This window comes from Actinotignum timonense (assembly GCF_900155575.1).
Taxonomy (GTDB): domain Bacteria; phylum Actinomycetota; class Actinomycetes; order Actinomycetales; family Actinomycetaceae; genus Actinotignum; species Actinotignum timonense.
This window is the reverse complement of record NZ_LT706966.1, coordinates 1,109,163-1,160,351: the sequence shown is the minus strand read 5'-3', so window position 1 is coordinate 1,160,351 and position 51,189 is coordinate 1,109,163. Positions and strand designations below refer to the sequence as shown.

40 protein-coding genes and 1 tRNA gene (1 of these 41 cut by a window edge) are annotated in these 51,189 nt (G+C 62.0%); 13 read left to right on the top strand and 28 right to left on the bottom strand.

Translation table 11 applies throughout. The annotated features are described in order from the left end of the window. Nucleotides 1–298: 298 nt before the first annotated feature. Both pth and CZ322_RS04825 read right to left on the bottom strand, forming a co-directional pair. Nucleotides 299–886 (bottom strand): aminoacyl-tRNA hydrolase, encoded by a 588-nt coding sequence (gene pth / locus CZ322_RS04830; RefSeq protein ID WP_087070446.1) that lies wholly within the window; start codon nt 884–886, stop codon nt 299–301. A gap of 162 nt (nt 887–1,048) precedes the next feature. After that, nucleotides 1,049–1,690, bottom strand: coding sequence for a 50S ribosomal protein L25/general stress protein Ctc (locus tag CZ322_RS04825; RefSeq protein ID WP_087070445.1), 642 nt, complete (start codon nt 1,688–1,690; stop codon nt 1,049–1,051). Nucleotides 1,691–2,657: 967 nt separating this feature from the next. Here CZ322_RS04825 and CZ322_RS04815 point away from each other — a divergent pair. Next, nucleotides 2,658–3,422 carry a hypothetical protein gene (locus tag CZ322_RS04815; RefSeq protein ID WP_087070443.1) on the top strand — a complete coding sequence of 255 codons (765 nt, stop codon included), beginning with the start codon at nt 2,658–2,660 and terminating at the stop codon, nt 3,420–3,422. Nucleotides 3,423–3,526: 104 nt separating this feature from the next. Here CZ322_RS04815 and CZ322_RS04810 read toward each other — a convergent pair whose 3' ends face one another. The 4 genes from CZ322_RS04810 to CZ322_RS04795 form a co-directional block, all read right to left on the bottom strand. Further along, entirely contained in the window at nt 3,527–4,291 is a 765-nt protein-coding gene (locus CZ322_RS04810; protein ID WP_087070442.1) for a sulfite exporter TauE/SafE family protein, read from the bottom strand. Nucleotides 4,292–4,493: 202 nt separating this feature from the next. Further along, nucleotides 4,494–5,477, bottom strand: a complete 984-nt coding sequence (locus tag CZ322_RS04805) for a ribose-phosphate diphosphokinase (RefSeq protein ID WP_016443229.1) — start codon at nt 5,475–5,477, stop codon at nt 4,494–4,496. Between the two features lie 109 nt (nt 5,478–5,586). After that, nucleotides 5,587–6,699, bottom strand: coding sequence for an NTP transferase domain-containing protein (locus CZ322_RS04800; RefSeq protein WP_087070441.1), 1,113 nt, complete (start codon nt 6,697–6,699; stop codon nt 5,587–5,589). Between the two features lie 68 nt (nt 6,700–6,767). Further along, nucleotides 6,768–6,838 (bottom strand) — tRNA-Gln (locus CZ322_RS04795). Between the two features lie 70 nt (nt 6,839–6,908). Here CZ322_RS04795 and CZ322_RS04790 point away from each other — a divergent pair. The 3 genes from CZ322_RS04790 to CZ322_RS04780 all read left to right on the top strand — a co-directional run bounded on the left by CZ322_RS04790 (nt 6,909) and on the right by CZ322_RS04780 (nt 10,204). Continuing rightward, nucleotides 6,909–7,697 carry a TetR/AcrR family transcriptional regulator gene (locus tag CZ322_RS04790; RefSeq protein WP_087070440.1) on the top strand — a complete coding sequence of 263 codons (789 nt, stop codon included), beginning with the start codon at nt 6,909–6,911 and terminating at the stop codon, nt 7,695–7,697. A gap of 270 nt (nt 7,698–7,967) precedes the next feature. Continuing rightward, nucleotides 7,968–9,014, top strand: a complete 1,047-nt coding sequence (locus tag CZ322_RS04785) for an ABC transporter ATP-binding protein (protein WP_087070439.1) — start codon at nt 7,968–7,970, stop codon at nt 9,012–9,014. After that, nucleotides 9,014–10,204, top strand: a complete 1,191-nt coding sequence (locus CZ322_RS04780; protein ID WP_087070438.1) for an ABC transporter permease — start codon at nt 9,014–9,016, stop codon at nt 10,202–10,204. Before CZ322_RS04785 ends, CZ322_RS04780 begins: the two co-directional genes overlap by 1 nt. A 106-nt stretch (nt 10,205–10,310) precedes the next feature. On the opposite strand, the gene CZ322_RS04775 is transcribed toward CZ322_RS04780, so the two are convergent. The 7 genes from CZ322_RS04775 to CZ322_RS04745 all read right to left on the bottom strand — a co-directional run bounded on the left by CZ322_RS04775 (nt 10,311) and on the right by CZ322_RS04745 (nt 18,903). Continuing rightward, nucleotides 10,311–12,248: an ABC-F family ATP-binding cassette domain-containing protein gene (locus CZ322_RS04775; protein WP_087070437.1), complete on the bottom strand. Its 1,938-nt coding sequence runs from the start codon at nt 12,246–12,248 to the stop codon at nt 10,311–10,313. 24 nt (nt 12,249–12,272) lie between these two features. Then, nucleotides 12,273–13,328 (bottom strand): ribosomal RNA small subunit methyltransferase A, encoded by a 1,056-nt coding sequence (locus CZ322_RS04770; protein WP_087070436.1) that lies wholly within the window; start codon nt 13,326–13,328, stop codon nt 12,273–12,275. A 90-nt stretch (nt 13,329–13,418) separates the two neighbouring features. Further along, complete coding sequence (locus CZ322_RS04765; protein WP_143231854.1) at nt 13,419–16,118, bottom strand: hypothetical protein; 2,700 nt, start codon at nt 16,116–16,118, stop codon at nt 13,419–13,421. Between the two features lie 81 nt (nt 16,119–16,199). After that, nucleotides 16,200–16,835 carry an ABC transporter ATP-binding protein gene (locus CZ322_RS04760; RefSeq protein WP_087070434.1) on the bottom strand — a complete coding sequence of 212 codons (636 nt, stop codon included), beginning with the start codon at nt 16,833–16,835 and terminating at the stop codon, nt 16,200–16,202. 223 nt (nt 16,836–17,058) lie between these two features. After that, the gene (locus CZ322_RS04755; RefSeq protein ID WP_087070433.1) at nt 17,059–17,463 is read right to left on the bottom strand and encodes a Fic family protein; all 405 of its coding nucleotides are present in this window, start codon (nt 17,461–17,463) and stop codon (nt 17,059–17,061) included. Continuing rightward, nucleotides 17,460–17,651, bottom strand: a complete 192-nt coding sequence (locus tag CZ322_RS04750) for a hypothetical protein (protein ID WP_143231853.1) — start codon at nt 17,649–17,651, stop codon at nt 17,460–17,462. The genes CZ322_RS04755 and CZ322_RS04750 overlap by 4 nt, the downstream gene beginning before the upstream one ends. Before the next feature lie 109 nt (nt 17,652–17,760). Beyond that, nucleotides 17,761–18,903 (bottom strand): aggregation-promoting factor C-terminal-like domain-containing protein, encoded by a 1,143-nt coding sequence (locus tag CZ322_RS04745; protein WP_087070431.1) that lies wholly within the window; start codon nt 18,901–18,903, stop codon nt 17,761–17,763. Between the two features lie 329 nt (nt 18,904–19,232). On the opposite strand from CZ322_RS04745, the gene CZ322_RS04740 reads away from it, so the two are divergent. Next, on the top strand, nt 19,233–20,087 hold the full coding sequence (locus CZ322_RS04740; protein WP_087070430.1) for a polyadenylate binding domain-containing protein: 855 nt from the start codon (nt 19,233–19,235) through the stop codon (nt 20,085–20,087). A gap of 17 nt (nt 20,088–20,104) precedes the next feature. On the opposite strand, the gene CZ322_RS04735 is transcribed toward CZ322_RS04740, so the two are convergent. Next, nucleotides 20,105–21,079, bottom strand: a complete 975-nt coding sequence (locus CZ322_RS04735) for a TatD family hydrolase (protein ID WP_087071164.1) — start codon at nt 21,077–21,079, stop codon at nt 20,105–20,107. Nucleotides 21,080–21,153: 74 nt separating this feature from the next. Continuing rightward, nucleotides 21,154–22,965: a methionine--tRNA ligase gene (gene metG / locus CZ322_RS04730; protein WP_087070429.1), complete on the bottom strand. Its 1,812-nt coding sequence runs from the start codon at nt 22,963–22,965 to the stop codon at nt 21,154–21,156. A 149-nt stretch (nt 22,966–23,114) separates the two neighbouring features. On the opposite strand from metG, the gene CZ322_RS04725 reads away from it, so the two are divergent. Continuing rightward, entirely contained in the window at nt 23,115–23,927 is an 813-nt protein-coding gene (locus tag CZ322_RS04725; RefSeq protein ID WP_087070428.1) for an isochorismatase family protein, read from the top strand. 52 nt (nt 23,928–23,979) lie between these two features. Here CZ322_RS04725 and CZ322_RS04720 read toward each other — a convergent pair whose 3' ends face one another. The 5 genes from CZ322_RS04720 to rsmI all read right to left on the bottom strand — a co-directional run bounded on the left by CZ322_RS04720 (nt 23,980) and on the right by rsmI (nt 30,034). Continuing rightward, nucleotides 23,980–24,945: a helix-turn-helix transcriptional regulator gene (locus CZ322_RS04720; protein WP_087070427.1), complete on the bottom strand. Its 966-nt coding sequence runs from the start codon at nt 24,943–24,945 to the stop codon at nt 23,980–23,982. A gap of 214 nt (nt 24,946–25,159) precedes the next feature. Continuing rightward, complete coding sequence (locus CZ322_RS04715) at nt 25,160–26,764, bottom strand: YfcC family protein (protein WP_087070426.1); 1,605 nt, start codon at nt 26,762–26,764, stop codon at nt 25,160–25,162. Nucleotides 26,765–26,781: 17 nt separating this feature from the next. Then, nucleotides 26,782–27,738, bottom strand: coding sequence for a carbamate kinase (gene arcC, locus CZ322_RS04710; protein ID WP_087070425.1), 957 nt, complete (start codon nt 27,736–27,738; stop codon nt 26,782–26,784). A gap of 122 nt (nt 27,739–27,860) precedes the next feature. Continuing rightward, on the bottom strand, nt 27,861–28,856 hold the full coding sequence (gene argF, locus CZ322_RS04705) for an ornithine carbamoyltransferase (RefSeq protein ID WP_016443245.1): 996 nt from the start codon (nt 28,854–28,856) through the stop codon (nt 27,861–27,863). 287 nt (nt 28,857–29,143) lie between these two features. Then, nucleotides 29,144–30,034, bottom strand: a complete 891-nt coding sequence (rsmI, locus tag CZ322_RS04700; RefSeq protein ID WP_234984464.1) for a 16S rRNA (cytidine(1402)-2'-O)-methyltransferase — start codon at nt 30,032–30,034, stop codon at nt 29,144–29,146. A gap of 148 nt (nt 30,035–30,182) precedes the next feature. Here rsmI and CZ322_RS04695 point away from each other — a divergent pair, with 148 nt between their 5' ends. Next, on the top strand, nt 30,183–31,952 hold the full coding sequence (locus CZ322_RS04695) for a dolichyl-phosphate-mannose--protein mannosyltransferase (protein ID WP_087070424.1): 1,770 nt from the start codon (nt 30,183–30,185) through the stop codon (nt 31,950–31,952). 136 nt (nt 31,953–32,088) lie between these two features. Continuing rightward, complete coding sequence (locus CZ322_RS04690; protein WP_087070423.1) at nt 32,089–33,645, top strand: S1C family serine protease; 1,557 nt, start codon at nt 32,089–32,091, stop codon at nt 33,643–33,645. A 221-nt stretch (nt 33,646–33,866) separates the two neighbouring features. Here CZ322_RS04690 and CZ322_RS04685 read toward each other — a convergent pair whose 3' ends face one another. The 3 genes from CZ322_RS04685 to CZ322_RS04675 form a co-directional block, all read right to left on the bottom strand. Continuing rightward, on the bottom strand, nt 33,867–35,057 hold the full coding sequence (locus tag CZ322_RS04685) for a cobalamin-independent methionine synthase II family protein (protein WP_087070422.1): 1,191 nt from the start codon (nt 35,055–35,057) through the stop codon (nt 33,867–33,869). Nucleotides 35,058–35,607: 550 nt separating this feature from the next. Further along, nucleotides 35,608–36,258: a hypothetical protein gene (locus CZ322_RS04680; protein ID WP_087070421.1), complete on the bottom strand. Its 651-nt coding sequence runs from the start codon at nt 36,256–36,258 to the stop codon at nt 35,608–35,610. A gap of 538 nt (nt 36,259–36,796) precedes the next feature. Continuing rightward, nucleotides 36,797–37,579 carry a hypothetical protein gene (locus CZ322_RS04675; protein ID WP_087070420.1) on the bottom strand — a complete coding sequence of 261 codons (783 nt, stop codon included), beginning with the start codon at nt 37,577–37,579 and terminating at the stop codon, nt 36,797–36,799. A gap of 669 nt (nt 37,580–38,248) precedes the next feature. On the opposite strand from CZ322_RS04675, the gene CZ322_RS04670 reads away from it, so the two are divergent. Then, nucleotides 38,249–39,697 carry an amino acid permease gene (locus CZ322_RS04670; protein WP_087070419.1) on the top strand — a complete coding sequence of 483 codons (1,449 nt, stop codon included), beginning with the start codon at nt 38,249–38,251 and terminating at the stop codon, nt 39,695–39,697. Between the two features lie 115 nt (nt 39,698–39,812). Here CZ322_RS04670 and CZ322_RS04665 read toward each other — a convergent pair whose 3' ends face one another. After that, the gene (locus CZ322_RS04665) at nt 39,813–41,204 is read right to left on the bottom strand and encodes an NAD-dependent succinate-semialdehyde dehydrogenase (protein WP_087070418.1); all 1,392 of its coding nucleotides are present in this window, start codon (nt 41,202–41,204) and stop codon (nt 39,813–39,815) included. A 387-nt stretch (nt 41,205–41,591) separates the two neighbouring features. Between CZ322_RS04665 and CZ322_RS04660 the strand changes: the two genes are divergently transcribed. Continuing rightward, nucleotides 41,592–42,464, top strand: a complete 873-nt coding sequence (locus tag CZ322_RS04660) for a hypothetical protein (RefSeq protein ID WP_143231852.1) — start codon at nt 41,592–41,594, stop codon at nt 42,462–42,464. 12 nt (nt 42,465–42,476) lie between these two features. On the opposite strand, the gene CZ322_RS04655 is transcribed toward CZ322_RS04660, so the two are convergent. The 3 genes from CZ322_RS04655 to CZ322_RS04645 all read right to left on the bottom strand — a co-directional run bounded on the left by CZ322_RS04655 (nt 42,477) and on the right by CZ322_RS04645 (nt 46,039). After that, a complete protein-coding gene (locus CZ322_RS04655; RefSeq protein ID WP_087071162.1) occupies nt 42,477–43,340 on the bottom strand; it encodes a Cof-type HAD-IIB family hydrolase in 864 nt (287 codons plus the stop codon). 97 nt (nt 43,341–43,437) lie between these two features. Continuing rightward, the gene (locus tag CZ322_RS04650) at nt 43,438–44,394 is read right to left on the bottom strand and encodes a ribokinase (protein ID WP_087070416.1); all 957 of its coding nucleotides are present in this window, start codon (nt 44,392–44,394) and stop codon (nt 43,438–43,440) included. Nucleotides 44,395–44,563: 169 nt separating this feature from the next. Continuing rightward, nucleotides 44,564–46,039, bottom strand: a complete 1,476-nt coding sequence (locus CZ322_RS04645) for a threonine synthase (RefSeq protein ID WP_087070415.1) — start codon at nt 46,037–46,039, stop codon at nt 44,564–44,566. 247 nt (nt 46,040–46,286) lie between these two features. Here CZ322_RS04645 and CZ322_RS04640 point away from each other — a divergent pair, with 247 nt between their 5' ends. From CZ322_RS04640 to CZ322_RS04630, 3 genes are read left to right on the top strand one after another with little or no spacing between them, the layout of a single operon-like run. Beyond that, nucleotides 46,287–47,651 carry an ABC transporter permease gene (locus CZ322_RS04640; RefSeq protein ID WP_087070414.1) on the top strand — a complete coding sequence of 455 codons (1,365 nt, stop codon included), beginning with the start codon at nt 46,287–46,289 and terminating at the stop codon, nt 47,649–47,651. After that, complete coding sequence (locus CZ322_RS04635) at nt 47,648–48,961, top strand: FtsX-like permease family protein (protein WP_087070413.1); 1,314 nt, start codon at nt 47,648–47,650, stop codon at nt 48,959–48,961. The genes CZ322_RS04640 and CZ322_RS04635 overlap by 4 nt, the downstream gene beginning before the upstream one ends. Nucleotides 48,962–48,969: 8 nt before the next feature. Further along, nucleotides 48,970–49,617 (top strand): ABC transporter ATP-binding protein, encoded by a 648-nt coding sequence (locus CZ322_RS04630; RefSeq protein WP_087070412.1) that lies wholly within the window; start codon nt 48,970–48,972, stop codon nt 49,615–49,617. Nucleotides 49,618–49,737: 120 nt separating this feature from the next. Here the strand turns inward: CZ322_RS04630 and CZ322_RS04625 are convergent, their stop codons facing one another. Further along, nucleotides 49,738–51,189, bottom strand: the 3' portion of a protein-coding gene (locus tag CZ322_RS04625; protein ID WP_087070411.1) for a prealbumin-like fold domain-containing protein. It continues 825 nt past the right edge of the window; 1,452 of the gene's 2,277 nt are visible here — the last part of the coding sequence; its start codon lies off the right edge, out of view — the gene reads right to left on this strand; the stop codon is at nt 49,738–49,740.

Sequence of the window (51,189 nt, the reverse complement as noted above, 5' to 3'; positions counted from 1 at the left end):
TCGCGCGCGCGAGGTACGCCAGGGCCGGCGGCACCACCCCGCGCGGCATCGGAATATCCAGGCGGGTGGCGGTCGAGGCGGCGGCGCCACTCAGGGCGGGATCGGCGCCGATGAGCGGCAGCAAGGATTCTAATTGCACGGGACGCTCGTTTCCTTCCTCGTCCTTCTGGGGTTTCGGTTCTCGCTCGGCGCCGCGCGGGCGCGGTGCCGGCGATTTAGCGCGCAGCGCGGGCGGTTCGGTGCCGTATTCGCGCGGATCCGCGCCGTATGCCGCGGCGCCGCCGCTCCACGCCGCAGGTTAATGCTTCGTATGCAAACGCATCGTGGCGCTTTCCAGCCCGTTGCGCAGCACATCCTCCACGGCATCCGCGGCCTGCGCGATAAGCACATCAAGCTCCTTGCGCTCCGTCGAGCTAAAGGGCCGCAGCACAAAATCGGAAGGGTCCTGGCGCCCGGGCGGCCGGCCGATACCGAAACGCAGCCGAATATAATCCTTCGAGCCCGTGGACTGCGAAATCGACTTGAGCCCGTTATGCCCGCCTTCGCCCCCGCCGCGCTTGAGGCGCAGAGTCCCGAAGGGGAGATCAAGCTCATCGTGAACCACAATAAGATTCTCCACCGGGCAGTCGTAATAGCGCAGCAGCGCGCTGACCGGCCCGCCCGACGTATTCATATAGCACTGGCACGTGGCAAGAATGACCTGCTCACCGGCCTGCCCGGGCGCCACCCCGACCCGCGCCGAAAGCTGGTTCGTCTGGGTGGCGCCGTGCGAGCGCAACTGCCCCCCGCAACGCGCGGCGAGCTCCGCCACCACCATATGCCCACAATTGTGGCGAGTTCCGGCATAGGTAGCACCGGGATTGCCTAATCCAACAACAGCGTACATGCGTTCCTCCTGTGCATATTCAACCGTACCCGCTTGCCCGGGATTGTTCCGCCTCTGCGTACTTCATATTTTTTACGACGACGCCGACACGGCACGCGGCCGCGGACATTGCGTCCGCGGCCGCGTAAGAGTCACTCGTGGCGAGTGAGGTGCATCGCCGAATTACTCGCCGGCACCTTCGGAAGCTGCCGCTTCTTCGGCTGCTTCTTCTGCCTGAGCTTCGGCCATGGCGGCGTCGGCTTCTTCCAGAGCCTTATCAACCTGGGGCTCCATGACCAGGGACACGATTTCTTCGCCATCGACCAGGGCTTCCACATCCTCGGGAAGCTTGAGGTCGGCCACGGTCACGCGGGCGCCATCTTCGAGACCTTCCACATTGACCTCGATGGATTCCGGAATATCGATCGCCGGGGCGGAGACCAGGATATTGAGGAGTTCCAGGGTGTTGATAAGGCCGGGAGCCGGTTCGCCCACAACGACCACCGGAATTTCAACCTCGACCTTTTCGTCGCGCTTGACGCGCAGGAAGTCCACATGCTCGATGGAGCGGGAGAGCGGGTTACGCTGAATGTCCTTGACCAGCGCGAGGGTCAGTTCACCGTCGATGGTGAGGCTGACCAGGGCATTCGGATTGCCCTTGACCGCGAGGAACAGATCGTGAGCATCCAGGTGCACGTGCACCGGCTCGATTCCGTGCCCGTAAAGCACGGCGGGAACGCGCCCATCGCGGCGCAGGCGGCGGGCCGCGCCCTTGCCAAATTCATCACGGGTTTCGGCAGTCAGCTTCGCAGCATCAATAGCCATGATTCTCCTTCGTCAGATTAGCGGTCACCCACATGGCGGGCTGACCTCGATATTGTCGATATGAACACCCGCGCCGCGCACGCCGCGCCGGGTGGTGGCCTCGTTAAAGCAGGCCACCCGAAGGAGCGCCTGCCGCGTCGATAACGGAAGAGTCCGCGAGCGCGAATCCCGATTCCCAGCTCCCCTGCCCCGCAGGCTTACCAGAATCGCCATCCCGTAGACCGGGCGATTCCCCAATTCAACGACCGGGTGATTCCGCGCTTCGAGCTCCCTCCCTCGCCGAAGCAACGCCGTCAATTTTAGGGCGACGGCGGCAAAAAACAAAGTTTTTTGCCGCTCCTCACACACCCGCGCCCTTCCTGCCCCACCAACGCCTCACATTCCGAGGCACTCCACGGCCCGAACCCGGAACACCCCCGCTGCCACACCACCAACTCCGCCAGAATCCGCCTAGCCAGCTGGCGCCGTCGTCGTACCACCCCCTCCCCCACACGCAAAACGTGCATTTTGAACCTTAAGGCCCACAGAATGTACATCCTGGACATTAAAACGCCGAAAAACTGTCACCCACGTACATTTTGTTTTGGCGCACCTGCGGAGGCACGCTAGCGGCACCTTCCAGCGATTCCCAGTCAACTTTCACTTGTGGATAACCGCTTGTTCCTGTGGATAGAGGCTTGCCCAAATGGCCGCGAGGCTCGATACTCGCCCCATGAGCAAACGACTACGAGATCTTCCACCACATCCTCCCATCTTTAGCCTCCCGCAGCTCGATAAGCTTGGGCTACCTCGGTCCTTCACCCGACATCGGTGTTTTGAGCGGCTAGCACCCGGAATTTATCGGGATTCCAAACGTGACATAACGGAAGTCGACGTGCTTATTGCTCTCCTTCATAAATTTCCTACAAGCGTGGTAACAGGGATCTCCGCAATGCGCCTTTGGGGATTGCCACTGCCACCTCGTCTAGTGACATGGGACAGCTCTAAACCCGTAGCCCTCTCATCCCCTTCAAAAAACTACCCACATGCACACCCCCTCATCCGCTGGGATCGCACGCAACTGCTGGACAGCGACATCGAAACGATCCGCACGCCCGGCGGGGATCTGCGCATCGCCTCCCGCCCCCGCGCTGTGCTGGCGAGCGTGCCGGACCTATCGTTTTACCAGCTCATCGCGGCAATTGACGCGCTCCTGCGCATTCCTCGCCGGCGCTTCGAGGGGAGGTCGGCGCCCTACGCCACCCGCGAGGGACTGGAGGCTTTCCTGGCCGAACACCCAAGCTGGAATTTTGTGGCGCACTTCCGCTCGGCGCTGGCCTGGGCGAGGATGGGCGCGGATTCGCCGATGGAAACCCTGCTGCGGCTCCTTATCGCCATGGCGGGATTCCCGGAACCGCGCCTCAACCAGCGGCTTCTCGCCCCGGACGGCTGCCCGCTCGGCCAACCGGATATGCTTTTCGAGGAGCAGCGCATCATTGTGGAGTACGACGGCGCACCTCACCGAGACGCCTCCCAGCAGGTCAAGGATCGCCAGCGGCGCGAGCTCCGCACCAGCTACGGCTGGATCGAACTGCAGGTTTTCCACCCGGATCTCCACCTCCCTCGGCGGCTCGTCCGCATGATGTTCAACCCGGGCAGACCCGCGCTTCCGCGTATTTCGAGCCGCGAAGTTCCCGCAACCGCTCGCCTGGCCGAGGCATTCCGCCAGCGCGGGTGGCGGGTGAAGAACTGAGCGGCGGCGAGTGAGGAACTGAGAAACTGGCGGATGAGGAACTAAGGGCAGCCGCACGCATGCTCGCGAGGCTTGCTCGATGCCGTCTGCATCAACGCGCCGCCCTACCCCAACGCCCGCAGCAACAACCAAACGGCGAGCGCTGTCCCGAAGATGCCGACCAGCCAGCGCACCACACCACCGGGGAGGAAGCGCTGGAGGTGCGGGCCGACCATCCCGCCCAGCAGCCCGCCGAGCATCATGGTCAGCGCCGCCGCGTAATCCACTTCCCCGGACCAGATGAAGAACAGCAGCGCGGTGAGATTGGCGCAGCCGAGCACCGGGGATTTGAGCAGCAGTGCCTCGTGGGTGGTCATCGGGGTGAGGATCGCGGCGATGCCAAGATACACAACCGCCGAGGCCGCCCCGAAATAACCTCCGTACACCCCCAGCACGCCCACCAACACCAGGAAGGTAGGAACCGGGACATTCGCGTGGATGCCACGGCGTTCCAGGTAGGGGCCGACCAGCGTCGAAAGGGTGGCGATGAGAACCAGCCAGGGCACCACAAACTCGAACACTTTCGGGTCGAAAGCCAGCAGCAGCACCGCGCCGATAGCTCCTCCCACCGCGCTGATAAACATTTGCGGCCACAATGGATAGGCCTGCACCGCCCGCATGGAGCGCCAGCCGGTCAGCACCGAACCCAGGCTGCTCCCGAAATTATTGATCGCATTCGTCACATTGGCGGTAATCGGCGGGAAGCCGAGGGCCAGGAGAGCCGGGTAGGTGACCAGCGAAGCCACCCCGGTCAGGTACCCCACAATGCCGCCCACCAACCCGGTAGCGAAGACAAGTACGGACAGCGCCCAGCTCGATGTGACCACCACGTGCGTTATCTCCTTCCCAGCCGCAAATAGTACCGGCCCCCGACCGCGCAAAATACCGGCTCCCGAGCCGAAACCATTACCGGCTCCCGAGCCGCGACCATTACCGGCTCCCCGACCGCAAAAAGCACCCGGCTACCACCACAACAAGAAAGGCGCCGGTGCGCTCATCGCACCAGCGCCTCCTCGTGAGGCTACCTCACCTTTAGTACGCGCCGTCAAATAGCGAGGTCACCGAGCCATCCTCGAAGACTTCATCGATGGCGCGCGCCAGGGTGGGGGCAATGGAAAGCACCGTCAAGCCCTTGAAACGCTTCTCATCGGGAATCGGCACGGTGTCAGTCACCACGAGTTCGCGAATCGGCGCATTGGAGAGCCGCTCGACCGCTTCCCCAGACAGCAGCGCGTGGGTAGCCGCCACGATAACGTCCTTCGCACCGGCATCCTTGACTACCCGAATCGCGCCGACCAGCGTGCCGGCGGTATCGATCATGTCATCAACAATAATGGCGGTCTTACCGGCCACATCACCGACCACTCGGTTAGCCTTCGCGGTATTAGCCTTCTCAATATTGCGGGTCTTGTGCACGAAAGCCAGCGGAATTCCGCCCAGGCGCGAGGACCACTGCTCGGCCACCTTAATACGGCCGGCATCGGGTGAGACCATCACGGCGTCGTCGCCGGTAATAATGGAGCGGACGTATTCCACCAGCGTAGGCATCGCCCACAGGTGGTCCACCGGCCCGTCGAAGAAACCCTGGCTCTGCGCGGCGTGCAGATCCACGCTCATAATGCGGTTCGCGCCGGCCGTCTTGAGCAGATCGGCCACCAGCCGCGCCGAAATCGGTTCGCGGCCCTTGTGCTTCTTGTCCTGGCGGGCGTAGGGGTAGTACGGCGCCACCACGGTGATGCGCTTGGCGGAGGCGCGCTTGGCGGCATCCACCATGAGGAGCGTCTCCATCAGCCATTTATTAATGGGGCTGCTGAAAGCCTGCATAATAAAAACATCCGCCCCGCGGATCGACTCCTCATAGCGGATGTAAATTTCTGAATTTGCGAAATCGTAGATGGTGGTGGGCAGCATGCTGATATGCAGGCAGCGCGCAACCTCCTCCGCCAACTCCGGATAGGCGCGGCCCGTGGCTAGGACCAGCCGCTTATCGTTCGATACCCGCATTCCCGTGCTCATTGTGCTCCCCCGATGTGTTTCGCCTGCTTGGGTTTTTCGACGTTGTCAGCTTATGTGATCGCGGCGCTACCCGCTACCCGGTAAACGGTGCTTACCGCCGGAACAGTGTTTACCCGCCGCAGCGGTGCTGGGCGGCTTCCCCGAGCGCAATCGCGTGCCGGGCGCATTTACCGGCCGGAATGAGGCAATCGCGCAGGTGCACATGCCGCGCCCGCGCGCCTTCCTCCACGATGACATTGCTCAGTTCCCCGGGTCCCACGTGCCCGAACCGCGCTACCCGCGTGGTTCCGCGCAAAATTGTATTAGGTTCGACGACGCAATCCGGCTCCAGCTCCACCTGGACATCAATCCACGCCGTGGCCGGATCAATAATGCTCACCCCGCTGCGCATCCACTTCTCCCCGATGCGCCGATTCATTTCGCGGCGCAGCGCCGCCAGCTGGACCAGGTCATTCGCACCCTCCACAGCCAGGTAATCACTGCTTACATAGGAACCGACCCCGGCGCCGAGCTGGTACGCCCGCGCCACCACATCGGTCAGGTACATTTCCCCCTGTGCGTTATCGGTGCCCAGGGTCGCCAGCGCCTCGCGCAAAAACGCGGCATCGAAAATATAGGTGGAGGTATTGATTTCGTTGATGGCACGCTGCTGCGCACTTGCGTCTTTATCTTCTACGACGGCGCAGATGGTACCCTGGCTATCACGCACAATTCGCCCGTAGCCAGCCGGATCAGGCACCCGGGCACTCAGCACGGTGACAGCGGGGTTGGCGGGGGCAGCCGGAGCGGTAGCGGCGTCGTCGTTCATGTAAACAGTGTTCCCGCACGGACTGCTGCCGTGAACACTGTTCCCGTGGGCGCGCGCGAGCTCCCCGAGAATCTCCCTACCCAAAAGCGGGGTGTCCCCGGCCATCACAAGAACCGGGCCACTCACCCCCGCACCCAGGGCTTCCATCCCGCACCACACCGCGCGGCCGGTGCCCTTGATGTCATCTTGGTCGGCGATCATGACCGAATCGTCCAGCTCAAGCGCGTGGGCAGCCACTCGATCCCGTTCGTGGCGCACCACCACAACAATATGGCGGGGATTGAGGCTGCGCGCGGCGGTGATGGCGTGCCCGAGCAGCGTGCGGCCGCACACCTCATGCAAAAGTTTCGGGGTGGCTGATTTCATGCGAGTTCCCTGGCCAGCAGCCAGGATGACGACAGCGGAGAGATCCATGCCTTCCCTTTTCTGGCGGCAATGCGCCCTATATTTCGCCACGGGCGCTGACGCTGCGCCCGAAAACGTTCCGCCACTAGGATTCGAACCTAGAATAACGGTTCCAAAGACCGCTGTGTTGCCGTTACACCATGGCGGAAAACTGCCGACGCGCAGGCCGGCACCGATATAGTCTAACCGACCGAAGCGCTCCTGGCATAATACTAAGTATGAAACAGACCTCGCCTGAGGGCACGAACGGCATTGATGCCGCCCGCGCCGCCGATAATACGCTCGCTCACACCGATCAGAACATCGAACAGAACACCGCTGCCACCACCGCGGATGCCTCCACTCCGACCACGACACAGCCCCCCGCACCTGCCCCCGCCCCGGAAAAGAAGCGGGTGCGCATGTCGCGAGCGGACCGGCGTAAACAATTGGTGGGCGTGGCCCGCGAACTTTTCGCGGCCCAGGGTTTCGACGGGGTCTCCATCGAAGAAATCGCCGCGGCCGCCCAGGTCTCCAAGCCGGTCGTGTACGAACATTTCGGCTCCAAAGAAGGCATTTACAACGTGGTAGTGGATCGCGAGCTCGTCACGCTCACGGAATTACTTTCCGCGCGCATGAACATTGGCCTGCCCGAGCGCGAGGTGCTCGAGTCCATCGTCGTCGCCGTGCTGGATTATATTGAGCATAACGACGACGGTTTTCGCCTTCTCGTGCAGCGTTCGCCGGCCACACTGGGCGGCGATTCTTTCTCCACCGTCATCGCTGATGTGGCTGATTACGCCTCGGATTTGCTGGCTCCCATGCTCGGCCGCAATGGTATTTCTCCGCAATACGCCCGCATTTACGGGCAGACGCTAGCCGGGGCGCTCGGCCAGGTGGGCCAGTGGTGGGTGGATGTGCGCCAACCAGATAAAGAAACGGTGGCCGAGCACGTGGTCAATTTTATGTGGAACGGTTTGCGCGGGCTGGAATCGCAGCCGCGTCTCCTCACCCGCGGCGGGCACTGAGCGGGAGCTGAGCGTGCGTGGAAACGCGCTAAGCCGGCACTAAGCGGGCACTGAGCCGGCGCGTGGAAAGGCGCTAACCGTTCGGGCGTGCGGAAATTCAGTTCTAGGTTTCACCGGGACTCTGACATAGGATAGACGGCGACACGCAATAGAACGATGGCGCTCTGGGTGACGTCACCGGTCTTGCGCGCGGCGGTTGCCCGTGTCTGGGCGGGTGGCGCGCTACCCTAGAATATTCATCAATCGCACGATAGCAAGGACGTACCCTTTATGCTCTCCGTTGAGAACATCTCCAAGAGTTTCGGGTCGCGCAAAGTGTTGCAGGATCTTAGCTTCGCGGTTCGCCCCGGTGAAATCTTCGGTTTCGTCGGCTCGAACGGGGCCGGGAAAACCACTGCGATGCGCATTATGCTCGGCCTCCTGAGTAAGGATTCCGGGCAGGTGACCTGGAATGACCAGCCCATTGATTTCGCGGCACGCCAGCGCATCGGCTATATGCCAGAAGAACGCGGCCTCTACCCGAAGATGCAGGTCGATAAGCAGCTGATGTATTTTGCGCGCCTGCACGGGATGAGCCCGGATGCGGCGCAGGCCGCCATGGAACGCTGGACGGATCGCCTCGGGGTGGGCTCGCGCCGGGAGGATGCCGTCCAGAAGCTTTCCCTCGGTAACCAGCAGCGCGTGCAGCTGGCCGCCGCTCTCATTCACGATCCCGAACTCCTCATCCTTGACGAACCTTTCTCCGGTTTGGACCCGGTGGCGGTGCGCACCATGAGCGATACGCTGCGCCAGAAGGCCGATGAGGGCGTTCCGGTTATTTTCTCCTCCCACCAGCTTGACCTGGTCGAACGCCTCTGCGATAGCGTGGGAATCCTCGCGGGTGGAAATATCGTGGCCCGCGGCACCGTAGATGAGCTGCGTAATTCCGGTAACCCGCCCTACGCACTGGCGGTGCGCGCGGAGGAAACCGCGCTGCGCACGGCCCTCAGCCAAGCCGGATTCACCGTCCACCCCGATCCACTAGCCGGCACCTCGGAAGCGCCGCTGAGCGTGGGAATTGCGCGGGCGCTCGTGGAGACCGCGCCCGCCAACCCCGCCCAAAGCGCAGACCCCACCCCCACCGCAGACCCCACCGCCGCGCTTCTCGCGGCGGCTCAGCAGGCCGGCACCGTGGTGGAATTCGCCCAGCGCCGCCCCCACCTCACGGAATTGTTCCGCGATGTTGTTCAGGTGCCCTCCGCAAACGAAGATGATGCGGCCACCCCCAAGAAAAAGCGCGGCCTGCTCGGCTCGCTGTTCGGAAAGAAGGCTAAGTAATGGTACGCATTGTTTTCGCACGCGAGTTCAAGAACGTTTTCGCTTCCCGCGCCACCATGATTTCCCTCGCGGTTATGTGGGTGATCGCTATTGTGGCCGGCTTCGCGGGCCGCGTCTTCCTGGGCGGGGACGATGAAGCTAACGGCGCCGCCCCGGCCCCGCAAGCCCAGGGTATTTACCTGGAGGCCAGCGCCGCGCAGCTCCAGCCCTACCTGGAGAGTGCCGGTTTCGCCGCGCTCCCCACTTCCAATATCGCCGCCGAGCTGGCCACCGAAGAACCGGAAGCGGAGATCGGCATTTCCGGCACGGCCCTCGATCCGCAGATCGTGGCCACTTCCCCGGATCCGAAGGAGCTGCCCGCTCTCAAGAAGGTCCTCAGCACCTATGTGCTGGAGGAATCCGGGGTGGATGCCACGGTCCTCGCCCACCTGGATACTATTAATAATCTCCGGGTTCAGACGGTGAATTACACTCCCTCCGGTTTCGAAGCGAATCCCATTGGTTTCCTTATCGGTTCGGTGAGTGCCATGCTGATTTTCTTCATGGTGATGGGCGGCATCGGCGCGGTAGGCGCCGGCGTCGTCGAAGAAAAATCCTCCCGCGTGGTGGAAATTATTTTGACCACGGTCCGCCCGCGCACGCTCCTGCTCGGCAAAGTACTGGGCCTGGGTGCCGGCTGGGTGGTGATCCTCTTCGGTTATATCGGCGCGATTATTACGGGCGTGGCCATTTCCGGGCTGGTTCCCGACCTCAGTTTCCTCCAGGAATTCGGGCTGGCCGGGATGGTGGCGCGCACGGTCGTATGGATGGTGCTCGGCTACTTCACCGCCACCGCGCTGGTGGGTGGGCTGGCGGCCACGGTCTCCCGCCAGGAAGACCTGGCCGGCATCAACACCCCGGTCATGTTCCTCCAGTTCATCCCGTTCTACACCGCGCTCTACCTCATTCCGGCGCTGCCCGAGGCCGCGGTCACGAAGATTCTCTCCGTGCTGCCCTTCTTCGGCCCGTTCATGATGCCCATGCGCGCGGCCATCGGCGAGGTCCCGCTCGTGGAAGAACTGGCGGCGGTCGGCATCAACGCCCTCGGGGTCTTCCTGCTGGCGGTCCTGGCCGGCAAGATTTACGAACGCTCGATTTTGCGGATGGGTGAGCGCGTCAAGCTCACGCAGATTTTCCGTAAGGCCGCCTAAATTCTGATGTAGTACGACGACGCACGCGGGGCCCGGGTTTCTCCCGGGCCCCGCGTGTGTGTCCGCCTGGCGGAATGGCCATTCTGGCTGGGTGAGTGCGCCGGCCTTAGCCCTCGGCTACTTCAGCTGCCTCTAGCCACTGTTCTTCCAGCTCGTCAAGCTGGCCAGTTGCTTCACTCAGCTCTTTGCCAATCCGCGCGAGTTCCTCATAGTCCCCGCTGACCGCGCAGGCGGTGCTGCGCTCCTCCAGCTTGGTGATCTGTTCGCGCAGCCGGTTCATGCGTTTCTCAATGCGTTGCACTTCTTTGCGGGCTTCGCGCTGGAGGGCACTCGCACTTTTCTCAGCCCGCTCACCCGATGCGCCAGACATGGCTGCCGCAGCCCCGGAGTTGCCCGAGCCGCCTGCACCGCCGGTGCCAGCACGAGCCCCAGCTCCAGTCCCAGCACGAGCTCCAGCACCTCCGCGCGCTCCAGCCGCGCCCTTGGCGCCTTCGCGCTCGTCCCGCTCCTCTTCACGCAGCCGCAAATATTGATCCACGCCGCCCGGTAGATCCCGTACGTGGCCATCGAGCACCGCGATCTGGCGGTCGGTCATGCGTTCGAGCAGGTAGCGGTCGTGGGAGACCACAATGAGAGTGCCGGGCCACCCGTCCAGCACATCTTCCATCGCGGCGAGGGTATCGGTATCCAGGTCATTCGTCGGCTCGTCCAGGAGCAGCACATTAGGTTCGGCCATGAGCAGGCGCATGAATTGCAAGCGGCGCCGCTCCCCGCCCGAAAGTTCACTGACTCGCGTCCAGGCACGTTCGCGGGTGAATCCCATCCGCTCGGTCACCTGGCTCGCGGTGAGTTCTTTCTTCCCCACCTGCACGCGAGCTGCGACGTCGTTCACGGCCTCCACCACCCGTAAATCCGCAACCTCATCGAGTTCGCGAGTGTGCTGGGAAAGCTCCGCGAGTTTCACGGTGGCGCCGCGTTTGACGTGCCCGGTTGTGGGCTGGAGCCGCCCGGCGATGAGCGCGAGCAGCGAGGATTTCCCGGCGCCGTTCGCGCCCAGGATCCCCACGCGTTCGCCCGGGGCAATCCGCCAGGTCACCCCGCGTAAAATTTCCGGGCCGCCGCCGTAGCGCAGGCTGACGTCCTCAAGATTGACTACTTCTTTACCTAAGCGAGCGGCGGCCATGCGCGTCATTTCCACGGTATCGCGCGGGGCCGGGACATCCGCAATAAGATTTTCTGCCGCTTCGATACGGAAACGCGGCTTGGAGGTGCGGGCCGGGGCACCGCGCCGCAGCCACGCCAGCTCCTTCCGCAATAAGTTATTGCGTTTTTCTTCGGCGAGCGCGGCCTGGCGTTCCCGCTCGGCGCGCTGGAAAATATAATCCGAATACCCGCCCTCGTAGGTTTCCACCCGGCCGGGAATCTGCCCGCGCGGGCCCTCCACCCCGGGCACCACTTCCCACAGGCGAGTTGCCACCGCATCCAGGAACCAGCGGTCGTGGGTGACGGCCACCAGCGCCCCGCGCGGGCGCGGCCCGCCGAAACGCTCCTTAATATAATGCGCCAGGAAAGTAATACCCTCCACGTCTAAATGGTTGGTCGGCTCGTCGAGAATAATAATATTCGCGTCCCGCGTGAGGGTATGGGCCAGGGCCACCCGCCGGCGCTGCCCGCCGGATAGCTCACGCACCCGCGCCTCAAGGGGAATATCGGGCAGCAGCCCGGCATGCAGGTCCCGCACCCGTGCGTCGCTGGCCCATTCGTGGCGAGCGGTTCCGGCGTGAATCGCCTCGAGCACCGTGGTATCGGGCAGCTCATCGGCCTGGGTGAGCGTGGCAAATTTTGCGGTATTGGTGGGAATCACCTCACCGCTGGTGGGCGCGAGCGCCCCGGTGATGAGGCGCAGCAGCGTGGTTTTCCCTCCCCCGTTCGGGCCGACGACGCCTATGCGGCTACCGTCCTCTAGACTCAGGGAAACGTTGCTGAGAATATCGCGGCTTCCCAGACTGACGCCCACGTCATGTACCGAAAGTAAATGTGCCATAGCTGGTGGTCCTTGGAATGGGTTTTAGTTGGGGAGTTCGCGGGCCTGCGCGATCCGCACATAATCGTCAATGGTGAGGGTTTCCCCGCGGGCCTGGGGTGATACCCCGGCCCGCTGGAGGATCGTTTCGGCGGCGACCGGGCTGCCGGCCCAGGAACCCAGGGCACTGCGCAGAGTTTTACGCCGCTGAGCGAAAGCGGCGTCGACCACCGCGAAAACGCGTTCGCGCAGGTCATCGGTACCGGGCGCGGGCCGCAAGCGCAGGTGGACGAGGGCGGAATCCACATTCGGCTCCGGGTAGAAAACGTGGCGGGAGATTTTCGCGCCGCGGGTGGCACTGCCGTACCAGGCGGCTTTCACGGAGGGCACGCCGTAGGTGCGCGAACCGGGGGCGGCGGCCAGGCGGTCGGCGACTTCGAGCTGCACCATCACGGTGATGGTTTCCAGGCTGGGCAGGGCTTCCATGAGGGTGAGGAGCACCGGCACCGCCACGTTATAGGGAAGGTTGGCCACCAGGGCGGTGGGCGCGAAGCTCTGCGTGCTGCCGAGATCGCCGGTGCTCGCAGTTACGGTGGAGGTGGCCGCGACCTCGGTGTGGCCGGTACGGAGCGCGGGCGGGCAAGCGAGCTGTTCGGGCCCGGTGATACTCAGGGCATCCGCGTGCAGCAGCGCGAAATTCTCCGGAGTGCTGTGGCGGCGTGCCACGGTATCAGGGAGCGCGGCAGCCAGGGCGGCGTCGATCTCCACCGCGGATACGTAGGCACCGCTTTCCAGGAGCGCCAGGGTGAGGGAGCCCAGGCCCGGGCCGATTTCGAGGACCTTATCCCCCGGGCCCACCCCGGCTTCCCGCACGATTTTGCGCACGGTGCCGCCGTCATGCACGAAGTTTTGCCCCAGGGTTTTGGTGGGGCGGATATTCAGGGCCGTGCACAGCGCGCGCACGTCCACCGGGGTGAGGAGGGCAGTTCCAGCCGGGGTATCACCGGCCGGTTCACTACCGAGCGGTGTGCTGCCGGGCTGCGTGTTCCCGGGCGAGCTGTTACCGGGCGAATCCTGTTGAGCAATATGATTGGCGACCACAGATGCAGTGTACCCGGATGACTAGCGCTCTCGAAGCACGGCCCGGAGGGAGGCGCGATTCCCAAAGTTACGAAAGTCCCTTCCCGCCTCTCAACGCTGCAAACGTAGACTCGCGCGAAAACGGCGCGGGAGAGTAGATGGGTTCACACCGAGACCGTTGATGAGAACCAGGACGACAGCCGCTGAAGAAAAAACAACCCAATACAGGCCGCGGTCCATTCCGGCTCCGATCAATGTCACGGAGACGATCCAACCAACTAAGGCACAGCACATAGCGACGATGAATGAGACACCTACCTGCGCGGTACGGATCTTCCTTGTACTCCAGCCCAAGTTCCAGTACATAAAATCTTTGAGGTCCCGCACAGCGGTTTGTTTCCTGCGCGCCAGGAGAAGCAATACGCTCACTGCCAGGCCCGCCGCTGCCGCCAGGACTACAAGCACAGGTAGTAATACTTCAACAAGGGCTTCACCAATATCTAGTCCGCGGGCGCCTTTCCGGAACCACACGATCATTGTTACTACTTCACCAAGTAGCGCGCAGAACACTCCGATAAACAGTCCCTCAGCAACGGTTAACCAGCCTAGAAGAGAGATTCGCGGAAGATTCGAGCCGCTCCTTCGACTGGCGTAACGAAGCGGAAGGATAAGAAGGAGCGCATAGATAACAGCCCCGCAAACAAGCGGAATGCCTGCTAGTAATCGAGGTTGTTCCGCCACTGAAAACAATGCCGTCGTTACAAGGGCACATGCGAGAAGAATCAGCCCCCAAGCTTCTTCCCGAAGAACGGTTGCAAGACATGAGGATGAGGACCATCCTTGATTTTTGAGAACATTGAATCTTGTTCGTCTCGCGGCAAATTCCACCGCTCCCACCACCGCAATCACGCCGATGATGAGGATACCGCCAGCCTGCGCAATTGAGTGCACCAGAGTGGTGAGGAGGCTCGCCATGAAATCCGCCGCGCCTAGCACAACATAGCGATGATCGACCCAGCCAAGCGCTTCCACTTCTTGACGACCGGTCTCGCTATCGGTTTGGCCCGCAGTTTGCGGTATCCAAATCTTCGCAGTTCCGAGTGATGAGCCTGCCACTACCCTGGCATCTACACCTAAGGACCGGATACGATCAGCCACTTTCCCGATAGCTACTAGCGCATCCTCCCGAGTTAGGCCCTCAAGATTCGCGACTCGTACTCTAATAGCGTTGATCGGGAGTTCCTCCGAAAGAGGCTCAGCGCTTCCGTAAGAAACCACTGCCGATGGTGGATTCAGCGCAACACCGAGTCCTGAGCGGAGGTGGTCAATCCGTTCGCTTCCCTGCATCAGGCGATTTGAAGAATAAAGTCCGAGCGCCCCGAGGGGATCCGTGCCAGGTACGTCATCCGTTTTTATTTGCTGCGGAGTAAACTCGCCAACTTCAAAGGGTGCGCCACCGTCACGAACAACCGAGCCAAGAGAGTTATCTAAGGGAGCGGTCGCACGATACGTAATCTCTGCGCCACGCTCCTGCGGAGTTACTTGCGTGGCTAGAGAGTCAGACTCGTTATAAGAAATATAGAGGGGAGCAATGCCTACGGGATTCGCCACAAAGCTAGCCCGATATTCCTCGTCAGCCTGAACGCGCGGCGGAGCTTCATCTTCCACCACCGTTTCACCCGCGGGAACCGGAGTAAGTTTCGGAGCGAAAACATTATCGGCAGTAACGTAAGCGCCATTGGTATAGGTCTCAGTTATTCTCCCGTAGGTTTCCCCTCCTTGTTCTGGAAGAGGCAGCAAAAACGCACGCGAGCCAAAGGGGCCATTGTCATGCGCCAGATCAATGCGTTGCTCGACTGCATCCACCGTTTTTCCATGCTCGTCGACGCTCTCTATGGCAACAGAAATAGAGATATTCGGTGAGAAATCCTGGTTGGCAACGTATCCAAATATCTGAGAATTCATCCCATATGCCCGCCATGGCACCGGGCGACCACGTTCTGCCATTCCTGGCATTGCAGCGAGCGGCGCAATCGCCTCGCTTCCTTCTCCCGATCTTGCGTCCTGTGCCAGAGCAAGGTCTTGCTGAGTAACGACAACACCGTTCGGAAGAGCCGCGAGATCATCTGCACTAAGAGGATCCCCAAGGCCCAATTTACGTTCAACTACCTTGTCGAATTCAATGAGAGGATTGAGCCATTCTCCTGCCGACCCTAAAAGTTCACGTTCCGATACGGGATCTACTACTGCGACGCTGGTTGCCACATCTGGCAGCGCGAAAGCCGTGAGAAGAAGTGAGTTTTCATCCGGGATGGTGACACTTGGATAGTGATACCGGTAGAGCTCTGGCCGCATGCCTATATGTGACTGGATTCCGGTGGGTTCACCGCCGGTGGGTGTGGGCCGAGCAATTATTCCTGTGGCGTCGAGGTCATATTGCGCGGTCCCTTTATCCAGAACCTTAGTTTCTGCCTCAAGCACTTGCCATGTGACGCGATAACTCTTCACAGGCGACTTTTGGAAATCTATTCCATCTGAGGCAATTTGCGGAAGTACCCAAAATCCTTTGTAACTGCCGAGGAAACCGACCGGTGCCGCCACTGACACAGCGTCAATTTTTCTCACTTCTTCTAGTATTCGCGATTCCAGCTCCGGCAAGGTCTGCGCTGCATAGTTTTGTTCCAGCAGCGTCATTCCTGCTTTATCACGTGAGGAATAGAGGGCTTCGCCTGCCTTGTTATCGGTGACCAGAATGTCGTAACGTCCGCGCCATTCGTCATCCATTTTGGCACCGGCAAGGGAGTATGCCATGTGCGAGGCAAAGACCCACGCGAAGCAAAACAGCGCTATGAGCACGTAAACAGAACTGCGCTTCCAACTGGGCCGGAACATTTACAGGGTCACTTTCATGTTGGCAATGGCCCCAATCACGTCATCGTGAGTGGCGACAAGAATACCGGCTCCCCGCCGTGCCTCCAACTGTAAAATCTCGGCAACCACGTGCGCGTTTCCAAGGTCGAGCGACGAGGTGGGTTCATCCAAGATCAGTAGATCAGGTTGCTTTGCAAGCGCCCGTGCCAGCGCTACCCGCTGAGCTTCACCACCCGAAATCTTCGCTCCCCGACTATCCGAAATATCTGCAACGCCAAGCTTTTCCAGCCAAGAGTGTGCAGTGGTCTTATCAACGCCCCCGCACATAACGTTCTTGAGGACAGTGAGGTCGCCTAGTAAAAGCGCTTTCTGGTCCACGTACCCAATATTTGCGCGCCGGATATGTTGCGCTTCGCTTTCACGCAAAGAGCTGAGATCCCTATCGCACCAGGAGACTCTTCCCGAACTGGGAGGCAGCTTTCCATATGCCACATCGAGGACGGTGCTTTTCCCCGAGCCCGAACGACCAACTACCGCTGTAATGCTCCCGGGCTCCACCGAGAAAGTAAGATCATCAAAAATAACCTTATTCGGTTTTCCGGCTACCGAATACTCTAAGCTCACAGCTTCAAAACCTATGAGGGTCTTACAATCCATTTTTAACCGCCTCCCTTCGCGCTTCTACTTACGGAGCATGTGATCTTATACGGACCCGGATGCCCGGCTCTGTTACGCCCACACAACCAAGAAGAGATACACCAGAATAAGGACCACGGCCGCCACCGCCGCGATCAGCAAGGCGAGTGCGCGGCGCAGCTGCCGGCCAGTACCATGCTTCTCACCACATTCATGGTGTAACTGTATACCCCAATAGTCACGTTTATTCAGCTTCGAGCGCTGGATGCACATTATTGACGAACTCCGGCCGCGAATTCTCTTTGAGTAGCTCCGTTATCTGTGCCAGATCCCGTAATTGCCCTCCGGCGACAGCGAAACACATGTCAGCTAGCGCGTCGTCGTTCATCATTAATTCGAAGCCGAACTCGTTGAGGAGCGCTTCACATAGCAGCGCCCCGAGCCGCTTATTTCCGTCAAAAAGCGGATGCTGGGTCTCTACTTCCAGCAGGATTTTCGCGGCTTTTTCGTGCGGACTCGGGTACAGTTCCACCCCGTACATTTTCCCGAAAGCACCCTGGAAGCAGGAGCGCAGCCCGGCCCGGGAGCGCACATAAAATCCACGCCGCGCCAACCAGCGTTCCACCGCGAATTCGTTGAGCCGCCTCAATTTCCCAAACGCTCCATCGCGGTAGCGCGCTTGGAATACAGTGCATCAAGCTGGTCAGCGACCTCAAGCTCGCTGCGAAGAGCGGCCAGGCTTTCGCGTACAACCTGTTCTTCGCTCATGCCGTAGCGAGCCGCGATATCCGCAATATCGCGCGCTAGTTTGTCACTAATCGTTATCGTGGCGCCCATAATCATGAGCGTATAAGCGACCCGGCACCAGCGCAATACCGCTCTTGAGTAGCGGCGGTTGCGTACCGGTTGCGTAGCAGCTGAGAGCCGCGGGCTTAAAGCTGCAGGCTTAGTACCACCCGCGGGAATTGGAATGCCCGAGCGCGGCGCAGGGGCTGCCGTAGCGGCCTTCGATGTAGCCCAGACCCCAGCGGATCTGGGTGGCGGGATTGGTCTGCCAATCGGCACCGGCGGACGCCATCTTCGAGCCGGGCAGCGCCTGCGGAATACCGTAGGCCCCCGAGGAGCTGTTTTCCGCCAGGTGATTCCAATTCGATTCCCGATTCCACAGCGTGACCAGGCAGGAGAACTGGTCCTGACCCCAGCCGTAAGCGGAGAGCATACCCGAGGCGATTTCCTGGGCGGTGCCGGCCGGAACCACGCTGGCGCTCCCGAGCGCCGCACTGCCAGCGTCACCGCTCGCGCCCGCCACCGCGGCGGCGCTTTCCGAAGTCCCTACCTTGACCACTTCATCCACGCGGGCCTGCTTGACCGCGGAGAAAGTCAGGGTACGAGCAACTTCCTTGCCGTTTTCCACCCGGATTTCATAGGTATTGGCAGAAATGCCATCCTTGCCTTCCGTTTCCACCTTGGTGGTGCCTTTGGCAAGCGCGGCGTCGTCGACCTTGGTGGAACCGTGCGCGTCCACCACCTCTTCGGTGACCACGCGCTTTTCCACCCGGGTGATGGTGACCTTCGCGCCGGGGGTGACCGCTTCGGCGAGGCTCTGCGAAACAACGTCGTCCCCGGAAACCGTGATCCCGGCTTCCCGCAGGGCTTCCCCGAGGGTGCCCGCCGTGGTGGTGAGGGTGCGTTCTTCGCCTTCAAAATTAACGGTGAAAGAGTATTCGGAAACCGTGGCGCCGGCAGCGCGCGCCACCGGGAAACCATCCGCGTACGCATTGGCGGGCATGGACATATGCGACATCAAGCCGATACCGCTGCCGGCCAGCAGCACGGCCCCGAGCGCGGCAACCCCGCGCCGGCTGAGCGGGAAAGCACTGAGCTGGGCGTTCGCAGCGGTATCCTCCACCGCGGCGGGTGCCTGGAATGCGGTACCGGTGGCCTGCGGCCGAGTAGCCAGCGCGGCCTGCACCGCCTCGCTCACCGCGCCGCGTTCCATCATGAGAGCCCGCGACCGCGGACCCGGGGTACAAACCTCAGCCCGAACGAATTGCTCGAGTCCCATTCCCTGTGCGCTGTGACGCCCCACTAAACTTCCTCCGTTGCTTGCGCGAGTACCCTCCGGCCCCGCTTTTATAACGAAACTATATCGAGTGTAATCATTTCGTAACATTTGGACAATGATCCGGAGAGGAAGGCTCGCTTTTCTTGAGATTTTCAAGAACGCTCACGCGGTGGTCGCGTGATCTTTCCGTGGATTCTTGCGGTTTTTGCGCATGTGGTACGACGACGCCGCCCGCTGGCGCATCGTAATCTGAGCGTTATTTCACATTGCCGGAGAGGGCTGGGAAGGCCCTGGCGGGGAGACAAAGCTAACGCGCCCCCAGCGCGGGCGTTACATCGATTACATTTAAGGCTATGAGCACTCAATATCCCGGATACGCACAGCAGCCTGTCCCTCCGAGCTACCCCGTTCCCTCCGCATCGAAGCGTGGCACCGGCGCGCTGCGCGGCCTGGCGGCTCTCACCACCACACTGTGCATCGCTCTTATTATCTTGTGCTTCACGCCGGTCCTGGCCCTGGGCGAAGATAATGCCTCGATCTTCGGGCTGGCGCATCCGGGTGGCGTGTGGCTGCCCGTGATCCTATACGGTGTTGGATTGGTCCTCGCGTTGCTGGCGGGAGTGCTCGGTTTGTTCATCACCGGCCGGGCAGCCCAGGCTTTTTCGTGGCTGGCGCCGCTGGGCGGAGCGATCACCCTGGGTGGGCTCGCGGCGCTCTCCTTGGATAGTTCGGTGAGTGCGCTCCGCGAATTCGGGGCGCAGTACACCGTGCTTTTCTGGGTGACCGGCGCGCTGGCCTTGGTTCTGGCACTGGTGGGGATCACTCAGGGGGTGGCTGCGGGAACGGCCGCGAAGAAATCCGCGCGCCCCGCGTACCCGGGCTATCCCGGCTATCCCGCAGCGCAGCCCTACGGGCAGGGCTACCCGGCGCAAGGGTACCCGAACCAGGGCGCGCCGATGCAGGGGTACCCGCAGGGCTACGGCCAGGGCTACCCGGGTCAAGCTCAGTATCAGGGCCAGCAGCCCTATGCCCAGCAGTACCGCCAGCCCTACGGCCAGAATTACGGCCAGCAGGCTTATGCACAGCAGGGATACCCGCAAGGTAGCGGCCAGCCGCAAGCCCAAGCTCAGCAGACGGCTTCAAGCCAGTCGGCTCCCCAATCCGGGCCGTCCGCCCAGAGTCCCGAGTCGGAAAGCCCGCAGAACTAAACGAGCCGCAAAGCTACCTAGGCCGCGCCCAGTTCCCCGTACACCGCCCGGGTGTTCTCCAGGAGCTGGGCGCACCAGTCTGCTTCGCTCACGCCGCGCAGCTCGGCCCCAAAACGTACCGTCCATGCCATCACGTAGGGTGCGTTGGGGTGGCCGCGCCAGGGCACCGGCGTGAGGTAGGGGGCGTCGGTTTCCGCGAGGAGCAGCGCCGGATCAAAAGCTTGGAAGGCCGCGCGGAGCTGATCATTGGCCGGGTAGGTCATTTGCCCGCCAAAACTTCCGTACCAGCCTTCCTGGGTGCACAGCTCGGCAAGCGCGGCGTCGCCGGAAAAAGCGTGGAAAACTACGCGACTCGGGGCGCCGTCACGGCGCAGCACCTCCACGCAATCGGCGTGGGCTTCGCGGTCGTGAATCTGAACGGGAAGGTCGAGCTCACGCGCGAGGGCGAGGTGGGCGCGGAACGCCTCAATTTGGGCGGCGCGGCCCTCCTCGGAAGTGCGGAAATAGTCGAGCCCCGTTTCCCCAATAGCAACGACGGCGCTGGAGCGGGCTGCCTCCGCCACCCGGCCAATGGCATCCTCCAGGCTGAGGGTGTGGTGGGCGGCAAGCTCCTGGACTAATCCATCCGGACCGGTCGCGGTGATCCCGCGGTGCCGGGCGGCCTCATTGGGGTGAATCGCGAGCGCGGCGGAAAAATGCGCGCGATCCGCTTCTGCCACCGCGACGGTGGGCAGCAGATCCGGGACCTCGCAGGCGCAGGTAATGGCGTGGCAGACCCCGGCGGCGTCCATGGCGGCGGCTTCCTCGCTCGGCAGCATCCGCCCGCGCGGCGGGGTGAGCGCCTCCCCCGCCGGCACCCAAATATGGGTGTGGTTATCGATAACCGGGCCGACAAGCCGGGCCGGAGCATCGGGCAGGTACCAGCGGCGGGCCCGCTTTTTCTCCTTCGCGGAGAGGGCAGCGAATTCTTCCGGCGCTAATTCGTTGCGCACGGCACCGTTCGGAACCGCTCCATTCGGTGCCGGGTCACGCGCGGCTCCGTCCCGTACCGATTCATTGCGCACGCTTAGTCCTCACCGATGCCGAGGCGCTCCAGTTCCTCATCAACCACGCTGGTATCCAGCTTGGTGAAAACCGGGGACGGCTTCGAAATCGGGGTGCCAACCTGCACTTCCACCCGCTCCCACGGATGCGGATCAGAATAATCCCCGGTAATAATCGGGTAGGGCTTACCGGAATCCAGGTCGGTGACTTCTTCCAGGCGCGGCATCGGGGCAATATCACCGGCCCCGCCCAGCACCCGGTCCACCGTATTCGAGGAATGCGGGAGGAATACGCTCATCATGGTATTGAGATCAGAAACCACCTGGATGAGGGTGTGCAGCACCGTGCCCAGGCGTTCACGCTGGGAAGGATCCTTCATCTTGAAGGGCTCGGTGGCGGAAACGTAGCCGTTGGCTTCCCTCACCAGCCGCATAATTTCGGTGAGCGCGGCGCGCTGGCGGTGCGCGGCAATGGCGTCACCCACGGTGGTGAATCCGGTTTCCACCGCGTCCAGGAGCTCCCGGTCCACATCCTCAAGCGGCCCGGCCGCCGGGATTTCCCCGAAGTTCTTCGCAATCATGGCCGCGGTACGATTGACGAGGTTCCCCCAGCCGGCCACCAGCTCGGAATTATTACGCCGCACAAATTCTGCCCAGGTGAAATCAGCGTCGGAAGTTTCCGGGCCGGCAATGGAAATAAAGTAGCGCAGTGCATCGGGCTGGTAGCGCGAGAGTACATCGCGCACATAAATCACCACGCCCCTGGACGAGGAGACCTTCTGACCTTCCATGGTGAGGAATTCCGAAGCCACCACCTGGGTGGGCAGGTTGAGCGTGCCCAAATCCCCGGGCTGGCCGCCCCGGCTCCCCTCCCCGTTATAGGCGAGGAGTTCGGCCGGCCAGATCTGGGAATGGAAAACAATATTGTCCTTCCCCATGAAGTAGTAGGAGCGGGCATCCGCGTCATTCCACCAGGCCCGCCAATCATCCCGGCTTCCCACTCCGCGCGCTTCACGCCGGCGTGCCCATTCAATAGAGGCGGATAGGTAGCCGATAACGGCGTCGAACCATACGTAGAGGCGCTTGGAGGGTTGGTCTTCCCACCCGGGTACCGGAATGCCCCAGGTAATATCCCGGCTCATAGCGCGTGGGCGTACATCTTCCAGGAGGTGCTTGGAAAATGAGATAACGTTCGGGCGCCACTTCCCAGATTCTTCCACCTCATCAAGCCACTGCCCCAGGCGCTCCGCCAACGCCGGCAAATCCAAGAAATAATGCTCGGTTTCGCGGAATTGCGGGGTTTTCCCGGAGACCTTGGAGACCGGGTCGATAAGATCCTGCGGATCGAGTTGGTTACCGCAACTATCGCACTGATCCCCGCGGGCCGAGGTGTTACCGCACAGCGGGCAGGTGCCTTCAATATAGCGATCCGGGAGGGTGTTCCCGGTTTCCGGATCGAAGGCAACCGGGGCGGAGTGCACCACCATGTAACCGTTATCCCGGCACACCTCAAACATCTGCTGCACAACCCGCTCGTGATTAACCGTGGTGGTGCGGGTGAACAGATCGTAGGAAAGCCCGAGCGCCACGAGGTCCTCCACAATAATGCGATTATTACGGTCCGCGAGTTCTTCCGGGGTAATTCCCTCCGCGTCGGCCGAAACCAAAATAGGGGTCCCGTGTTCATCGGTACCCGAGACCATGAGGACATCCTCCCCCACCATGCGCATATAGCGCGAGAACACATCCGAGGGAACACCGAATCCAGCAACGTGACCAATATGGCGCGGGCCGTTGGCATACGGCCAGGCAACAGCGGAGAGAATATGAGTCATGGCCACCATTCTACTAGCGTGCCGGCGCGCGCGCCCGCTAGCGCGCCCGCATCCCCGCGCCTAAACTATAAGGGCGCGGCGCCACCATTGCGTTAAACCAGCCGGCCGCCGCGCACCGCGTGATGACCCGCTTCATCAGGAGGATGACTATGGATGAGACCCGCGCACTCATCATTGTTGATGTACAACCCACATTCTGCGAAGGCGGCAGCCTCGGGGTAGATGGCGGTAACGCCGTTGCCGAACGCATTGCAGATTTTGTCACCGATAACGCCGAGGAATACGCTCTCATCGCCACCACCCAGGATTGGCATATTGATCCGGGTCCGCATTTTTCCGAGAATCCGGATTTTGTGGATAGCTGGCCGCCCCACGGCGTGGCCGATACCCCGGAGGCGGAGCTGCACGAATCCATCGCGGCGCTTCCTATCGACGTGCAGTTCAAGAAGGGCCAGTACGCCTCGGGCTATTCCGGTTTCGAGGGCACCGATCCGCAAGGGAATCTCCTCGAGGACGTGCTGCGCACCGCCGAGGTCACGGATGTGGACGTGGTGGGTATTGCCGAATCGCATTGCGTGCGCGCCACCGCCATCGACGCGGTCCGTAACGGTTTCCGCACCCGCGTTTTTTCTGACCTCACCGTGCCCACCTCCCCGGAACTCGGGGCCGCGGCCCGCGTAGAGATGGACGAAGCGGGCGTGGAACAGCTGCAATCCTCGGAAGCCTTCGGTTTTTACGAAGAATCTGAAGTTCCGGATGAATTCGATGATCCGTACGACGACGCCGCAGCTGGCGAGGAGGAACTCGAGCACCTCGATGAGGATTACGAACTCTACGAGGACGATGATTTCGATGACTACGCCGATGAAGACGAAGATATCGACTTTTCGGATGAGGTCAATGAGGCCGATTTCGATTTCTCCGATATCGACTACCGCCCCGGAATGGACTCCGCAAAATAGCGCGGGTGTGCCAGCCGGCCAGCCCCGTGCCAGCAGGCCCGCAATCGGCCCGCTAAACCGAGCGCCAGAAGTCTTTGACCAGCTCCTCGCGGTTAGCCACCTGGCTTTTCTTGAGGATATTGTGCACGTGCACCTTCACCGTGGAGGGCGATAGATAGAGCTCGGTGGAAATCTGGGAATTTGTTTTCCCGCGCATGAGGTAGCCGAGCACTTCTTCTTCGCGCTTCGATAGCCCCCGGGCCTGGGAATAGAACACCAGGGAGGATTCGATGAAATCCTCCTCCAGGTGATTGACGGTTTCCGGGGGCCGGTCGAAGTGGATGCGCAGCACCCGCACCCCGAAACGCATCACGTGGATCACCCAGCAGATATACATGAGGTTTTCCAAGAAATTGCGTTCAGGAAGGAAGGCCAGCGCAGAAGCGCTATCCGCGTGGGGAGCCACGAGGAAAATAAAGGTAATATTCCAGGCGAAGGTTCCCAATACCGCCACCCAGGTAGCAACGTAAAGCCAGCGGTGGCGGCGCTGGCGAATTTTCTCCACCCCGGTGGTGGCATGTAGATAATTCCACGTTGCCACGCTGAGGATCCCGATCACCACGATGCCACGCATGGAGAAGAAAACGAATTCCCGCCAGGCCGGATCGGGAATCAGCAAAGCCCCGGCGCTTCCCACAATAAAAATCCCGGCCGGGATGAGGGTGCTGTGCCACTCCACTTTCGCTTCCGGTTCCGTCATGAAGGTGGCGTAGGTCAGCCAGATAAGCCCCATGAGCAGCGCGCCCAGGGTGATGGATTCCAGGGGCGCGGTGATGTGGTAGACGCTGTCAATATTGCGTGGATGGGTGAAGTCCGTGCGGGCCACGGTTGCGACGTCGAAAAAATACACAAGGAAAAGGGCGGCGCAACACACAAACATGCGACGGCGCGAAACGAGATAACACGCAAGCGCCGTCGCCGAACCCATGAGGATGAAGAGTCCCACCATCCAGGTGTAATAAAACAGTCCTACCGTCATTGCACAGCTCCGTTGCCTTCACCACGCGATTCCGCCACGGTCGCCCGCCACGCGGGATCGCGAGCGCGAGTGTCTCGCGCCACACCGTCACATTATAAAAGCATTAACCGCCGCGCCGAAATACCGGGCCGGCGGAATGCACGCTGCGGCTCCGGCGGTACCAAGCCCGCCGGAGCCGCGCGTTTCGGCTATTTTTTAGCCGTATTCTTCGCGCCTACGCGCCGTAGATAAGCACCTGGGCCACGCAGGCCGCCCCGCCGAAGCCGAGTACGAAGAGCACCATCGGCCACACGAAGCGGAACCAATGCTGGTACTTCATATCGAGCATCTGCAACGTTGCCATGACCAGGCCCGTGGGTGCCAGGAAGAGCATCGCGTACTGACCCCATTGATACGCACAAACGATGATCCACCGCGGGATACCCACGGCGTCGGCCAGCGGCGCCATAATCGGCATGGCCAGCACGGCCAAACCGGAGGAGGACGGCACCACAAAACCGAGCACGAAGAAGATCAGCAGCATAATGATGATGAAGAGCGGGCCGGACATCCCCGAAACCAGGTTCGTTGCCGAATGGAGCAGGGAGTCGGAAATGAGGCCGTCGTTCATCACGATATTGATGCCGCGCGCCAACCCGATAATGAGCGAAACGCCCACCAGGCTGGAGGAGCCTTCGATGAAGGCATCCGTCAGCTGTTTCTCATTGAGCCGGTCTTTCCCGAAGAGGGAAATCGCCATGACCGCGATGGTAATGGTGAGGAAGGAGGCCGCCATGGTCGGGAACCACCAGCCCATGGCCATAACGCCCCACACCATAATCGGGAAGGCGGATACGAAAAGAACGAGGATGATTTTCTTCTGCCAGTTGAAGGCGGGAACATCATCGGCGTGGGTGGTCATCGCCCACTGCTTCTCGAAAGCTTCGTGATCTTCGTAAACGTAGGACTTCGTGAAGTCCTTCTTAATCATTTTTGCGTAGCGGTGCAGGTACCACACCACCACGATGGCACCCACGATACAGCCGCCCACGCGCCAGATAATGCCGTCCGTGAAGGGGATACCGGCGGCATTGGAGGCGATCACCACGGAGAAGGGGTTGATCGTGGAGAAGGTGGTTCCCATGGATCCGGCCAGGAAGATCGCGCCCACGCAGATAATGGAGTCGTATCCCATGGCCAGGAATATGGGTACCAGGATCGGGTAGAAGGCCACCGCTTCTTCTTCCAGGCCGCACAGCGATCCGCCTACCACCATGAAGACGGATACCGCGAAGACGAGGAGGAATTCGTGGCCCTTGGTTTTCTTCGTCAGCGCGATAAGACCTGACTCGAATGCACCTGTTTTTCTCACCACCCCAATCAGGCCACCGAGCACGAAGATGAAGACCATAATATCCACCGCTTCGATCGTGCCGTGCACCATGGCGACCGGAATATCGGCGACGCTGGCCGGATTCTGCTCGAGGGACTCATAGGATCCCGGTACCGAGATCGGCTTATTGAGGGCCCCGGAGGTGAATTGGGAAAGGTCAATATCCATGCCCAATTCGCTCAGGGTGTCCTGGGTGCCGGGGTATTCCTTGGTTTCCCCCTGCGGGCTGAGCACGGAGAAGGTGCCGGTATCCGAGCTGTAGCTCAGCTTGGCGTAGGAGCCGGCCGGCACCAGCCACGTGGCGATAGCCGCCACGATGGTCAGGAAGAAGAGGATCGTGAAAGCGCCCGGGATGGTTATACCGCGCCGCTTCTTACGGGGTGTTGGTGTGCCGGTGTCTTCGTCGGCCCCATTGCCGACGGGGGCATCGTTTGTGCGTGTTGTCATGATTGTGTCCTTCGGACTTAGGCGATGATCGCGGTGCCGCTCTCCCCGGAAATGCCCTGTTCGGCCTTTTCCAGCGAGGTAATAATGGCGCGTTTTCCGGCTGCGCCATCCACGAATTCGAGGCAGGCTTCGACCTTGGGCAGCATGGACCCGGGGGCGAATTGTTCTTCCTCGATGTACTGGCGGGCCTGAGCCACCGTCATTTCGGGCACATCGCGCTGCGTGGGTTTGTTGAAATCAATGGCTACCGCGTCCACGGCGGTGAGGATGAGGAGAGTATCGGCGTCGACCTCCCGCGCCAGCAGCGCGGCGGTGCGATCCTTATCGATGACGGCCGCGACTCCGCGGTATCCCGAGCCTTCCTTGACCACCGGGATGCCGCCGCCACCGGCCGCGATCACGATGGTGCCGGCCTCCACGAGTGAGCTAATAACATCGCGTTCCACGATGGAGACGGGGAGCGGGGAGGCCACCACCCAGCGCCAGCCGCGCCCGGCATCCTCCACGTATTTGTTTCCGGTTTCCTCCATGAGGACCCGGGCCTGCTCTTCGGTGAAGAAAGCCCCCACCGGCTTGGTTGGGCGCCCGAAAGCGGGATCTGCGGCGTCGACCTCCGTTTGGGTGACCACCGAAATAACCGGGCGGGCAATCTGCCGCGCCGCGAGTTCGGCCTCGATGGCCTGCTGGAGGTGGTAACCGATATAGCCCTGGGACATGGCGCCGCATTCGGCGAAGGGAATCGACGGTGTTTCCCCGGCGGCCGCGGAATTATCGGTCGCGACCTTGATCATGCCCACCTGCGGGCCGTTCCCGTGGGTGACAACGACGTCATTGCCGGTTGCCACCAAATCCACGATAGAGCGGGCGGTTTCCTTAATAAGTTCGAGCTGCTGCTCCGGGGTTTTCCCGAGCGCATTGCCGCCGAGTGCGACCACAATTTTTTCGCCGGCGGTACGGGTATTTTCCTGAGTCATCTTCTGTCCTTTTCACGCGCGGGCGACGCGCCGCGGGGTGGCCCTGCTACCTGCAGCCAGCTCCCCGGCGCCGTCGCCCGCGCTACCTGGGCACGGCCGCGCGGGCACGTGCCTGACCCCTCCTAGGAGAGGGTTGCGTACATAACGGCCTTAATGGTGTGCATGCGGTTCTCGGCTTCGTCGAAGACTCGCGAGCGCGGACCTTCGAAGACCCGATCTTCCACTTCCATTTCCGTCACCCCGAACTTCTTGGCGATTTCCGCGCCGATGGTGGTGTTGGTGTCGTGGAAGGAGGGCAGGCAGTGCATGAAGATCGCTTCCGGATCGGCCTTGTCCATGAGTTCCTGGGTGACGCGGTAGGCTTCCAGCTCCGCGATACGCGAGGCCCACACTTCATCCGGTTCGCCCATGGAAACCCAAATATCGGTGTAGAGCACGTGGGCGCCGGTGGCGGCCGCGGCGGCATCTTCGGTGAGGGTCACGCTGCCGCCGGATTCCGCGGCGAGTTCCTTGCAGGTATCCACCAGCCACTCTTCGGGCATGCGATCCTTCGGGCCGCAGGCCACAAAGTTGAGGCCCAGCTTGGAGCAGACCACCATAAGCGAGTTCGCCACGTTATTGCGGGCATCGCCGAAGAACACAAACTTCTTGCCCTTGATGCCGTCCTCGAAGTTCTCCTGGACGGTGAGGATATCGGCGAGCATCTGGGTGGGGTGGAAGAGGTCGGTCAGGCCGTTCCATACCGGAACCCCGGCCTTGGCGCCCATTTCTTCCACGAGTTCCTGGGAGAAACCGCGGTATTCGATGCCGTCGTACATGCGGCCCAGAACCCGGGCGGTATCCTCAATGGATTCCTTCTTGCCCATCTGTGAGCTGCCCGGATCCAGGTAGGTCACGCCCATGCCCAGGTCCATGCCGGCCACTTCGAAGGAGCAGCGGGTGCGGGTGGAGGTCTTTTCGAAGAGCAGCACAATATTCTTGCCTTCGAGGTAGCGGTGCGGGGTGCCGCTGAGCTTGAGTTCCTTGAACTGCGCGGACAGACGCAGCAGGTAGCGGATTTCATCGGGCGTAAAATCGAGCAGCTTGAGGAAGTTGCGTCCGCGGATATTGACAGCCATTGTCGTTCCTTTCCTAGCGCGGTCCGTGGTCCCGTTCGGGCAGACCGGCCAGCGGTAACGGGGTCTTCTTTGGCCCCTGGGATCACTGTTGGCTGTCCAACCCGTACCCGCCTCGCGGCGAGAGGATCATGTCCCGGCCCCGGTTCCCCGGGGGTTGTTTTTACTGTGCATGATCCAGGTCACGCGCGCTAGGAAAATCCGGGTGGAGCGCGGGTGGAACGTGGTTTAGCCGCGTTTTTCGGGCCCTAAACCCCACTAAACCCGCGTATTTCCGCGCTTTATTCGCCCTACTCAAGGGCGGCGCGGTAGAGCTCATTCGTGCGTAAACCGGTGCGCGCGGCCACGAAAGCGGCGGCATCTTTGCGGCGCAGACCGAGCTGGCACAGTTCAGCGACGTCGCCCACGGCCCGCGCGCGCACCTGTTCTTCCCTTTCGGCCGCGCTACTTCCTGTTACGACGACGACGATCTCTCCCAGGGCCCCTTCGCTGAACCGCTGCGCGAGTTCGGCCAGGGGCCCGCGCACGATTTCTTCGTGCGTCTTGGTGAGCTCCCGGCAGACCGCCGCTTCGCGCCCGGGGCCGAAAGCGGTAACGAAATTGGCGAGGGTGGCCCCCAGGCGCCGCGGGGATTCGAAGAAAATCATGGTGCGTTCTTCGCTTCGCAGTGCCGCGAGCGCGGCGGCCTGTTCCCCGGCTTTGCGCGGGAGGAATCCTTCGAAGGTGAAACGGTCAGTGGGCAGGCCGGAGGCGACCAACGCGGTGAGCGGGGCGGAAGGGCCGGGGACCACGGTCACGGGAATACCGGCTGCGCGGGCCCGTACCACCAGGCGGAAGCCGGGATCGGACACGGAGGGCATACCCGCATCGCTGACCATGAGGACGCGCGCGCCGGAGCGGGCCAGGTCGATGAGGTGGGCGCCGCGTTCGGCTTCATTATGTTCGTAATAGGAGAGCACCTGGGCGCTCACCTCGATACCGAGGCGGGCGGCGAGCTGGTAAAAACGCCGGGTATCTTCCGCGGCCACGGTATCGGCCCGCGCGATTTCGGCGCGCAGGCGCGGCGAGGCGTCGGCGTCGTTTCCAATGGGAGTGGCGGCAAGAACAATTCCCGCGTGATGGCTTTCGTTCTGACCGGGGCGGTGCCCCTCGTGCCGTCCGGCATCCTGACCTGTGCTCATTCTGCTATTCTGCCACGCTCCGGTGCCGCGGCCGCGCGCCCGCGGTGCCGGGCCGGACCGTCACGCCGGAACGCCACGCACACGCGCGGCACCGGCCTCCGCGGCCAGCGCCACCACGCGGGCGGGCAGTTATCGATAGAATCCGCACGTGAGCGAAAAACTAAGCGAACCCATCGGGCGCCTCCCCCGCGAGTGCGCGGAGCGCTACGAAGACGAGCTGCGCGGCCGGCTCGGGCTGGCCCCGCGCGGATTAGAGTGGCTCACCCGCAGCGAAAAACGCCTGGGGTGGTGGATCACGGGAGCGGTCACGCTTATCGCCGCCCTCACGCGTTTCTTCCGCCTGGGATTCCCCGACCGCCTCATGTTTGACGAAACCTACTACGTCAAGGGCGCGAATTCGCTGCTGCGCCTGGGCTACGAGGCGGATTGGCAGGGCGGCACGGAATTCGACGCCGCTTTCGCCGCCGGCGACTTCTCCCACACCTCACCGGCCGGGGACTACGTGGTTCACCCCCCGCTCGGGAAATGGATTATGGCGATAGGCCAAGCGATTTTCGGGGAAACCTCCCCCTTCGGCTGGCGTTTTATGGTGGCGCTGGCCGGCACCCTCGCGGTGGCGCTCCTGGTTCGCATCGCCCTGCGCCTCTTCCTCAACCCGTGGCTGGCCGGGGTGGCCGGCATCGCGATGGCCCTGGACGGCATGGGCATCACGCTCTCCCGCATCGGAATCCTCGATAACCTCCTCGCTTTCTTTGTACTGGCCGGATTCTGGGCGCTGCTGCGCGACCGCGATTGGACCCGGGAGCGCCTGGCCCACCGGGTAGCTTTCGGGCCGGTGCACGCGGACGGCCGCCCGGCCGCCTGGGGCCCGCGGGTGTGGTGGCGCCCCTGGATGCTCGCTACCGGAGTATTCCTGGGGCTGGCCTGCGGGGTGAAATGGTCGGGGATTTACGCCGTGGCAGTTTTCGGCCTGGTGGCTTTCGCCTGGGGCATGGCGGCCCGCCACGCGGTAGGCCTGCGCCTGTGGGTAGGCGCCGCGGTTTTCCAGGAAGGCATCCCGGCTTTCGTGCATCTGGTTCCCACCGCTGCCGCCACCTACGTGGCCTCCTGGTTCTCCTGGTTCCGCGATAGCCGTTCCTGGGGGCACGGCTGGGCGGCGGGCGTGCGCGAGAGCACCCCGGAGGCCCTCCCCTTCCCCTGGCTCCCCAATTCCTTCAACGATTTGGCGCACTACCACAGCCAAATGTGGGATTTCCACAACGGGCTCTCCACCCCGCACACCTACCAATCCTCGGTCTGGCAGTGGTTCGTGCAATGGCGCCCGGTCTCGTTCTGGTGGCCCACCTCCGAAGAAATGGCCGGGCAGTGCCCGAGCGGCGAGCGCTGCGTCCAAGCGGTCACCTCGGTGGGCAACCCGGTGGTGTGGTGGCTGGCACTCCTCGCCCTGGTGGTGGTGCTCTGGGTGGCTTTCACCCGTTTCGACTGGCGCGCCTGGGCCATCCTGAGCGGCTACCTCGCCATGGCCGCGCCGTGGTCGCTCTATATGGACCGCACTATTTTCCAGTTCTACGCGGTTGCTTTCCTTCCCTTCGTGGCCCTCGCCCTCACCTACGGCCTCGGCTTTATCACCGGCGCGCTGGGCGCCCCGCACGCGCGCGGGAACGGGAGCGTCCGCGCTGATAGGTACGACGACGCAGCTTGGGGCCACGCGGACTTTATCCGCGATGAGCCACCTGGAATATGCGCCTATCCCGTGCGCTGGTGGCGATGCCGGATTAGCCGCCGCACGCTTGCGGCGTGCGGCGCCGTCGTCGTTCTTATTATTCTGGCGGCGATGTTCTGGTACCCAATCTGGACCGGGCAAACGGTTTCCTATGAGTTTTGGCGCCTGCATATGTGGCTACCGTCGTGGATTTAGCGCGGCGGGCAATGCTCGCATTTTCGGACAACGTTCAGAAACTTTCCAGAATCGGCGGGCATGCTACCCGGTGTGACCGGACCACCGCGGCAGCCGTGGCGGCGGCTAGGTGCGGAGTGAGGAAAGGACGTTTCACATGACAGATGAGTGGCGTAATGACTCGGGCGAACCGGGCGCGCAAGCAGGCGGGACCCAACCGGGTGGCACGCAGGCAGGCGGCACGCAATCGAATAGCTACACGAATGCGTACCACTACCCCAGCGCACCCTCCGCCGGGTACGCTTCCGCACAGCCGCCCTATCCGGGCAGCTCAGCAGGGAACGGCTCAGGCGGGTACTCGGGAGGTTATTCCGGAAGCTATCCGGGCTCGTACCAGAGCGCCTCGCAAGGCTCCTATCAGAGCGCATTTCCCGGGGCGTATCAGGGTGGGTACCAGGGCTCGTACCAGGGCTCCTACCAGCAACCTGGCTACGGGTACGGCTATGGCCCCCAATTCGGGGCCGCGCCGGCGCCGGTCAAGCGGCGCTCGAAGGGCACCACCGCCATTCTTGTCATTATCGGAATGGTAGTCGCGTTGCTCGTGGGCACCGGGGTGGGGTATTTCGGCCTGGCTCCGGAGCCGCAGGCCAGCTCCCCTTCCGTCAAGGATCCTTTTAGCTTCCAATATAACGACGGCCTGACCGCCCCGAATGATGGGCGCCAGCAGGGTGGAGCGGAACCATATATGCCGATTCCGCGCGATTTCCCCACCCAGCTGCCGGGCGGTAACCACGGCGCGGACGGTCCTATTGACCGCGGCGAAAAGGTAAGCCCTGCGGGCGTTGCCATTATTAATGCGCGGATGGGCTCCGGCATGGGTGCTGGCAGTGGGATTGTGCTGACCGCAGACGGGCAGGTGCTCACGAATTACCACGTGGTGATGGGATCGGATGCCATCCAGGTGGAGATTCCGGCGGCCGGGAAAACCTACGCGGCCAGTGTTATTGGGCATGACGAGAAGCGCGACGTCGCCCTATTGCAACTCAAGGATGCCTCCGGGCTCACCCCGGCAAAAATTGCTAGTACCCCGGCCAAACAGGGCGATAAGGTCAGCGCGGTGGGCAACGGGCGCGGGCAGGGCTATCTCACCGAGATTAAAGGTGAGGTAACCGGGCTGGGTATGGACGTGCGGGTGGCCACAGAGGACGGCCTGAGCTTTGACACCCTCAAGAATATGATCGTCACCGATGCCGATGTGGTCCCCGGATACTCGGGCGGGCCCATGATGAATGCCCAGGGCGAAGTGGTGGGGATGAATAGTGCCGCTTCGCAGGGCACCACCTCCGCGCAAGTGTACGGTTTCGCGATTCCCATCGAGCGGGCGCTGTCCATTGTGGAGCAGATTCGCGCCGGGAAGAGCGACGATAATGTGACCGTGGGCAAGAATGCCGCCCTCGGGATTACCGTGGGGCTCAGCGAGCAGGGCGGGGTGACCGTGCTGGCCGTCGGCCCGAATTCCGGGGCGGCCAAGGCCGGCGTCAAGGAAGGGGATACGATTCTCAGCCTGGATGGCCAATCGGTTTCCAGCCCGGCGCAGGTAGCTAAGCAGGTGCGCACCCACAAGGTCGGGGACACCATTACCCTGGAGATTTCGCGCGGCGGCGGTACCCCGCAAACCATCGAGGTGACGTTGGGCGAATCGCCGGTGAACTAGCGGGAGGCGGCACGGCCGGTATACCGGAACTGATACCGGGACGGGGCCGCACTCCGCATAAAACTGGACCACCGCGCGCCGCTGGAATCTCGCGGCTAAATACCAGAAGGGGACCTGAACAGCTTCTGCTGCGCAGGTCCCCTTCGGTGTTCCACAGGGAGCGGCGTGCCGCTCCGGTACTTCAAGGCGCGGGGATCATTAGGCCCGCTGCCCTGGAGACTTTACTTCGAGGCGAGGCGGGCGCCTTCCACGAGCGTCTCGAGCTTCGCCCAGGCGATGGACGGGTAGATGCGCCCACCCAGCCCGCAATCGGTGGAGGCGATCACGTGCTCGGGGCCCACCAGCGAGGTGAAATGCTCGATGCGCTGGGCCACCAGCTCGGGGTGTTCCACCACGTTCGTGGAGTGGGAAACAACGCCCGGGATAAGGACCTTGTCATCCGGGAGGGTGATATCTTCCCAAATCTTCCATTCGTGGGCGTGGCGCGCATTGCCCGCTTCGAAGGTCAGGCCCTGTGCCTTCACCTTCAAACACAGGTCCACGATGTCGCGGAAGGGAATATCGGTGGTGTGCGGGCCGTGCCACGAACCCCAGCACACGTGCAGGCGCACGAGTTCCGGATCGATGCCTTCCAGCGCGTAGTTGATCGCTTCAATACGGCGAGCCACCCAGGTGCGGTAATCGGCAACCGCCGGTTCCGGATTGACCTGATCCCAGCCTTCAGCCAGCGAGGGATCGTCGATCTGGACGGTCAGGCCGGCATCGGTGATGATCTTGTATTCCTCATGGAGGGCATCGGCCATCGCGGTGAGGACTTCATCTTCCGACTTGTAATACGTATTGGAAATACGCGCCGCGGACCCGGGAGACAGCGCCGCGATAAACCCGGAAGAAGCATCAAGACCATTGGCCTTGAGTGCCTTGAGCGTAAGGTCGACGTCGCGCTGGGTTTGTTCGGCACCGATGTAGGTCACGGGGCCGGTGATGGTGGGCATGGCCACTTCCTGGCGCTTGGCCTGGTGGATTCCCGATTCCGGATCCGTGTAGGCATCCTTGAACCGCTGCCAATCCCGGCGCTGGTCGAAGGGAACGAGCTCGACCGCTCCCCCGCCCGCGGTAGCAGCCGCGTGGAATTCGTTATCAGTGAATTCCAGCCCGCCCAGGCGCGAGAAGGAGTACCACCACCAGGAACCGTAATTGGTTACTTCGGTCATGACGTGACCGTATTCGCCGTCGTTAATAATATCGAGGCCGATCTCCTTCTGGCGCGCAACAACGCCAGCAACTTCGGCATCGAGCTTTTCTTTGAATTCAGCTTCGCTAATCTGGCCGTTCTGGTGCGCTTCGTTGGTAGCGCGCAGCGAATCGGTACGCGGGAGGGAGCCGACGTGGGTGGTCTTGATCTTCGTCATATTAATATCCTTTGTGCTGGGTGTGGTGATGGAGATCGGTCCGACTCAGCGTATCCCATCAACGATACGACGCCGCAGCGGCGGGTGCTCAGTGAGACGTAACGGACCGGGGCGAGATGTCCTCGCGCGCGGAATCGCCCGAAGGCCAAGTGGAATCCGCGCTAGCCCAGCATTCGCATTCGGGCGGCGGGCATCGTCATGGCAGAGCGAGGATCAGTGAGAACCATGGTGCATCCTTTCCGTCCGAATCGGGGCGCCGGGGCCGTGCCGCCGGCAGTGTTACCAGGTGATGCCCCGTGCGGGCACCCACCTCCAGTAGCCTAGAGGGAATTATTAAGCCACGTCAAACTATTGACCACTATATGAGATGAGGGTTATAGCTCGAGGGTCTTGGCGCCATATCGACCAGACGAGCATTATCCCGCTAAATACGGGGAGTGGGCCCGGAATATCCCGGACCCACTCCCCGTGAAACGATGAAACAGTTGAGGATGAATTACCTAGTGGAAACCAACCTCGAAACTGTTGTCAGTGCCAGAGGCAGGTTCGCTTAGGCAAACTTGCGATAGGCAACGAAGGCACCACCGGCCAGGAGGAGCAGAGCAGCCCCACCCGCAGCAACACCGGCCTCAACACCGGAGTTGGCCAGCTTCTTACCTTCAGCCTTCTTGGCTTCGGCCTTCTTCTCGGCCTTCTTCTCGGCCTTAGGATCAGCCTTCTTATCGGCATCCTTCTTGGGCTCAACCTTCGGGTCGGCCTTAGGATCGACCTTGTCGCCGTCCTTCTTGGGATCAACCTTGGGCTGCTCGGGCTTCGGCTGTTCCGCCTGCGGCTTGTCGGTCTTGGGATCCTCGACCTTCGCACCCGGCGTCAGTTCCTTCAGGCGGTCCTTCGCAGCAGCACACTTGTACATGTCGTAGTACTCGGTACCTTCGGCACAGAACCAAGTGGCATCAAGTTCCGCGTCAGACTTCTTAAGATCGGCAATTTCCGCTTCAAGGGTCTTGCACGCGACGAAGTCGTAGTATTCGGTGCCTTCTGCGCACTTGTACTGCGCATCAAGCTGCTTATCTTCGAGAGCAACCTTGACACTGTCACCCTTCGGAGCTTCCGGCTTTGCTTCATCGCCAGCCGGAGCCGGCTGCGCTGCATCTGCCTTTGCCTTCGCGAGAGCAGCTTCAGCATCGGCGCACTTCGCCATATCGAAGTATTCCGTTCCCGGCGTGCAGAAATAATCAACGTTGAGCTGCGCGTCCTTTACAGGATCATCAGCAGGGGCAGCGTAAGCTACACCCCCCCCCCCGCGGCAAGCATGACACCAAAAGTGACACCGGCCGCAATCTTTTTCAACTGCATGTCTACTCCTAAATACGTATCGTCATGGCACCATTCCCAGCGTTGTACCGTGCAAGCTGATCCCATTTGCCAGCCGTGCACTCCACTGAGCACCTGCCACAACAGTCACAATACTTTATTGCGCTCTATCAATATACGGGAAGGATGAGATTATTGAAACTCTGTGACCATCACCACATCGGATGTGCACCCGGGTTATTTACGCGTCATATCAATGAACCATTGCTTCTATTTATCGAAATTCCTCCGCCCCTCGCCTCAAATACAGAATGGGCCCGGGTAAAACCCGGACCCATTCAGCGTGAAACGATGAAACAGTCGAGGATGAATTACCTAGTGGCAACCAGCCTCGGAACTGTTGTTAGTGCCAGAGGCAGGTTTGCTTAGGCAAACTTGCGGTAAGCAACGAAGGCGCCACCGGCCAGGAGGAGCAGAGCAGCCCCACCGGCAGCCGCACCGGCGTCAACACCGGAGTTGGCCAGCTTCTTACCTTCGGCCTTCTTGGCTTCCTTCTTGGGGTCAGCCTTCTTCTCAGCCTTGGGATCAGCCTTCTTGTCGGCGTCCTTCTTGTCGCCGTCCTTCTTGGGCTCAGCCTTCGGGTCCGCCTTAGGATCGACCTTGTCGCCATCCTTCTTCGGATCAACCTTGGGCTGCTCAGGCTTCGGAGCCTCACCCTTCAGAGCGTCAAGAGCCTTCTGAGCATCCGCAACAGCCTTTTCGGCAGCCGCGCGCGCAGCGATCTTGTCGTTGAGGGTAACAACGCCAACCTCAAGCTCGGTCAGCTTAGCCTTGGCATTGGAGACGGCGATCTCAAGCTTTTCGAATTCGTCGGAGGCAGCCTTAATAGCAGCCGCCGCGGCATCGACCTTAGCCTTGGCAGCTTCGTAAGCCTTGGTAGCGGCCTCATCGGTCGGATTGGCATCGAAAGCCTTCTGAGCTTCCTTCAGCTCGGCAACAGCCTTGGCGTGGGCTTCTTCGGCGGGAACAACACCCGGGGAAGCGTCGAGCTTTTCTTCAGCGTAGCTGAGGGTGCCCTTCTGAATCTCGACGTACTTCTTCTGATCATCGAGCTGGGTCTGAAGTTCCTCAGCAGAGGGGAACTCAGCGAGCTTAGCCTTGGCCTCATCCAGGGCCTTCTGAGCCGCCGTGGTATCGGCAGCGGTCACCTGGGGTGCATCAGGCGCGGCAGGAGCAGCGTAAGCTACACCCCCCCCCCGCGGCGAGCATCACACCAAAGGTAGCGCCAGCCACAATCTTCTTCAACTGCATGTCTACTCCTATAAACGTATGTCCATGGCATGCCTACCCCAGAAGAGGCCTTTTACCGACCGATCCCATTCACCAGCCGTGCACTCCACTGAGCACCTGCCACAACAGTCACAATACTTTATTGCGCTCTATTAATATACGGGAAGGATGAGATTTTCGAAACTTTGTGACCATCGTCACTATGGGTAGTTTAAGCTGCAATTCCGGGCCAAATTAACACGTACTTTTTATTGAAGAAATGTAATTTACCAGGTAGAAGTGCATGGGCATGCATTAATATACCCCTCTCCCCAAAAACCGCCCGAGTGGCATCGGGTGTTAATCATGTGGCTATAGTGAAAATTGAGGCCTGTGTCACTCCGCAAGCGCAAGATGTTTCACTATGCACGCCGGCGGCCGCTAGCTACTCGCCAGAAAGGCGCCACAGCGGCAGGAGAACTACTCGCGGGCAGCGGCTCTCACCCGCACCCCTTTCCATCACGCGCCCATAATTCCCCACCCGCGCACTCAAGGCGATAAGCTCAAGGCGCTATAAGCACATTCCTCACATATCGGGAAAGACCTCTATGTCCACGAATTCCACGCCGGCACCCGCCGGAACTCCAACACCCGGCACACCCACGTCCACCTCACCCGCACCCGCCGGCACACCAGCATCGGGCGCCCACCTGCACCGTGACCTCCACAATCGCCACATCCAGATGATCGCGCTGGGCGGTGCCATCGGCACGGGCCTCTTCTACGGCTCTGCTTCCTCCATCAGCCTGGCCGGCCCGGCAATCCTCTTCGTCTACCTCATTGGCGGCTGCACGATCTACCTTGTTATGCGCGCCCTGGGTGAGATGAGCGTGCACGAGCCGGTCCCCGGCGCCTTCTCCCACTACGCCTACAAATATTGGAGCCCGCGCGCCGGCTTCATCTCGGGCTGGAACTACTGGTTTAACTACATTTTCGTGGCGATGTCGGAGCTGTCCGTCGTCGGCCTGTATATCAACTACTGGTTCCCGGCGGTCCCCACCTGGCTCACCGCGGCCTTCTGCCTGGTGTTCATCACGGCGGTGAACTTACTCGGGGTGCGCGCCTTCGGCGAATTCGAATTCTGGTTCGCGCTGGTCAAAGTGGTGGCGATTATCGGCATGATCGTGCTGGGAATCCTGGTGCTTGTCGTCGGACTCCAAGAACCCCACCAGGTTCCGCCCGGAACCTCCTTCGCCGAGCTGGTTTTCCCCAATGGCCTGAAGGGTGCGACTTTTGCTTTCGTCGTCGTTATGTTTAGTTTTGGCGGCATTGAGCTTATCGGCATCACCGCCGGGGAGGCGGACGACCCGCGCCGGTCCATCCCGCGCGCCATCAACCTGGTGATTCAGCGCATCCTCATTTTCTACGTGCTCTCGCTCGCCATCATCATGGCGGTCATCCCGTGGCGCTCCATCGACGGGCACGCCAGCCCCTTCGTCCAGATTTTCGATTCGGTAGGGATCACCTTCGCGGCCCATATCCTCAATTTCGTGGTGCTCACCGCGGCGCTCTCCGTCTACAATTCCGGGCTCTATTCCAACGGCCGCATGCTGTATTCCTTGGCGCAACAAGGAAATGCGCCGCGGATTTTCGCCACGCTTTCGCGCGCGGGCACGCCGTACGTAGGAATTTTGACGTCCTCTGCCGTGACCGTGGTGGCGGTCATTGTGGTCTTCGCGTTCCCGAATTTCGCTTTCGGATATCTGCTGTCCATCGCCCTCATCGCCGGAATTATCAACTGGACGATGGTCATGATCACGCAGCTGAAATTCCGCGCCGCGCTCGGCCCGGAACGCGTGGCGGGTCTCAGCTACAAGCTGCCCGGTGGCCTCGCCTCGAGCATTTTCGTGCTGGTGGCGCTGGCGGCCTGCGTGGTCCTCATGCTGTTCCAAGACGCCTACCGCGTGGCCGTTTTCGTTGGCCCGGCCTGGCTGCTGCTCCTCACTATCGCCTACCAGGTGAAGGTTTCGCGTGAGAAGCGCCATGCGCGCGCGTAATTATTAATAAAGTACGACGACGACCGGGCCGGGATGCACGCATCCCGGCCCGGTGCATCTGGCCCACGGGAGATTGGGCCACCCGCGGCTGCTTGGGGCCGCGGGCGATCAGGGCTTAGAATTCGCCGTCGATGGGCGAATTGGCCACCACCTTGATATTGACGAATTCGTGAATACCCAGGTCGATGAGCTCGTGGCCGTAGCCGGAGTTCTTCACGCCGCCAAAGGGAATATCCGCCGCGACCGCGGTGGGATGGTTGAGGTAGACCATCCCGGTATCCAGCCGCGCGGCTACCTTCTTGCCGCGTTCCAGATCCTCGGTAAAGACCGAGCCACCCAGGCCGTAGGGCGAATCATTAGCGAGGGTAATCGCCTCTTCTTCGTCCTTGACCCGATAAATCTGGGAGACCGGCCCGAAGAATTCCGTATAGCGGCACTTCGCGCCCTCGGGGATGTCCGTGAGGATAGTGGGCTGGAAGAAGTTGCCGTGCTCGGGTAGCTCAATTCCGGCTTCTTCCGCCTTGGCACCCTCAGCGATAGCTTCCTCAAGCTGCTTGGCCAGATCGCGTTTCGCTGCCGCGGAGGACAGCGGCGCCAGGGTGGTTTCCCGATCCATCGGGTCCCCGGCCTTGAGCTGCTTGACGCCTTCCCGGTACTTCTCCAGGAATTCGTCGTACACGGAATCCACCACGATCATGCGCTTGGATGAGCAGCACACCTGCCCGGCATTCCAGTGCCGGCCGGTCACCGCCCAGGCGACCGTCTTATCAATATCGGCATCCTCGAGCACGATAAAAGCATCGGCCCCACCCAGTTCCAGCGTGGACTTCTTAATGTACTTGCCGGCCAGCTGCGCGATAGCCGCCCCAGCCACTTCCGAACCGGTGAGCGCCACCCCGCGCACCCGCGGATCGGCCAGCACAATTTCCGACTGGTCATGGGAGAGGTAAAGATTCTGGAAACAACCTTCGGGCAGGCCCGCTTCGCGGAAAATCTCCACGAAGGTAGCGGCCGATTCCGGAACGATGGATGCGTGCTTGAGAATGAGGGTATTGCCGGCGAAAAGCTGCGGGGCAGCCACGCGGACAATCTGGTAGTAGGGGAAATTCCACGGTTCCACCATGAAGAGCACCCCGAGCGGCTGGAAGAGCAGCTGCACGGAATCCTTCCCGTATTTATCCGAGGGGAGCGTGCGAGTGGCCAGATACTTTTCGCCATTGCGCACGTAGTCTTCAAACATCGCGATGCAGATATCGACTTCCGCTTCCGCTTCCCCGATCACCTTGCCCATTTCCTTGGTGATAATCGAGGCGTATTCGGTGCGGCGTTCGCGCAGCAGGTCGGCAGCTTTCTGGAGCACCTGCGCGCGCTGTTCATACGATGTTTCCCGCCACGCCAGGAAGGCGTTATGGGCAACGTCTACTGCCTTCTTGACTTCCTCATCAGTGGCAGTGGGATATTCCTTGAGTATTTCACCGGTGTACGGACTGACTGTCTTGTACGCCATTGTTCGACCTCCGCGTATCGGTGCGAGCAGACCCGCGGCCCGCCCGCGTAGTGGATATATTCGATGGGCTTCCCGGCGTATCCCGCGCGCCTCACCCCTGCGCGAGCAGCGCAGATACAGGGACTTAGGGCCGGGTAGAGAGGCGACGGCGCTTCGCTACCCGCGGGAAGAGAGCACATATACGGTTATGGGCGGAACGCGGAATCTCCCGCATTCCTACCTATCACTCTACCTATTTTTGGACACATGTGAGGGGTTTCATATCTCTGGGTGAACATGGGAATGCCCTGGGACCCCTGTCCCGGTGCTGCGTCGTCGTTCCACTGCGCCCGCGCTACAACGTGCCCGCCATGCCCGCCGCCGGGGCGCGGCCCCTACACTAGGGGTATGAGTAATACTTTCCCCCAGGGGGCAGACGTGCCCTCGGAACACTCCTCGAATCCGCCCGAGCCCAACGGCACTCCCGCACCGATGCCCACACCTGCACCTGCACCGGTGCCAATGGCAGCGACTACGCCCGCGGTTCGCACCACTCCGCCGCTGGCGGCTCCGCTCGGTGTGCTGGCCGGGTCCATTATCGGTTTTATTGGTACGGCGCTACACTTCTGGACTCTGCATATGAGCGCCGGCACCCAATCGGAAGATTTCGGCGTCAAGCTGTGGGAAACCGATACCAAGTCGGTGGCCATTTTCATCACCATCGGGCTGGCCCTGGGCGCGATTGGCGCTTTCGTGGGGCTGGTACGCCAGGCGCCCGCCGCCGTGCGGAAAACGTGGTCTTCGGGCGGCATCGTCGGCGCCGTTATCGTGGGGATTTACCTGGTTATTAATATCAAGCCCTCGGATGCGGATACCATCATCGCTTACGGGCAGGCCCAGGGCGTGGATGTGGATATTGCTCCCGGTATTGGCTACTACCTGCTCGCGGTGGCCGCGGTGCTCATGTTGGGCTTCGGGATCTGGCAAATCGCCAAGACCCCGGCCACGGTAGCCAGCGCCGCGCAGCCCGGTACCGATGCCGGCGCCGCCGCGCAAGCGCCCTTCGCCGGCCAGAGCCCGCAGTTCCCGCCGCAGGATCCCGTTTTCCCGCCGGCACCGCCCGCTGCGCCAGCAGCGGCGTCGTCGCCCGAAAATACGGACCGCGCAGAAAGCGCAGCGCCCGCGGAAACGCAGCCCGCGCCAGAACCGCGCGAGGGTGAAGAACCGCAACAGCCCCGCGAAGGTGAAGACCCGCAAGCACCGCAGGCCCCGCACAACTAGCGAAGCTGACGGCTACAGGCCCAGCTCGAAGAGGTCGTTGAGCACGGTGAGCACGCCTTCTTCCGCATTGGAGGGCGCCACGTAGCGGGCGGCCGCCACCACATCGGGCTGGGCATTCGCCATGGCGAAGCTGAAGCGTGCGTGCTCGAACATCGGGATGTCATTATTGAAATCCCCGAAGCACAGGGTTTGCGCCGGACTGATGCCGAGGCTCGCCTGGAGACCGGCCAGGCCGGTGCCTTTCGTGGCGGCGGAAGGATTGACGTCCGTCCACAGTTCGCCGCTGCGCACCACATCCACGCCCGGCCCGAGGGTTTCTAGCAGCGGGATCACGCGCCGGAGCGGGTCGGCGAAACTGAGCACCCCAATTTTGTAAATCCCCTCGGTATGGGGCATGAGGTCAGGGACGATCGCATTCGCGTGGTAGTAGGCGAGGGTTTCGTCCAGGAACGCGCTATCGCGGCGTTCGGCGTAAGCCTTCTCACCGCAGAGCACCGTGCCCACGTCCTCCCCCGCCGCGCTGAGCTCGCGCACGATCTCCACCACCCGCGCGCTGGTTTCCCGCGGCAGCGTGGTGGTGGCCAGCGGCTCGCCGTCCCGGCGCACATTCGCCCCGTTCTCCGCGATAATCGGCATGCCTTCCACGTGGGCGGAAAACATATCCGCGAGGGTCTGGTACTGCCGCCCGGAGGCCGGGCAGAAAATAATGCCACGCTCCCGCAGGCGCGCCACCAGCTCATTGCCGCGTTCCGGGAAAATCTTCCCCGGCAGGAGGAAGGTGCCATCCATATCAACGACGACGAGTTTCACGCTGGCGGCGGCCTCGCGCAGGAGGCTCAGATCGGTAGGTGTGGGCTCGGTAGGTGCGGGAGGCACGAAAAAACCTTTCTGGGTAGTACTGGGGTCAAGCGCCGTGCTTAGTTTTCCGTGGCGGGTACGCGGCGGAAAAGCCCGCGGCACCCGCTCCGGTTGTTCAGTTTTCCGTGGCCGCGGCTTCCGTGCCGGCGCCGCTAGCGGCGCCAACACCGGCCAGCGCCACCACATCCGCGCGGCTGGCCGTATAGCCTTGCGCCCCGGAGGCCCCGGTGGCGATAGCGCCAAGCGCCGTGCCCCACCGGGCCGCGGTGGCCAGGGATTCACCCACCGCCAGGGCGGCCGCGAAAGCCCCCACAAAAGCATCGCCCGCGCCGGTGGTATCCACAACATCCACGTGGTGGGCGGGTAGCGCATCGGCCTTGACATCAGCATCGGGCAGGTAGGCGTCAATATACTGGCAGCCGTGGCTTCCCAGCGTCACCACGATGGAACCGCCGTAACGCAGATGGAGCTGCTGGGCGCGGTCGGTCACCTTGGTTCCCAAGATGGTATCCGCCTCGGTTTCGTTCACGATGAGCACGTCCACATTCTCCAGCAGGTGGCCCACCGGGGCGGCCGGGGCGGCATTGAGCACCGTGGTAGCCCCGCGTTTCTTGGCCTCCGCCAGGGCGGCCGCCACCGCGGGTTCGGGAATTTCCAGCTGGCAGACCACAATATCCCCCGCCTGCACCGCGGCGAGGCGCTCCACCACATTCTCCGGGGTATTCGCGGCGTTTGCACCGGCCACCACCACGATGGCATTTTCGCCATCCGCATCGGATTGGATCATGGCCTGCCCGGTAGGTTCGCTCACCCGCAGCACGGCAGTCATATCAAGATTTTCTTCCGCGGCGAGCTCGGTGGCAACGGCATCTCCCACCGCATCGCGACCGAGAGCCGCAACCATCGTAACGGGAATTCCCATGCGGGCCGCGGCAACCGCCTGGTTGAGGCCCTTCCCGCCCAGCGCGGTGTGGGAGCTGAGCGCGGAAATTGTTTCTCCCGGCTCCACAAAATTCTCCACCTTGAGGAAAGTATCGGAATTCATGCTTCCAACAACGAAAATGCGTGCCATGGATACACCCCGTTCTATTTAGGCTCGTGCGCGGGCGACGGCGCCAATCGCGCGGCTCATCACCCTAATACTACCCGGAGCCACTCCGGTTCCGGGCGCACTCACCCAAAGGTGGTACGACGACGCGCGCGGCGCGCAGCGCCGCGCGGGGAACCAGCCCGGCGGCCCACTAAGCGCAATGCGTGGCGATATACTCGCGCACCGCTTCCGGATCGGCGGGAACCTGGGTTGCACGCTGCGGGAGGGCGAGCAGCCCGGCCAGGCGTTCCTCCAGGCCATCGGCCACATCCCCGACCGCTTCACGCACGGTATGCGCGAATTTCTCCGGGCGGGCGGTTTCCATGGCGAGCACCGGGACCACGCCGTCGCTCAGGCGGCGAGCCACCGTGACCGCGTCCGCGGTATGCGGGTCAATGAGAATCCCGCTGGTCCGGTAGGTCCATTCGATAGCGGCCAGGCGGTCCGCATGGTGGGATGAGGAGGCCGCGAAACCGAATGTCTCCCCGAATTCCGGCAGATAATCGCGCATATCTAACGTCCCGGTGGCGCCCAGCTGCGCCCAGGCGGCCAGGAAATCCTCCCCCAGCACCTGCCAGATAAACCGCTCCACATTGGAGGCCTTGGAAATATCCATGGAGGGGCTGGAGGTGGCGAACGTACGCTCGCGCGAGCGCGGGGTATAGCGCCCGGTGGTGAAGAATTCTTCCAGCACATTATTTTCGTTGGTGGCCAGCAGCAGGCGGCGGATGGGCAAGCCCATGCAGCGGGCCAGGTGACCGGCGTAAATATTGCCGAAGTTACCCGAGGGTACACAGAAATCCACCTGGCTGGCCCCGGCACCTGCCCCGCCGGCCCCACCGGGAGCGGGAGGGGGCGCCGCGGCAGCGGCGGCGTCGTTCAAAGCCCGCGAAAAAGTGCCATCGGTATAACGCAACCACGCCCAGAAGTAGTAGACGATCTGCGCGGCGATCCGCCCGAAGTTGATGGAATTAACCGCGCCGATGCGGTAGCGGGTTTTGAAATCGATATCCGAGCTGAGGGTTTTGACGATGTCTTGGCAGTCGTCGAAAACGCCATCGACGACGAGGTTGTGGATATTGGGGTCCTGGAGGGAATACATTTGGGCGCGCTGCACCGCGGACATGCGCCCGCGCGGGGAGAGCATGACCACCTGCACGCCCGGCTGGCCACGGAAAGCGTATTCCGCCGAGGAACCGGTATCCCCCGAGGTGGCGCCCAGGATGGTGAGTTCGCGCCCGGTAGCGGCCAGCACGTAGGGAATGGCCTGGCCCAGGAATTGCATGGCGAGATCCTTGAAGGCCATGGTGGGGCCTTCGGATAGGCCCACCAGCACGAGGGTGTTATCCACGCGGCGCAGCGGCACCCCGCCCGGGAAATTCTGCGGGCTATAGGCGGCCGCGGTGAGGCGCGCGAGGTCCGCGGTGGGAATATCGGTGGCGTACAGGCCAATAATCGCGGCGGCCAGCTCCGGGTAGCTCAGGGTGCGCCAGGCTTCGAGCTGGGCGGCGCTCACCTGCGGGATGCTGGCGGGCACCACCAGGCCGCCGTCCGGGGCCAGGCCGTCGAGCAGAATATCGGTAAAAGAAGCCGGTTCCATCCCGGAACGCGTGGAGATGAACTGCATGCTCGCCTTTCGCTGAGGGTGGGCGCGGGGAAGAAGGCCGCTCTCCCATCATAGTGGCTCCCGGCTGCGCGCAATACGGGCGGCCGCTGTACTGCTGGCGCACGGCCCGGAGCAGGCCGCCCGGCGCGCAGAACCTCGCGAACGGCTCTTCACATTCTCTTCACGAAGCCTCCAGGAAGTCTCCAGTAAGCTGAGAAAAGCTACTACCTATCAGAAATTTTCCCGAAGACGTGAAAGGTACCCGGTAGTGACCTTAGCTGGACGCGCGTGGCGTTACGTCGCCCGAAAACATATCCGTACCCTGCTTCTTTTCGTCATTATCACAGCGGTGGTGACCGTGCTAGTTTCGGCCGGGGCGGTGCGCACAGCCTCAGCCGCCGCGGGCCGCGACGCGGAACGCACCCTGGGCTCCGGTTTCGTGCTGGAGAACTCCCCCTATAACTCCGGCACCCCGCGCGGGGGCGGCACCGTCAAACCCGCGGACGTGGAGCGAATCGCCGCCCTGCCCGGGGTGGATCGCTACACCGCGCGCCAAGATGTGACCGCGGATCTGGTGGGCGCCAAGGTGGCCCGGCTGGACCGCCAGGAATATGACGCCAAGCGCGAGGCGCAGCTCGGTAACGCGGTGAGCGTGCGCGGGGTGAGCGCCAGCGCGGACGAAACGAATATTCGCAGCGGCACCCTGGAGCTGGTGGCCGGGCGGCATATTACCCGCGAAGATAAAAATAAGGCGATTATTCACGAGGATTTGGCGCGGCTCAACGGCCTGACCGTGGGCTCGAAACTCACCCTGCGCGGGAACCCCTACGATTACGACAATACGAAGAAATCCACCGCGGAAGTCACCGTGGAAATCGTGGGGCTGGTGCGCGGGGATAATCCGCAGCCGGCCGCGCGCCGCCTCGAGCTTTTCGCCAACGCGGTCTACACGGACCTCGCCACCACCCGCGCGCTCTACGCCTACACCCCGGAAACCGAGATCTACCAGGACACCACCTTCTTCGTGGCCGAAGGCGCCGATAGTGAAGCGGTGATGAACGAGGCGCGCGGCCTGCCCATCGATTGGCGTAACTATCAGCTCACCCGCACCTCCCAGCTGCTCACCGGGATTACCGGCGCGGTGGCCGGGGTGCAGAGCGTCATGACCGGCGCGATTATAACGACGGCGCTGCTGGCCCTCGCGCTTCTCAGCCTGGTTCTGGTGCTGTGGCTGCGCGAACGCCGCCGCGAAACCGGGGTGCTGCTCGCTATCGGCACCTCGAAAGCGAAGATTCTGGGCCAGTACCTGGTGGAGTTGCTCTTTATTACTATTCCGGCGGCGGCGTGCGGGGTGGCGCTCAGCACCGTGGTCGCCCAGCGGGTGGGGACCAGCATGCTGGCCTCGGTGAAGAAATCCGGGATGGAAGAGCTCACCTCGCAGGCGCCGCTCGGGGGCGGGGTGGACGTCACCACCGCCACCCGAACCTTGGATGATCTTGCGGTCCAGTTGAGTGCGGGTACGACAACGCTCGCTCTGGCCCTCACCCTCGCCGTGCTTATCGGAGCAACCGTGCTGGCGGCTCTCCCCATGCTGCGCACCTCCCCGCGCAAACTGCTGGTGAGTGCGGCATGAGTGGGGTAACTCCCATGAGCGCGGGGGCGCGCGCTGGGCTCGCGCTGCGGCGCCGCCCGGTTCGCAATGTGCTGCTTTTCGTGGTTATTAGCGTGATTTTTACGGCGTTGGTGGCGCAGGCCGGGGTGCGCGGGGCCATGGGCCAGCTGCGCACCGCCATTGACGCCCAGGTCGGAGCCGGGTTCGTGGCGAGCGCGCCGGCTGCTGCGCCCAGCGGGGCGGACGGTGCGATCCCAAGCGATAGCCCAAACACCAATCCCGCCGATAATCCGCTGACCCAAGCCGCGCCTACCCTGAGTCCGGCCCAGGCCAGCCAGCTCGCGGCGCTGCCCGGCGTGACGAGCACTGCAACCGAGCAAGATATTCTGGCCACTCCGGTGGGAGCCCGAGCTGTGGCCACCGCGGGCGGGGTGCAGCTGGATGCCGGCGTCATGGGCGCGGTGACGGTGACCGCGAGCTCCGATCCGGCACGTTTCCCGGCTTTCGCGGCCAGGCTCTACCGGCTCACGTCCGGAAAGATGAACAGCAGCGCGAAACCGGGCGCCCTCATTCACCGTGATTTCGCCGAGGCGAATACCTTGCGGCTTGGCGATGAGCTGCGGCTGCGCGGCCCGGCCGGCGAGGTGACCCGCCAGATCACCGGGATTTTCGACGGCACCACCCCGAATCCGTCTGGACTGCCGGCAAGCGCAGCCGCGAATCGCATCCTCGTGGATAGCGCGGCCGGCCGTGAGCTCAGCGGGGAAGCGGGTGCCACCCGGGTGCGGTGTTTCACCGCGAGCGCGAGCGAGTTACCCGCGAGCCTGGCCGCGGCCCGCGCCGCACTTCCCGATCTCAGCTACGAGCACAATGCCGCGAGTTTCACCGGGGTGCTGCGCGCGATGGATAGCGTGGAGGGCCTGTTGAGTGCACTGCTCAGCGGTGCCTGCGCGGCCGGCGTGGTGATTGCCGCGGCGGTGTTGGCCCTGTGGGTGCGCGGGCGTATGCGGGAAATTGGGGTGCTGCTCTCGCTCGGGCAGCAGCGCCGCGTGATTGCCGGCGGTTTCGCGCTTGAGTTGGGCGCGCTGGCGCTGGCTGGCGGCGTCGTCGCTATTCTTGCGGGGCGCCAGCTTACCGTGCTTGTGGGGCGGGCCGTTGTGGACGGTGCGGCGCCGGGCGCGCTGGCCGGGTTGCCTCCGGTGGCGGTGAGTGGCGCGGATATTGCGTGGGCGCTGGGTGTTGGCGCCGGGATTCTTGCCGTGGCGCTGGCTATTGCGCTGTTTCCGATTTTGCGCCGGTCTCCCCGGCAGATTCTTTCGTCACTGAGTTAGGAAAAATTATGAATGTTATGGAACTTGATCACGTGAGTTACAGCTACCCGGGTAGCGGCGCGAAGGTGCTGACCGATGTGTGCGCAGGTTTCGAGCCGGGCACGGTTACGGCGCTGCTGGGCGCTTCGGGGGCCGGGAAATCGACGCTGTTGAGTTTGCTGGCGGGTTTGGATACGCCCACGAAGGGCGCGGTGCTTTTTGAGGGCGTGGATATTGCGACGACGGGCTACGCCCATCACCGCCGCGCCCATATTTCGCTGGTGTTCCAGAATTACAATCTCATTGATTACTTGACGCCGCTGGAGAATGTGCGGCTGGTGGATCGGCGGGCGGATAGTTCCGTGCTGCTGGAGCTGGGTTTGAGTGAGGATGAGATTCACCGTAATGTGCTGCGGCTTTCTGGTGGGCAGCAGCAGCGGGTGGCGATTGCGCGGGCGCTGGCCTCACCCGCGCCGGTGATTCTTGCGGACGAGCCGACGGGAAACCTTGATGAGGACACCGCGCGCGGCGTGGTCCAGATTTTGCACGACGCCGCACATCTGCACGGCAAGTGCGTCATTCTTGTCACGCACTCCGCGGATATTGCCCGCGGCGCCGATCGGGTTCTCACGCTCTCCCACCGGCGCCTCACCGAGCAACGGGCGGGAGTGCGTTAGCCACAGCACTGCACTTCACCTGCGTGAAGATCCACGGGAGCCCAGAGGTTCTTGAAACGTGAGCGGGGGTCGAAAGTTATCGGCCCCCGCTCACTCTAATTATTTCGCTTCCAACAAACCTTAGTTGGCTTTCGATTTCCGATACAGGGCGATACCTGTTCCGAATACGGCAATCACCGCAATAAGTAAGCCACCTTCGAATCCGGTAGCCGGCAGCTTCTTATTGGGTTTTTCCACCTTCTTGATATTCGGAGTAGGTTTCGCGCTCGAGGTACCGCCGGGTTCGGAACTCGGAGTAGTGCTCGGATCCACACTCGGAACATCGCTAGGCTCAACACTCGGGTGAGCACTGGGGTCGATGCTCGGATCCGCGCTTGGTTCGACGCTCGGGGCACCACTAGGTTCACCACTGGGGTCCGCGCTCGGGCCACTACTGGGATCCGCGCTCGGCTCCACACTCGGGCTGCCGCTGGGCGAGGTGCTTGGAGTATTGCTCGGCTCCACACTCGGGGCACCGCTTGGTTCGACGCTTGGGCCACTACTGGGGTCGATGCTCGGTTTCACGCTTGGTTCGACACTCGGAGTAGCGCTCGGTTCCACACTGGGCTTATCACCCGGGTTCTTCACTTTCGTATTGGAAACCACCACAACTTTTTGCTTGAACTGCACCGGCACGACGGTGTCTTTTGCCTTGACGAAGCCTTCCGGAGCCTTGACTTCAACGAAGACATAGTTACCGCGCTTCAGCTCAAGTTTCACGCCTGTCGTACGATCCGGTAGATAGAGTTTGCCATCCGCGCCGCTCACCAGGTTCTCCAGTTTTACGCCATCCCGATTAGTGGCAATATCACCCGGAGTTCCGTCGGATTTTGCTTTGTAGATGCTGAACACCGCACCTGCCAAAGCCTTACCCGTATCATCCTGCTTCACGAAGTCGATCAGTTGATACCCATCGGTCTCAGCAGTAATCCCCGGCGGTTTAAGCTCTTCGGGGTTGTATCCTTTACCCTTCGCTTCAACGTCACCGGGTTTGGATCCTTCGTATTTAATCGGAGTGCAATTCTGATGCACTTGCGGATCGCAGTTCGGAATCTCTTGAGCGTAATAGGACGCCTTATTGACATAAATAGGCCGCCCGTTTTTGCTGAGCATAACCGAATCATTAACAGGCTCAGCATCAAAGCCGATATTGAAGTATCCACCCCCGTCAAAGTACTTCGAGGAGTAATTCTTCACTCGCAGCATGAATCCTTTACCAACGACCTTATACAGGCCGCCAGCATCATCAATAAGCTTTTGTTCCTCAGCTGTGAGGGGCTCTCCTGCCGGTTTTTGCAGCAGAATATCTTTCGGTACGGTAGCGTTCGCCATGCTCATCATGCCTTGTTTCTTGGCTACGATGTCATAGCGATCCAAAGGGATGGGTTTTTCCTCAAACGCCGCAGTTCGGGAAGATACAGGATTTTCTGGCTCGGGTGTACGGAAGTAGATGTCATAAAGCCACATCTCCATGCGCTGCTCAGCGGGCTTTGTAGAATCTTTTACCCAATGCGGATTCGTTGCCCCGAGTTC

Coding starts and splice junctions, on each gene's coding strand:
- CZ322_RS04750 (WP_143231853.1), bottom strand. CDS start 17,651: ATGGGCGCCACGATAACGATTAGTGACAAACTAGCGCGCGATATTGCG.
- CZ322_RS04775 (WP_087070437.1), bottom strand. CDS start 12,248: ATGGCACATTTACTTTCGGTACATGACGTGGGCGTCAGTCTGGGAAGC.
- CZ322_RS04670 (WP_087070419.1), top strand. CDS start 38,249: ATGTCCACGAATTCCACGCCGGCACCCGCCGGAACTCCAACACCCGGC.
- CZ322_RS04635 (WP_087070413.1), top strand. CDS start 47,648: ATGAGTGGGGTAACTCCCATGAGCGCGGGGGCGCGCGCTGGGCTCGCG.
- CZ322_RS04715 (WP_087070426.1), bottom strand. CDS start 26,764: ATGACAACACGCACAAACGATGCCCCCGTCGGCAATGGGGCCGACGAA.
- CZ322_RS04780 (WP_087070438.1), top strand. CDS start 9,014: ATGGTACGCATTGTTTTCGCACGCGAGTTCAAGAACGTTTTCGCTTCC.
- CZ322_RS04720 (WP_087070427.1), bottom strand. CDS start 24,945: ATGACGGTAGGACTGTTTTATTACACCTGGATGGTGGGACTCTTCATC.
- CZ322_RS04665 (WP_087070418.1), bottom strand. CDS start 41,204: ATGGCGTACAAGACAGTCAGTCCGTACACCGGTGAAATACTCAAGGAA.
- CZ322_RS04805 (WP_016443229.1), bottom strand. CDS start 5,477: ATGAGCACGGGAATGCGGGTATCGAACGATAAGCGGCTGGTCCTAGCC.
- CZ322_RS04650 (WP_087070416.1), bottom strand. CDS start 44,394: ATGGCACGCATTTTCGTTGTTGGAAGCATGAATTCCGATACTTTCCTC.
- CZ322_RS04800 (WP_087070441.1), bottom strand. CDS start 6,699: ATGGATCTCTCCGCTGTCGTCATCCTGGCTGCTGGCCAGGGAACTCGC.
- CZ322_RS04760 (WP_087070434.1), bottom strand. CDS start 16,835: ATGGATTGTAAGACCCTCATAGGTTTTGAAGCTGTGAGCTTAGAGTAT.
- CZ322_RS04765 (WP_143231854.1), bottom strand. CDS start 16,118: ATGGCATACTCCCTTGCCGGTGCCAAAATGGATGACGAATGGCGCGGA.
- CZ322_RS04680 (WP_087070421.1), bottom strand. CDS start 36,258: ATGGCGAAGTGCGCCGATGCTGAAGCTGCTCTCGCGAAGGCAAAGGCA.
- CZ322_RS04690 (WP_087070423.1), top strand. CDS start 32,089: ATGACAGATGAGTGGCGTAATGACTCGGGCGAACCGGGCGCGCAAGCA.
- CZ322_RS04645 (WP_087070415.1), bottom strand. CDS start 46,039: ATGCAGTTCATCTCCACGCGTTCCGGGATGGAACCGGCTTCTTTTACC.
- CZ322_RS04790 (WP_087070440.1), top strand. CDS start 6,909: ATGAAACAGACCTCGCCTGAGGGCACGAACGGCATTGATGCCGCCCGC.
- metG (WP_087070429.1), bottom strand. CDS start 22,965: ATGACTCATATTCTCTCCGCTGTTGCCTGGCCGTATGCCAACGGCCCG.
- pth (WP_087070446.1), bottom strand. CDS start 886: ATGTACGCTGTTGTTGGATTAGGCAATCCCGGTGCTACCTATGCCGGA.
- CZ322_RS04740 (WP_087070430.1), top strand. CDS start 19,233: ATGAGCACTCAATATCCCGGATACGCACAGCAGCCTGTCCCTCCGAGC.
- CZ322_RS04660 (WP_143231852.1), top strand. CDS start 41,592: ATGAGTAATACTTTCCCCCAGGGGGCAGACGTGCCCTCGGAACACTCC.
- CZ322_RS04825 (WP_087070445.1), bottom strand. CDS start 1,690: ATGGCTATTGATGCTGCGAAGCTGACTGCCGAAACCCGTGATGAATTT.
- CZ322_RS04725 (WP_087070428.1), top strand. CDS start 23,115: ATGGATGAGACCCGCGCACTCATCATTGTTGATGTACAACCCACATTC.
- argF (WP_016443245.1), bottom strand. CDS start 28,856: ATGGCTGTCAATATCCGCGGACGCAACTTCCTCAAGCTGCTCGATTTT.
- arcC (WP_087070425.1), bottom strand. CDS start 27,738: ATGACTCAGGAAAATACCCGTACCGCCGGCGAAAAAATTGTGGTCGCA.
- CZ322_RS04685 (WP_087070422.1), bottom strand. CDS start 35,057: ATGACGAAGATCAAGACCACCCACGTCGGCTCCCTCCCGCGTACCGAT.
- CZ322_RS04785 (WP_087070439.1), top strand. CDS start 7,968: ATGCTCTCCGTTGAGAACATCTCCAAGAGTTTCGGGTCGCGCAAAGTG.
- CZ322_RS04630 (WP_087070412.1), top strand. CDS start 48,970: ATGAATGTTATGGAACTTGATCACGTGAGTTACAGCTACCCGGGTAGC.
- rsmI (WP_234984464.1), bottom strand. CDS start 30,034: ATGAGCACAGGTCAGGATGCCGGACGGCACGAGGGGCACCGCCCCGGT.